General features: G+C 61.5%; 56 protein-coding genes, 1 pseudogene and 1 riboswitch (2 of these 58 cut by a window edge). Of the genes and pseudogenes, 32 read left to right on the top strand and 25 right to left on the bottom strand.

Annotation, left to right across the window (positions count from 1 at the left end):
• The 3 genes from GFM02_RS08935 to GFM02_RS08945 all read left to right on the top strand — a co-directional run.
• A protein-coding gene (locus GFM02_RS08935; protein WP_168321453.1) for a hypothetical protein crosses the window boundary here: on the top strand, nucleotides 1-1109 show its 3' portion. It extends 631 nt beyond the left edge of the window; only the last 1109 of its 1740 coding nucleotides appear in the window; the start codon falls outside the window, past its left edge; the stop codon is at nucleotides 1107-1109.
• 450 nt (nucleotides 1110-1559) lie between these two features.
• A complete protein-coding gene (locus GFM02_RS08940) occupies nucleotides 1560-1856 on the top strand; it encodes a hypothetical protein (protein WP_168321454.1) in 297 nt (98 codons plus the stop codon).
• Between the two features lie 601 nt (nucleotides 1857-2457).
• Nucleotides 2458-2760: a hypothetical protein gene (locus tag GFM02_RS08945; protein ID WP_163876784.1), complete on the top strand. Its 303-nt coding sequence runs from the start codon at nucleotides 2458-2460 to the stop codon at nucleotides 2758-2760.
• A 239-nt stretch (nucleotides 2761-2999) separates the two neighbouring features.
• Here the strand turns inward: GFM02_RS08945 and GFM02_RS08950 are convergent, their stop codons facing one another.
• Nucleotides 3000-3308: a hypothetical protein gene (locus tag GFM02_RS08950; RefSeq protein WP_080764175.1), complete on the bottom strand. Its 309-nt coding sequence runs from the start codon at nucleotides 3306-3308 to the stop codon at nucleotides 3000-3002.
• A 377-nt stretch (nucleotides 3309-3685) separates the two neighbouring features.
• Between GFM02_RS08950 and GFM02_RS08955 the strand changes: the two genes are divergently transcribed.
• Nucleotides 3686-4501 (top strand): chromate resistance protein ChrB domain-containing protein, encoded by an 816-nt coding sequence (locus GFM02_RS08955; RefSeq protein WP_168321455.1) that lies wholly within the window; start codon nucleotides 3686-3688, stop codon nucleotides 4499-4501.
• A 1-nt stretch (nucleotide 4502) separates the two neighbouring features.
• Entirely contained in the window at nucleotides 4503-5924 is a 1422-nt protein-coding gene (gene chrA / locus GFM02_RS08960) for a chromate efflux transporter (RefSeq protein WP_168321456.1), read from the top strand.
• On the opposite strand, the gene GFM02_RS08965 is transcribed toward chrA, so the two are convergent.
• A complete protein-coding gene (locus GFM02_RS08965; protein ID WP_168272615.1) occupies nucleotides 5921-7252 on the bottom strand; it encodes a hemolysin family protein in 1332 nt (443 codons plus the stop codon). The two genes, chrA and GFM02_RS08965, sit on opposite strands and share 4 nt — an antisense overlap.
• Nucleotides 7253-7494: 242 nt before the next feature.
• On the bottom strand, nucleotides 7495-7878 hold the full coding sequence (locus tag GFM02_RS08970; RefSeq protein ID WP_020050706.1) for a VOC family protein: 384 nt from the start codon (nucleotides 7876-7878) through the stop codon (nucleotides 7495-7497).
• Nucleotides 7879-8360: 482 nt separating this feature from the next.
• Here GFM02_RS08970 and GFM02_RS08975 point away from each other — a divergent pair, with 482 nt between their 5' ends.
• Entirely contained in the window at nucleotides 8361-8687 is a 327-nt protein-coding gene (locus GFM02_RS08975) for an RcnB family protein (RefSeq protein WP_168272613.1), read from the top strand.
• A 279-nt stretch (nucleotides 8688-8966) separates the two neighbouring features.
• Here the strand turns inward: GFM02_RS08975 and GFM02_RS35025 are convergent, their stop codons facing one another.
• From GFM02_RS35025 to GFM02_RS08990, 3 genes are all read right to left on the bottom strand, one after another.
• On the bottom strand, nucleotides 8967-9146 hold the full coding sequence (locus tag GFM02_RS35025) for a hypothetical protein (protein WP_168272612.1): 180 nt from the start codon (nucleotides 9144-9146) through the stop codon (nucleotides 8967-8969).
• Nucleotides 9143-10363 (bottom strand): zinc metallochaperone GTPase ZigA, encoded by a 1221-nt coding sequence (gene zigA / locus GFM02_RS08985; RefSeq protein WP_168321457.1) that lies wholly within the window; start codon nucleotides 10361-10363, stop codon nucleotides 9143-9145. Before zigA ends, GFM02_RS35025 begins: the two co-directional genes overlap by 4 nt.
• 179 nt (nucleotides 10364-10542) lie before the next feature.
• A complete protein-coding gene (locus tag GFM02_RS08990) occupies nucleotides 10543-11607 on the bottom strand; it encodes a zinc ABC transporter substrate-binding protein (RefSeq protein WP_168321458.1) in 1065 nt (354 codons plus the stop codon).
• Nucleotides 11608-11708: 101 nt separating this feature from the next.
• Here GFM02_RS08990 and znuC point away from each other — a divergent pair, with 101 nt between their 5' ends.
• From znuC to GFM02_RS09020, 6 genes are all read left to right on the top strand, one after another.
• Nucleotides 11709-12623, top strand: coding sequence for a zinc ABC transporter ATP-binding protein ZnuC (gene znuC / locus GFM02_RS08995; protein ID WP_168321459.1), 915 nt, complete (start codon nucleotides 11709-11711; stop codon nucleotides 12621-12623).
• The gene (gene znuB / locus GFM02_RS09000) at nucleotides 12616-13431 is read left to right on the top strand and encodes a zinc ABC transporter permease subunit ZnuB (RefSeq protein ID WP_168321460.1); all 816 of its coding nucleotides are present in this window, start codon (nucleotides 12616-12618) and stop codon (nucleotides 13429-13431) included. Before znuC ends, znuB begins: the two co-directional genes overlap by 8 nt.
• The gene (locus tag GFM02_RS09005; protein WP_011652680.1) at nucleotides 13428-13826 is read left to right on the top strand and encodes a Fur family transcriptional regulator; all 399 of its coding nucleotides are present in this window, start codon (nucleotides 13428-13430) and stop codon (nucleotides 13824-13826) included. Before znuB ends, GFM02_RS09005 begins: the two co-directional genes overlap by 4 nt.
• Nucleotides 13827-14159: 333 nt before the next feature.
• Nucleotides 14160-15050, top strand: coding sequence for a hypothetical protein (locus GFM02_RS35540; protein WP_168321461.1), 891 nt, complete (start codon nucleotides 14160-14162; stop codon nucleotides 15048-15050).
• 317 nt (nucleotides 15051-15367) lie between these two features.
• Complete coding sequence (locus GFM02_RS09015; protein WP_168271359.1) at nucleotides 15368-15943, top strand: transglutaminase-like cysteine peptidase; 576 nt, start codon at nucleotides 15368-15370, stop codon at nucleotides 15941-15943.
• An 89-nt stretch (nucleotides 15944-16032) separates the two neighbouring features.
• Nucleotides 16033-16431, top strand: coding sequence for an ester cyclase (locus GFM02_RS09020; RefSeq protein WP_168321462.1), 399 nt, complete (start codon nucleotides 16033-16035; stop codon nucleotides 16429-16431).
• A gap of 31 nt (nucleotides 16432-16462) precedes the next feature.
• On the opposite strand, the gene GFM02_RS09025 is transcribed toward GFM02_RS09020, so the two are convergent.
• Nucleotides 16463-16834, bottom strand: a complete 372-nt coding sequence (locus GFM02_RS09025; protein WP_168321463.1) for a hypothetical protein — start codon at nucleotides 16832-16834, stop codon at nucleotides 16463-16465.
• Between the two features lie 442 nt (nucleotides 16835-17276).
• Between GFM02_RS09025 and GFM02_RS09030 the strand changes: the two genes are divergently transcribed.
• The gene (locus GFM02_RS09030) at nucleotides 17277-17678 is read left to right on the top strand and encodes a hypothetical protein (RefSeq protein WP_032992104.1); all 402 of its coding nucleotides are present in this window, start codon (nucleotides 17277-17279) and stop codon (nucleotides 17676-17678) included.
• Nucleotides 17679-17767: 89 nt separating this feature from the next.
• Nucleotides 17768-18475, top strand: coding sequence for a methyltransferase family protein (locus GFM02_RS09035; RefSeq protein ID WP_205930238.1), 708 nt, complete (start codon nucleotides 17768-17770; stop codon nucleotides 18473-18475).
• A 277-nt stretch (nucleotides 18476-18752) separates the two neighbouring features.
• Here the strand turns inward: GFM02_RS09035 and GFM02_RS09040 are convergent, their stop codons facing one another.
• From GFM02_RS09040 to GFM02_RS09050, 3 genes are read right to left on the bottom strand one after another with little or no spacing between them, the layout of a single operon-like run.
• The gene (locus GFM02_RS09040; protein WP_168271355.1) at nucleotides 18753-19283 is read right to left on the bottom strand and encodes a gamma carbonic anhydrase family protein; all 531 of its coding nucleotides are present in this window, start codon (nucleotides 19281-19283) and stop codon (nucleotides 18753-18755) included.
• Between the two features lie 10 nt (nucleotides 19284-19293).
• Nucleotides 19294-19989, bottom strand: coding sequence for a fumarylacetoacetate hydrolase family protein (locus GFM02_RS09045; protein ID WP_072637903.1), 696 nt, complete (start codon nucleotides 19987-19989; stop codon nucleotides 19294-19296).
• 35 nt (nucleotides 19990-20024) lie between these two features.
• A complete protein-coding gene (locus tag GFM02_RS09050) occupies nucleotides 20025-20294 on the bottom strand; it encodes a hypothetical protein (RefSeq protein WP_168271354.1) in 270 nt (89 codons plus the stop codon).
• On the opposite strand from GFM02_RS09050, the gene GFM02_RS09055 reads away from it, so the two are divergent.
• Entirely contained in the window at nucleotides 20274-21041 is a 768-nt protein-coding gene (locus GFM02_RS09055) for a nucleotidyltransferase domain-containing protein (RefSeq protein ID WP_168321465.1), read from the top strand. The genes GFM02_RS09050 and GFM02_RS09055 overlap by 21 nt on opposite strands.
• Nucleotides 21042-21056: 15 nt before the next feature.
• Here the strand turns inward: GFM02_RS09055 and GFM02_RS09060 are convergent, their stop codons facing one another.
• Together GFM02_RS09060 and GFM02_RS09065 are read right to left on the bottom strand one after the other, a co-directional pair.
• Nucleotides 21057-23039 carry an adenylate/guanylate cyclase domain-containing protein gene (locus GFM02_RS09060; protein WP_168271352.1) on the bottom strand — a complete coding sequence of 661 codons (1983 nt, stop codon included), beginning with the start codon at nucleotides 23037-23039 and terminating at the stop codon, nucleotides 21057-21059.
• The gene (locus GFM02_RS09065; protein ID WP_168271351.1) at nucleotides 23039-26797 is read right to left on the bottom strand and encodes a FecR domain-containing protein; all 3759 of its coding nucleotides are present in this window, start codon (nucleotides 26795-26797) and stop codon (nucleotides 23039-23041) included. Before GFM02_RS09065 ends, GFM02_RS09060 begins: the two co-directional genes overlap by 1 nt.
• Before the next feature lie 130 nt (nucleotides 26798-26927).
• Here GFM02_RS09065 and GFM02_RS09070 point away from each other — a divergent pair, with 130 nt between their 5' ends.
• Entirely contained in the window at nucleotides 26928-27467 is a 540-nt protein-coding gene (locus tag GFM02_RS09070; RefSeq protein ID WP_020050689.1) for a Pycsar system effector family protein, read from the top strand.
• A 210-nt stretch (nucleotides 27468-27677) separates the two neighbouring features.
• On the opposite strand, the gene GFM02_RS09075 is transcribed toward GFM02_RS09070, so the two are convergent.
• Nucleotides 27678-28166 (bottom strand): RidA family protein, encoded by a 489-nt coding sequence (locus GFM02_RS09075; protein ID WP_168271350.1) that lies wholly within the window; start codon nucleotides 28164-28166, stop codon nucleotides 27678-27680.
• Nucleotides 28160-28885: an SDR family NAD(P)-dependent oxidoreductase gene (locus GFM02_RS09080; protein ID WP_168271349.1), complete on the bottom strand. Its 726-nt coding sequence runs from the start codon at nucleotides 28883-28885 to the stop codon at nucleotides 28160-28162. The genes GFM02_RS09075 and GFM02_RS09080 overlap by 7 nt, the downstream gene beginning before the upstream one ends.
• A 196-nt stretch (nucleotides 28886-29081) precedes the next feature.
• Between GFM02_RS09080 and GFM02_RS09085 the strand changes: the two genes are divergently transcribed.
• On the top strand, nucleotides 29082-29984 hold the full coding sequence (locus GFM02_RS09085) for a LysR family transcriptional regulator (RefSeq protein WP_168271348.1): 903 nt from the start codon (nucleotides 29082-29084) through the stop codon (nucleotides 29982-29984).
• A 114-nt stretch (nucleotides 29985-30098) separates the two neighbouring features.
• Nucleotides 30099-30875, top strand: coding sequence for a DUF1194 domain-containing protein (locus GFM02_RS09090; protein ID WP_168321466.1), 777 nt, complete (start codon nucleotides 30099-30101; stop codon nucleotides 30873-30875).
• 117 nt (nucleotides 30876-30992) lie between these two features.
• Here the strand turns inward: GFM02_RS09090 and ampC are convergent, their stop codons facing one another.
• Nucleotides 30993-32150 carry a class C beta-lactamase gene (gene ampC / locus GFM02_RS09095; RefSeq protein ID WP_168321467.1) on the bottom strand — a complete coding sequence of 386 codons (1158 nt, stop codon included), beginning with the start codon at nucleotides 32148-32150 and terminating at the stop codon, nucleotides 30993-30995.
• Between the two features lie 123 nt (nucleotides 32151-32273).
• Between ampC and GFM02_RS09100 the strand changes: the two genes are divergently transcribed.
• Complete coding sequence (locus tag GFM02_RS09100) at nucleotides 32274-33158, top strand: LysR family transcriptional regulator (protein WP_168321468.1); 885 nt, start codon at nucleotides 32274-32276, stop codon at nucleotides 33156-33158.
• Nucleotides 33159-33223: 65 nt separating this feature from the next.
• On the opposite strand, the gene GFM02_RS09105 is transcribed toward GFM02_RS09100, so the two are convergent.
• Nucleotides 33224-33592, bottom strand: coding sequence for an antibiotic biosynthesis monooxygenase family protein (locus tag GFM02_RS09105; RefSeq protein ID WP_205930239.1), 369 nt, complete (start codon nucleotides 33590-33592; stop codon nucleotides 33224-33226).
• 98 nt (nucleotides 33593-33690) lie between these two features.
• Between GFM02_RS09105 and GFM02_RS09110 the strand changes: the two genes are divergently transcribed.
• On the top strand, nucleotides 33691-34167 hold the full coding sequence (locus tag GFM02_RS09110; RefSeq protein ID WP_168321470.1) for a MarR family winged helix-turn-helix transcriptional regulator: 477 nt from the start codon (nucleotides 33691-33693) through the stop codon (nucleotides 34165-34167).
• Nucleotides 34168-34518: 351 nt separating this feature from the next.
• On the opposite strand, the gene GFM02_RS09115 is transcribed toward GFM02_RS09110, so the two are convergent.
• The gene (locus tag GFM02_RS09115; RefSeq protein WP_168321471.1) at nucleotides 34519-35208 is read right to left on the bottom strand and encodes a VOC family protein; all 690 of its coding nucleotides are present in this window, start codon (nucleotides 35206-35208) and stop codon (nucleotides 34519-34521) included.
• Between the two features lie 257 nt (nucleotides 35209-35465).
• Entirely contained in the window at nucleotides 35466-35900 is a 435-nt protein-coding gene (locus tag GFM02_RS09120) for a 6,7-dimethyl-8-ribityllumazine synthase (protein ID WP_062943356.1), read from the bottom strand.
• 78 nt (nucleotides 35901-35978) lie between these two features.
• Nucleotides 35979-36121: riboswitch (FMN riboswitch) on the bottom strand.
• A 246-nt stretch (nucleotides 36122-36367) separates the two neighbouring features.
• Here GFM02_RS09120 and GFM02_RS09125 point away from each other — a divergent pair.
• Nucleotides 36368-36814, top strand: coding sequence for an SRPBCC family protein (locus GFM02_RS09125; protein WP_020050677.1), 447 nt, complete (start codon nucleotides 36368-36370; stop codon nucleotides 36812-36814).
• A gap of 174 nt (nucleotides 36815-36988) precedes the next feature.
• Nucleotides 36989-37297 carry a GCG_CRPN prefix-to-repeats domain-containing protein gene (locus GFM02_RS09130; protein ID WP_131643014.1) on the top strand — a complete coding sequence of 103 codons (309 nt, stop codon included), beginning with the start codon at nucleotides 36989-36991 and terminating at the stop codon, nucleotides 37295-37297.
• A gap of 114 nt (nucleotides 37298-37411) precedes the next feature.
• Here the strand turns inward: GFM02_RS09130 and GFM02_RS09135 are convergent, their stop codons facing one another.
• Nucleotides 37412-37636 carry a hypothetical protein gene (locus GFM02_RS09135; RefSeq protein WP_020050675.1) on the bottom strand — a complete coding sequence of 75 codons (225 nt, stop codon included), beginning with the start codon at nucleotides 37634-37636 and terminating at the stop codon, nucleotides 37412-37414.
• Nucleotides 37637-37852: 216 nt separating this feature from the next.
• On the opposite strand from GFM02_RS09135, the gene GFM02_RS09140 reads away from it, so the two are divergent.
• The 3 genes from GFM02_RS09140 (at nucleotide 37853) to GFM02_RS09150 (ending at nucleotide 40911) form a co-directional block, all read left to right on the top strand.
• A complete protein-coding gene (locus GFM02_RS09140; protein ID WP_168321472.1) occupies nucleotides 37853-38959 on the top strand; it encodes an adenylate/guanylate cyclase domain-containing protein in 1107 nt (368 codons plus the stop codon).
• Between the two features lie 84 nt (nucleotides 38960-39043).
• Complete coding sequence (locus tag GFM02_RS09145; protein WP_168271339.1) at nucleotides 39044-39688, top strand: winged helix-turn-helix domain-containing protein; 645 nt, start codon at nucleotides 39044-39046, stop codon at nucleotides 39686-39688.
• Nucleotides 39685-40911, top strand: coding sequence for an MFS transporter (locus GFM02_RS09150; RefSeq protein ID WP_168321473.1), 1227 nt, complete (start codon nucleotides 39685-39687; stop codon nucleotides 40909-40911). Before GFM02_RS09145 ends, GFM02_RS09150 begins: the two co-directional genes overlap by 4 nt.
• A gap of 11 nt (nucleotides 40912-40922) precedes the next feature.
• Here the strand turns inward: GFM02_RS09150 and GFM02_RS09155 are convergent, their stop codons facing one another.
• A complete protein-coding gene (locus GFM02_RS09155) occupies nucleotides 40923-41822 on the bottom strand; it encodes a LysR family transcriptional regulator (protein ID WP_168321474.1) in 900 nt (299 codons plus the stop codon).
• Nucleotides 41823-42098: 276 nt separating this feature from the next.
• Nucleotides 42099-43022, bottom strand: a complete 924-nt coding sequence (locus tag GFM02_RS09160; RefSeq protein WP_168321475.1) for a phytanoyl-CoA dioxygenase family protein — start codon at nucleotides 43020-43022, stop codon at nucleotides 42099-42101.
• Between the two features lie 97 nt (nucleotides 43023-43119).
• On the opposite strand from GFM02_RS09160, the gene GFM02_RS09165 reads away from it, so the two are divergent.
• From GFM02_RS09165 to GFM02_RS09175, 3 genes are all read left to right on the top strand, one after another.
• A complete protein-coding gene (locus GFM02_RS09165; RefSeq protein ID WP_168321476.1) occupies nucleotides 43120-43944 on the top strand; it encodes a helix-turn-helix transcriptional regulator in 825 nt (274 codons plus the stop codon).
• Between the two features lie 199 nt (nucleotides 43945-44143).
• A complete protein-coding gene (locus tag GFM02_RS09170) occupies nucleotides 44144-45250 on the top strand; it encodes an AI-2E family transporter (protein WP_168321675.1) in 1107 nt (368 codons plus the stop codon).
• Nucleotides 45247-45696: an ion channel gene (locus GFM02_RS09175; protein ID WP_168271334.1), complete on the top strand. Its 450-nt coding sequence runs from the start codon at nucleotides 45247-45249 to the stop codon at nucleotides 45694-45696. Before GFM02_RS09170 ends, GFM02_RS09175 begins: the two co-directional genes overlap by 4 nt.
• A gap of 40 nt (nucleotides 45697-45736) precedes the next feature.
• On the opposite strand, the gene GFM02_RS09180 is transcribed toward GFM02_RS09175, so the two are convergent.
• From GFM02_RS09180 to GFM02_RS09195, 4 genes and pseudogenes are all read right to left on the bottom strand, one after another.
• Nucleotides 45737-46759 (bottom strand): LLM class flavin-dependent oxidoreductase, encoded by a 1023-nt coding sequence (locus tag GFM02_RS09180; RefSeq protein ID WP_168321477.1) that lies wholly within the window; start codon nucleotides 46757-46759, stop codon nucleotides 45737-45739.
• A 97-nt stretch (nucleotides 46760-46856) separates the two neighbouring features.
• A pseudogene (locus GFM02_RS09185) lies at nucleotides 46857-47737 on the bottom strand (transglutaminase-like domain-containing protein).
• A gap of 84 nt (nucleotides 47738-47821) precedes the next feature.
• On the bottom strand, nucleotides 47822-48535 hold the full coding sequence (locus GFM02_RS09190) for a DNA helicase (protein ID WP_168321478.1): 714 nt from the start codon (nucleotides 48533-48535) through the stop codon (nucleotides 47822-47824).
• A 286-nt stretch (nucleotides 48536-48821) separates the two neighbouring features.
• On the bottom strand, nucleotides 48822-49973 hold the full coding sequence (locus GFM02_RS09195) for an ROK family transcriptional regulator (RefSeq protein WP_168321479.1): 1152 nt from the start codon (nucleotides 49971-49973) through the stop codon (nucleotides 48822-48824).
• A 207-nt stretch (nucleotides 49974-50180) separates the two neighbouring features.
• On the opposite strand from GFM02_RS09195, the gene GFM02_RS09200 reads away from it, so the two are divergent.
• The 4 genes from GFM02_RS09200 to GFM02_RS09215 form a co-directional block, all read left to right on the top strand.
• Nucleotides 50181-51488, top strand: coding sequence for an extracellular solute-binding protein (locus GFM02_RS09200; RefSeq protein ID WP_168321480.1), 1308 nt, complete (start codon nucleotides 50181-50183; stop codon nucleotides 51486-51488).
• A 133-nt stretch (nucleotides 51489-51621) separates the two neighbouring features.
• Nucleotides 51622-52512, top strand: coding sequence for a carbohydrate ABC transporter permease (locus GFM02_RS09205; RefSeq protein ID WP_168321481.1), 891 nt, complete (start codon nucleotides 51622-51624; stop codon nucleotides 52510-52512).
• A gap of 4 nt (nucleotides 52513-52516) precedes the next feature.
• A complete protein-coding gene (locus GFM02_RS09210; protein WP_168271327.1) occupies nucleotides 52517-53434 on the top strand; it encodes an ABC transporter permease subunit in 918 nt (305 codons plus the stop codon).
• Nucleotides 53435-53436: 2 nt separating this feature from the next.
• On the top strand, nucleotides 53437-54389 hold the 5' portion of the coding sequence (locus GFM02_RS09215; protein WP_168321482.1) for an ABC transporter ATP-binding protein. The gene runs 154 nt beyond the window's last position; only the first 953 of its 1107 coding nucleotides appear in the window; its start codon is at nucleotides 53437-53439; the stop codon falls past the right edge of the window.

Raw genomic sequence — 54389 nt, forward strand, 5'->3', positions numbered from 1 at the left:
CTGAAAGAAAGGAAGCAACTAAGCGTGATATTTTGGATCTGGTGGAAATGCCGGCGCAACTCGAAGGACTCTACAGAGTAGCTTTAATTTCCTTCGTCTTGGCATGTCTCATTATTGCTATACGTATTCTATATATTAGCATCGAACTATCAAGCGAATATGCTCGCCTTTACGACTTTACCCCGGACAGTTGGCCTGGTCGGGCGTTAGCAGTTTTGCTGTTTGGATTTTGCGCATCGTCTCTCATATTGGCTGGTTGGCCACGTGTTGCCATTCAGTGGGATGACTCGATTGACAGTTCGCGGCGCATGGCCTTGCTTTTTGGTGTGTCTGCGCTCCCCGCAATCATCATGAGCTATGGCGGGTCAATTCGTAGACTAAGTTCCGGTTTTGGCGAACCTGAGAGGAAGCCGAGATTCCTGAGTGTGGATAAGAAAGAGGAGCGGCTAGCAAACTATCGAGTGACGGTTACGCTGAATGGGGGAAATAATCGAATGTTCATCAGTAACGGCCCCAAAGGTAATCGTGCGAGTGGAGCGCCGGTACATTTCGCCGATCAAGATGGAAAAGTTCGTCTATTTTCGGCGGCGAATGGGGGATTGCGTCGAGTTGCGCAGTTGAGTGACGACGCACTCATTCAGGGTCTCATCTCAAAACGCATAAGTAGTGTGAGGATTACTCAGGTGGAGGCCGTTGCGTTGGCGAGGATCGAGAAGGGGAACTTCAATGGGGCGTTGCGGTTGCTTGGCGCGTCCGCTCGACGTGTATTGGGCGAGTTCGAAGAGACCCGGTACACCGCGGCTACATTGGATTTCAGAACGCTCGATCTCTATGCAGGGCTGCTGAGGCGCCGCGACAGGCGCGAAGAGTTGTTGGCGCTTGTCGATCAGGTTGAGAAAGTCGTTAACGACGTGTCGTCTTCGCAGGAGGAAAAGTCCAGAACGTTAGCAATGCTTTCCGAGCGTGCCGACAAATGGAAAGACCCTCAATCCGCGTGGCAAAAGCGGTGGTCAAATACAAGCGAGAAAATTGCTTGGCATCATCCTTATAGGTTTGAGTTTGGGGAAGGCAATCCTGTAGCAAATCAAGTTGTTGTTGAAATTTCGTGAACAATGTGTCTTGGTATATTTGATTCTGGTCTTCTAATGTAAGATACCTTCGAGGGGATGCCAGTTCGAATCTTGGCCCAGAGTCACTTCTCGTCGCTCACACCACCTTCTGCTCCTTCGGCGGGACGATCAGCGCGCCCATCCGGCAACGGGCATTGCAGCACCTTTGCTTCCTCACACCTCATCGATGGTTGGTAAGGATCATCGGCATTGCCGCGCTAATCGAGACGTGCACGTGACCCGCTAGCCCTATGACCCCGCCCTGCACTTTGCCCTTTGCGACGGCAACTTGGCCTTCCTTCTCGCCGCCAAACGTGCTTGCAGTGGGAACACCAATCAGGAAAACGGCGACCGCATCTTTCCCCGCGCGACCCATAGCAAAAACGTCGATTGCCTATACCGCAGTGATCCGCGCGCGCTACCTTCCGTCTTACAAATCGGGAGGGGTCCATGAGAACCGTCATTTTCGCCGCCGCCTTGTCTCTGCCGTTGCCGACCTTTGCCGCCGGGGCGATAAACGTCAAAGCAAGCGAGCATAGCTGCAGCGAACTTACGCAGATCATCCGCCAGAACAAAAAGGTCTTTGTCCGGGTCGGTTTCGGCGGTCGCAGTTTCCGCTATCCGCCCGCCCAATGCAGCATGGGCGATAAGCGCACCACGACCAGTTTGCGCGATGCAGGGGGAAAGCAATGCGTCCTTGATTATTCCTGCGTCTTCGACCCCGCATCGCCCTATAACTTTCCCTAGCGCATCGCGCTTTCCGAAAATCGTTCTTTGTGTGTCCCTCAATCGCCGCCGCTCAGTTTCATGCCTGCGAGCCAGAGGCCTGCGACGATGAAAGACGACAGTGTCGCCATCATTGCTATCGGCGGTGCGTGTTCCTGGAAGGAATGCGAGGCGCTGAGTCTGAGGGCGTAAATAATCGCAACCGCGAGTTTTGTGGCGATCAAGAGGGCCAGGGTCGCATTTTTGGCGTAACGCCTGGTTTTCGGCCAATCGACGCATCCGGCGGAGGACGCATCGACCTTCTGTGCTGGAATGGTCCTTGTCCGCTCCGGCTCTGGCAATGCAAGGTGTCTGCGCCCAAACATCGGTTTCATGGCCGGCAGCGTAGACCAAACATCTTAGTGGATCGGGATGTAGCGATGTCCCCGCAGGAGCAGTAGCGAAGGAGTGCCCGTTCACCTGGGCCTTTTTTGCCTTCAAAGAGCCGGTGCGAAGCTGATTTCTAAAGCGTGGCGGGAGGTAAAAAGGCAGAGCTGTGCTCAGTGTATAATTGCGGCGGTTCCCGCACTGGCGGCACGCGGTGCGATGCCCTACCTTCGCTCTCTCACATTCAGGAGTTTCCATGAAAAGCGTTGTTCTGGCCGTCGCACTGTTGTTTCCGTCCGTAGCCCTCGCCGTCGAGGCGGTGGAGGTCAATGCCAGGGATCACAATTGCGAAGAGCTTGCGCAGATCATCCGCAAGGACAAGGCTGTTTTTGTGCGCATGGGCTTTGGCGGCCGCAGCTTCCGTTATCCGCCGGCCAGGTGCAATCTCGGCGACAAGTACGACACCGCAAGGGTGAGGGATGCCAATGGCAAGCTTTGCCTCCTCGACTACGAGTGCGTGTACGATCCGCAGTCCTTCTATAACAGGATTCCCAAATAATACCCGATCCAGGCGTTGCCAGTAGCCTGTCGCCATGGATGACGAGGTCAAGAAAAAAGGCCGGGCGAAACTCGCACCGACCTTCCTCGATCAGTCTCGATAACGGCTGCCAGTACCTCCGTGGTCAGCCGTCAGAGACAGATTTAGTATCCCTTAAATAGGGGTTGCTTAAAAATCTTCAAGAGCTCGCAGCCGAGAGGAAGCCGGCACTGGGCCGGCTTCTTCTGACCGGGCAGCGATTACTGCTGTGCAGGGGCAGCCGGCGGAGTGGCCGGTGCTGGTGCCGGTGCAGGCGTTGCGCTGTTGTCGGTCGGAGCGATCGGCTTGGCCGGCGCCGGCTCTGATTGGGTCGTGGAGGCTGTCGTGTCCGGGGATGTGCCGGGGGTGCTCCACTGCGAATAGGCGAATGCAGCGACAGCGATCACGGCCAATGCAGCGACCCAGACAACCCAGGTATTAGTGCTGCGCGCGCTCGGCGTGGTGCGCAGATCCAGATTTGGGTTCAGCGGGCGGTTCGGGTCGTTGGCATTATTGGGGTCGTACGTCATGGTACTTTCTCCTCTTTCGGTGACAGAAGAATGCCGAAGTGGGCATTTTGTTCCGTTCTGGGCCGAAGCGCTTGTGCTGATTGGTTTTCGTACTCACTTTTCTTGCTTTACTGGCGCTCCGTGCATTCGCGGGCTTTGCCGCTCACACCCCTCATCTGCTTGGGGCGACCAGCAGGGACCCGGCGGTAGAGCTGCCGGCTGATCGGGTGCGTTGGTGGATGGCGGCCCGCCGGTGCGGACGGCAGCCGCCTGGGCGCAATGCGCTTGACACCACGGGGTCTGTTTGCGAATGATTTCTGCATGGGGTCGCGATCACCCCACGAGGCGTCATGCTGAAGAATCGCGTCCAGTAAAACCGATCAACGGAGGGACGCGTCATGCCGTCATTTCTCGAAATTTCTCCCGACAAGCTCAACCGCCTCATTGGAACCCCCGGTGCGCCTTGCATTATCGACGTGCGCACGGAGGAGGACTTCGCGCTCGATCCACGCCTGGTGCCGGGCTCGATCCGGCGCGCCCATGCCGGCGTCGCGTCTTGGGTTGGCAGTGTCGATGCCGAAGCCGTGGTCGTGGTATGCCAGAGAGGCGGCAAGCTCAGTCATGGTGTTGCCGCCTATCTCCGCCATGCCGGGATCGACGCGGAAAGCCTCGAAGGTGGCTTCGAGGCGTGGATCGCGGGCGGACCGGCCGTGCCCGATGCAAAGCTGCCGCAACGCGACGCTGAAGAGCGCACCGTCTGGGTGACGCGCGCGCGGCCGAAGATCGATCGTATCGCTTGTCCTTGGTTGATCCGGCGCTTCGTCGATCCGAACGCCGTGTTCCTGTTCGTGCCGGCGCCTGACGTTTTAGCCGTCAGCGAGCGCTTCGCGGCGACGCCCTTCGATATCGAAGACGTGTTCTGGAGCCATCGCGGCGAATTATGCACTTTCGACGTCATGATCGAAGAGCTCGGGCTAGCGTCGGAACCGCTTCTGCGCCTGGCGCGGATCGTCAGGGCGGCGGATACCGCAAGGCTCGATCTTGCCCCCGAGGCAGCGGGCCTGCTTGCGGCGTCGCTCGGCCTCTCCAGAATGTATTCCGACGATCTGGAGCAACTCGAGGCGGGGATGCTTCTCTACGACGCTTTCTTCCGCTGGTGCCGCGACGCAACCGAGGAAACCCACAACTGGCCCGCTCCAAAGAAGAGGGCATGAGATGGTCGAGATGACAGGAAATGCGTCCGCCGGCGAGATGGTGGAAAAAGACACAGGCAAGGAACATAATCACGGCGTCTCATTTGGCGAGGCTTTCCGGGTCTGGCTGCGGATCGCTGCCTTGAGCTTCGGCGGCCCGGCCGGCCAGATTGCCGTCATGCACCGCATCATCGTCGACGAGAAGCGATGGATCGGTGAGCATCGTTTCCTGCACGCGCTGAACTATTGCATGCTGCTTCCCGGCCCCGAGGCGCAGCAGCTCGCCATCTATATCGGCTGGTTGATGCACCGGACTGTGGGTGGTCTCGTTGCCGGCATTCTGTTCGTGCTGCCGGGATTTCTGTCGATTCTCGGTCTCAGCTACATCTATGCCGCCTTTGGCAACGTCGCCATCGTCGCCGGCCTATTCTTCGGGCTGAAGGCCGCGGTGCTTGCCGTCGTCGTGCAGGCCGTCATTCGCATCGGCAGCCGCGCGCTCAAGAATCGCGTCATGGTCGGTATCGCGGCCGCGGCCTTCATCGCCATCTTCTTTCTCCATGTCCCGTTCCCGCTGATCGTGCTTGCCGCCGGCATTATCGGTTTTTTCGGCGGCCGGGCCGGGATCGCCGCCTTCAGGACTGGTGGCGGACACAAGACGGGCAGCGGGGCGGTGTTGTCGGATGCCGATTCAGCGCTGGGCGAGGACATACCGGCGCATGCTCGTCCAAACCTCGCTTGGTCGTTGCGCATGTCGAGCGTGTTGCTTGCCCTCTGGCTCGTCCCGGTCGCCGGGCTCTATGCATTCGTCGGGCCGGACAGCGTCTTTGCCGAAATCGGTCTGTTCTTCAGCAAGATGGCCGTCGTCACCTTCGGCGGGGCCTATGCCGTGCTTGCCTATGTCGCACAGGAGGCCGTGCAGCATTTCGGCTGGCTGAAACCCGGCGAGATGCTCGATGGTCTCGGCATGGCCGAGACGACGCCGGGGCCGCTGATCATGGTCGTCCAATTCGTCGGCTTCATGGGCGCCTACCGCGATCCCGGATCGCTGGATCCCATGCTAGCCGCCACGCTGGCGGCGATGCTGACGACGTGGGTCACCTTCGTGCCCTGTTTTCTCTGGATCTTCCTCGGTGCGCCGTTCATCGAAAAACTGCGCGGCAACATCGCACTCGCCGGCGCGATGTCGGCCATAACAGCGGCGGTGGTCGGGGTTATCCTCAACCTCGCTATCTGGTTTGCCCTGCACACTCTGTTTGCCGAGGTTGCGACCGTCCAGCTTGGCGGCTTGCGGCTCGATATTCCCGTGCTGCAATCGGCCGTGCCGGCGGCAATGGCGCTGTCTGCCGCCGCGGCGATAGCGATCTTCCGCTTCAAGGCTTCCGTCATCGCGACGCTGCTAGCCTGCGCAGCCGCGGGAATGCTCTGGACGCTGGCGGTGAATTAGGCCTCCGCCCCATCCGCGGGGATGCGCGTCGCGAGCATCTTGTCGATACGCATGCCGTCCATGTCGAGCACTTCGAAGCGCCAGTTGTCGAAGACGAAGGTTTCGCCGGCTTCGGGGATGTGCTGGAGCTGATGCAGCGCGAAGCCCGCCAGCGTATGGAAATCGGCATCCGGACGATCGCGCAGGCCGAGCCGTTCGAAGGCGTCGAAGGCCGGCATCATCGCATCGATCAAGAGCGACCCGTCTTCCCGGACGACGATGTCGGGCTCTTCGTTCGATCCCGGCAGGTCGCCGGCGATGGCTTCGAGCAGGTCGGTCTGGGTGACGATGCCTTCGAGGCTGCCATATTCGTCGATGACGATGGCGAGGCGAACGGGTGAGGCCTTGAAGCTGTCGAGCACGCGGACGACCGAGGTGCCCTCATGCAGCACCAGCGGCTGTTTGATCACCTCCATCGGCCGGACCTTGCCGCCGTCGAGAACCTGATCGAGAAGGTCCTTCTTCAACACCATGCCGATCGGCTCGTCGATCGAGCCGCGGGCGACCAGCAATTGCTCGTGGCTGCATTCGCGGATGGTCTTCAGGATTTCGGCCTCGCTGTCGTCGGCGTCGAACCATTCGATGTCGAGACGCGGCGTCATGATGTCGGAAATCGGCCTGTCGCCGATGTTGAAAACCCGCTCGACGAGCTGCTGCTGCACGTGGTTGAGAAGGCCGGCCTCCTGGCTCTCGGCAACCAGCAGCTTGAGCTCCTGCGGCGAATGGAACGACGATTCCCCGGTTCCGGCGCGAAGACCGACGCCCCGCAGCACCATGTTGCCCATGCCGTTCAGGACAAAGATCGCCGGCTTGAACAGCACCAGGAACAGACCGAGCGGGCGCACCACGGCAAGCGAAGTGGCCTCGCTGCGCTGAAGCGCCAGGCTCTTCGGCGCGAGCTCGCCGAGCACGATATGAAGTGCTGTGATAATGACGAAGGCGATGACGACGGCAACAGTATGCGCGCCCGCCGTCGCCCATTGCCCAGGCAGCCATGATAACAGCGGCTCGATCAGGTGGGCAAGCGCCGGTTCTCCAACCCAGCCGAGGGCGAGCGACGAGATGGTGATGCCGAGCTGGGTGGCTGCAAGGTTGGAGTCGAGATTGTCGACGGCGCGCTGAAGTGCCGATGCGTTCATGCGGCCTGCCGCAGCGAGTTCGGCGACGCGGCTACGCCTGACCGACACCAGGGCGAATTCGGCGGCAACGAAGAAGCCATTGGCGGCGACAAGAAGAAACACGGCTAGTATCCCGATATAGTCGGAGAGCCCGCCGGCGGAATCGGACATGTTTTCCCTGCCTTCGAATTGATGGGAATCCGAAACTACACGCTCGCACACCGGTGGCAAGGCGTTCCGGCTAGTCCTGGGGCCAGAGATGCCGAAGCCGGGCTGCCGTAATCGAAATACTGCGTCGGTTTGCGATGCTGGCCGCAAAATGCGTGGCAAACCGCATGACCGGGATCATGCGTGCGGTTCACCGATACGAAGCGTAAAACGCGTGGTGAACCGCATGACCGACGTCGCCCCATTCACCTCTTGGGCGCTTCGAAGAGTTCGATAGGGTTTCCGGCCGGATCATCGAGCAGGATCTGCTTGCCGCCGATGCCCTGCACGATCTCGTTGCGGAAGCGCGCACCGGCTTGGCGCAGTGCGGTGACTTTCGCCTCCAGATCTCCGACCTCGATCTGGATGCGATTCCATCCGCCGGGCTCCGGCTTTCGTCCGTCGGGCATTGCTTGAGATGCTCCGCCCGGTCCCGTCATGCCGCTGACGAACAGACGAAAACCGTCCTTTGTCAGGATTGCGAAACTCGGCGCGGGGCGAAGCGCAACCGAGAAGCCGAGATGTCTCGTGTAGAATTCCACCGCGGCGTCGACGTCGTCGACGATATAGCGCATGCTGATACCGGGCATGTTCTCCTCCATTGTGGTCTTCGTTGTCTTGATCTGATCGTCCCCTCACCGGATATGCAGAATTCTGCTGTGCCCAAAATACGTCGCTTCGAAACTCGATTATGCGCCCGTTTCAAGTTTTTTTGCATCTCGTTATGCCAAATCGCTGAGCACCTGCCGCCGCCAGCAGCAGGACATCCCTCCACGGCGGCGCCTTCCAGGCGATGAGCACCGGGGGCGTCGCCCAGCCTCATCTTCAGATGCTCCGCAAATATCTTTTCTTCGGTCATGCCTTGAGGTGCTGCCAAAGGATGAAACTGGCCGGCGGCACCGATGCCTCGTCTATGGCGACAGAATATTCGTCACAGCGTATTAGTTTAATCTAAAATATAAGCTTTTGTCCCTAGCTATTGGATTTCATTACAGAAGTTTAATTTTTATTTCAGTTTCGGTTCATCTTTTCGACCCTAGTTTGGTCACGTGCCCAACATGAGGAACTCCACATGAAAAAGATTTTTGCAGCTCTTCTTTCCGCTTCCTTCCTTCTTGCCCCGATGGTTGTTTCCCAGGCCAGCGCCGACGATCATCGCCGTCCGCCTGTCGTCGTGCAGAAGAAGGTGGTCGTCAAGAAGACGGTCGTCCGGTCGCATTGGAAGAGGGGATACCGCGTCAATGCCAGCGAGCGTCGCCGGTTCTCCGATGTCAACGACTACCGCCGCTATCGGCTGGCGCCTCCGCCCCGCGGTTATCGCTGGGTGCGGGCCGATAATGATTACCTGCTGATCGGCGTCACGAGCGGCATCATCTCCAGCATTATTGCCGGTCGCTGATCGGTCGATAAGTCAAGAAGGGGCGGCTTCGGCCGCCTTTTTGACTCTGGGGCGGCAAGCTCCTCCGTCTCGGATAAGATCGTCGCTCTCTGTCCTCCCTCATTCCTGTGCTCGTCACAGGAATCCAGCCACGGCGCGTCTGCGCCGTGAATGTTTCCTCTGAACGAAGTGGTCTCCCGCGCCCAAGGACTTGGGCGCACTGGATTCCTGTGACGAGCACAGGAATGAGGGAGGGTGAGGGGACGTTCACGCCAGACTCGCGGTGTCGGTTATGATCACTTAGTCCTGCCGACGCAAAGCTATCACCCGTTCAGCAATGAAACCGAGAAAACCTCTTGGTCTTCCGACTTCAGCGTCGGTATCCTCCTCATGCGCAAGCGGATGAAGCCCTTCAATCGGCGGCAGCGGTTCGCATTCGGTACAGACGCAGAGAGTGCGTTTGATTGCCTTCGCCGTCATGCCGCCTGCCTGTTCCAGCTGGCGAAGGGGTCGGGCAGGTTGCGCCAGCGCTCCGGCGCAAACACCGTGCTGTCGACCAGACAGGCGTCGAGTTCCTTCCTGATCCAGGCTTCGTCCATCGGATCTGCGCCGATGAAGACGATTTCCTGGCGCCGGTCGCCCCAGACGGGGTCGAGATAGGGGCCGATGGCGCGCATGAAGGCCGGTTCCTCAGGCCATTGTTCGCGGGGTACGGCCGCCCACCAGAGACCCATCTTGCCGGTGCGCACGATCGAGCCCGCCTGGCTGATCTCGCCGACATGGTGCGGGCGCGTCGCCAGCCAGAAGAAGCCCTTGGCGCGCACCACGCCTGGCCATGTCCGATCGAGGAAGGCCTGCAGCTTTGCCGGATGGAAGGGCCGCTTCTCGCGATAGACGAAGGAGCGAATGCCATATTCCTCGGTCTCCGGCACGTGATCGCGGAAACCGTGCAGTTCCTTGTACCAGAGCGGATGGGTCTCGGCCTTGTCGATATCGAAGCGGCCAGTGCCGAGCACGTCTTTCAGGACGATCTTGCCGAAATCCACCTCGATCAGCTTCGCATCCGGGTTGAGACCGGTGACGATCTTGCGCGCGGCGTCGCGCTCTTCCTTGGTTGCCGTGCCGATCTTGTTCAGCACCACGACGTCGGCGAACTCGATCTGCTCGACCAGCAGGTCGACGATGGTTCTGTTGTCGCCGTCGCCGGCCGTTTCTCCGCGGTCGGCGAGGAAATCGGCCGAGGCATAATCGGCAAGCAGATTGGCGGCGTCGACGACGGTCACCATGGTGTCGAGCCTTGCGACGTCGGAAAGGCTTTGGCCATTCTCGTCGCGAAATTCGAAGGTGGTGGCGACGGGCAGGGGCTCGGCGATGCCGGTCGATTCGATCAGGAGGTAATCGAAGCGGCCCTGGTCGGCGAGCTGGCGCACCTCCTTCAGCAGATCGTCGCGCAGCGTGCAGCAGATGCAGCCATTGGTCATCTCGACAAGCTGTTCCTCGGTGCGCGAGAGATTGGCGCCGCCGTCGCGCACCAGCGCGGCGTCGATATTCACCTCGCTCATGTCGTTGACGATGACGGCGACGCGTAAGCCTTCGCGATTGGTCAGCACATGGTTGAGCAGCGTCGTCTTGCCGGCGCCGAGGAAGCCGGACAGCACCGTGACCGGGAGCCTATTGTCTTTCTGCCTGATATTCATCGCGTCACCTCATTAATGTTATATCATTACATACGATTGGCCGAAAAAAGGCGGAACGGGGTCATCCGCCTGTTTCCGCCTCAGCTCTCCGAGGAGCGCCGCGCGTCCGAGGACGCGTTAAGGACGCTCCATCAGTGGCGCATAATCCTTTTCCGAAAATCGATTTCGATTTTTCGGGGTCATGCGCCGGAGAGGCAATCCCTCATGCTGCGGGCGATGCCGCGCATGAGGGTGAAGTAGAGATCGGGGCCGGCCTTCAGCGTGGCGGCCTCCGGATCGAGCACGCCTGACTTGGCGCGCGTGCCTTCTATGACGACATCGATGAGGCGCGGCTCGAATTGCGGTTCGGCAAAGACGCAGGTGGCGCCGAGTTCGCCGACCTTGCGGTGGATTTCCGAGACGCGCTCGGCGCCGGGAATGGTTTCCGGACTGACGGTGATCGAGCCGGCGACCCGGATGCCGTAGCGGTGCTCGAAATACTGGTAGGCGTCGTGGAAAACGATGAAGGGCTTGTCCCTGACGGGGGCAACGGTGGCGGCGATCTCCTTGTCGAGCGCCGTCAGCCTATCGTCCAGCGCCTTGGCGTTCGCCTGATAGGTCAGCGCATTGGCGGGATCGGCGGCGACCAGCGTCGTGGTGATCTCGCTCGCCATGGCTTTGGCATTCACAGGGTCGAGCCAGAGATGGGTGTCGAATGCGCCGTGGTCGTGATCGTCGTGCCCATGGTCATGATCAGCTTCGGCATGCGCGGCTTCGGCCTCATGATGAGCGGAAGCACTATTGTGCTCCGGGGAAGCACTATCGTGCTCCGGGGCATCATCATCATGCGCTTCGAAGGCGCCGCCTTCTCGGAAGGGCAGCTTGACCAGGCCGGGGGCGTCGTCGAGGGCGGCGATGCTGGCATCCGAACCCAACGCCTGCAGCGGCTTTTCGAGAAAAGCCTCGAGGCCAGGGCCGACCCAGAAGATCACCTTGGCATCCTGTAGCGCGCGGGCATTGGAGGGCTTCAGACTATAGGTATGCGGGGAGGCGGAGCCGTCGACGATCAGCTCCGGTTCGCCCACACCCTGCATGATCGCCGCGACCAGCGAATGGATCGGCTTGATCGAGGTGACGACGACAGGCGCATCGGCCGCCCGCATGGTTCCGGCAAAGAGCAGGGCCGGGATTGCCAGCGCCGGGATCGCCGCCATCGGGATTACGGAGGCCGGCATTTTAAGGACAAGCCCCTTCGCACGTTTCATCATATGCTCCGCTTGAATTGCGATTGTTATGTTATTACATCAATTGCGTTATGCTATAACGTGTGCAATAGCAGGACGCAACAGCACTTTCGGAAAATTTGATGCTCTCTCCCGCAAAGACCCCCGCCGGTATCAGGGCCGAACCGCTGGTTTCGCTTGAAGATGTCGGCATTCTGCGCAACGGCCGCTGGCTGGTGCGCGGTGTCGATTTTTCCGTCTCGCGCGGCGAGATCGTCACGCTGATTGGGCCGAACGGCTCGGGCAAGTCGACCAGCGCCAAGGCGGCGATCGGTGTGTTAAAGCCTGATGAGGGCAGGGTGGAGCGCAAAGCCGGCCTCAAGGTCGGCTATGTCCCGCAGAAGCTTTCGATCGACTGGACACTGCCGCTTTCGGTGCGCCGGCTGATGACGCTGACAGGACCGCTGCCGGAGCGCGATATGCTCTCGGCGCTCGAATCCGCCGGCATCGCCCATATGCTCGAAGCCGAGGTCCAGCACCTCTCCGGCGGCGAATTCCAGCGGGCGCTGATGGCCCGGGCGATCGCCCGCAAGCCCGATCTGCTGGTCCTCGACGAGCCGGTGCAGGGGGTCGATTTTTCCGGCGAGATCGCCCTCTACGACCTCATCAAGTCGATCCGCAATGCGACGGGCTGCGGCATCCTGCTGATCTCGCACGACCTGCATGTCGTCATGGCCGAAACCGACACGGTCATCTGCCTCAACGGTCATGTCTGCTGCCGCGGCACGCCAGAGTCGGTCAGTCGCAGCCCGGAATATGTGCAGCTGTTCGGCAGCCGGGCGGCGCAGACGCTCGCCGTCTATAGCCATCACCACGATCATACGCATCTGCCGGACGGCCGCGTGCAACATGCCGACGGCACGGTGACCGACCATTGCCATCCCGATGACGGCCATCACGCGCATGACCACAGTCATGAGCACGACCATGGTCATGATGGGCACCACCACGAACATGACCATCCGCATTCCCATGCCACGGAGGACCGCCATGCTTGACGACTTCTTCGTGCGCGCCATTCTTGCCGGCGTTGGTCTGGCGCTGACGACAGGGCCGCTCGGCTGCTTCATCATCTGGCGGCGCATGGCTTATTTCGGCGATACGATTGCCCATTCAGCGCTGCTCGGCGTCGCACTGTCACTGCTTTTCGAACTCAACTTGACGCTGGCTGTCTTTGCCGTCGCCGCCCTCGTGTCGGTGCTGCTGCTCTTCCTGCAGAAGCGCCAGGCGCTGTCGGCCGATGCGCTGCTCGGCATCCTCTCGCATGCGACCCTTGCGATCGGCCTCGTCATGGTCGCCTTCATGAGCTGGGTGCGGATCGATCTCATCGCCTTCCTGTTCGGCGATATCCTTGCCGTTTCCACCACCGACATCGCGCTGATCTGGGGCGGCGGGCTGTTCGTGCTCGTGGCAATGGCCTGGCTCTGGCGACCGCTCTTGGCTGCGACCGTCAATGCCGAGCTTGCCGAGGCCGAGGGGCTGAAGCCGGAGCGGGCGCGGCTGTTCTTCATGCTGCTGATGGCCGTCGTCATCGCCATCGCCATGAAGATCGTCGGCATCATGCTGATCACCTCGCTGCTGATCATTCCGGCGGCTGCGGCGCGGCGCTTCTCGCCGACGCCGGAGATCATGGCAGTGCTCGCCTCGCTGATCGGGGCGGCGGCCGTCGTTGGCGGTCTGTTCGGCTCGCTCACCTACGATACGCCCTCCGGCCCCTCGATCGTGGTCGCGGCGCTGATCCTCTTCATGCTCAGCCTGCTTCCCGTCAGGCGACACCGCGAGGTCATGCAAGGACAAGGCTCATGACGACACCGCAATTGACCAAGAACCAGTCGCTGGTCTTCGACGTGCTCGAAAAGGCCGAAGGGCCGCTCAGCGCCTACACCATCCTCGACAAGCTGCGCGACCACGGTTTTCGCGCGCCGCTGCAGGTCTACCGGGCGCTGGAGAAGCTGCTCGAATATGGCGTGGTGCACCGGCTCGAAAGCATCAACTCTTTCGTCGCCTGCGCCCATCCGGGCGACGACTGCCACAGCCACGGCATCGTCGCCTTCGCCATTTGCGAAAGCTGCGGCCAGGTGACGGAGTTCCACGACCACGAGGTCGACCACCGACTGATGGAATGGGTGCGCGGGCAGAAGTTCAAGCCTGAAAAGACGACGATCGAGATCCGCGGATTGTGCGAGGCCTGCGCGGCGTAAGCTTCTTCGCATTCGCTAGACGATCGCCTCGCGCTCACTAAAGGGGTCGTCGTCATCAAAGTCGCGGGCGCGGATTTGGTCGTTCCCCCTTTCGCCGGCTTCTTTGCATTCTTACGGTATCGCATTCCGTTTTCACGGATGCCGCTCGGCGTCGACGGCCATATCTGTTGGGACATGAGCTGCCAAGGTGCTCGCTGGAAGCGATGCTATAGCCCACATGGGCGACCGCGATGGCTGAGCCCGCAGGGATCCCGGACCGTATTAGACGCCCATTGATACACAAAGCGGCGATCAAAAAGGTGAGGCCGGTTACCCGGCCTCACGTCCATTTTCATGTCGCCGATCAAGTTAGTTCGGTTTAGATTTAGACCCGCCCTTGCCCGAACCGTTATTGCCACCATTGCCGCCGCCGTTGTCGCCACCATCGCCGCCGCCATCGCCGCCGCCATTGTCGCCGCCGTTGCCGCCGCCATTGCCGCCACCATTGCCGCCACCGTTGCCGCCACCATTGCCGCCGCCGTTGCCGCCGCCATTGCCGCCACCATTGCCGCCGCCATTGCCGCCACCATTGCCGCCGCCATTGCCGCCACCATTGCCGCCACCATGGCCGCCACCATTGCCGCCGCCATTGCCGCCACCATGGCCGCCGCCATTGCCGCCGCCATTGCCGCCACCGTTGCCGCCACCATGGCCGCCGCCGTTGCCGCCACCATTGCCGCCACCGTTGCCGCCACCGTTGCCGCCGCCATTGCCGCCGCCGTTGCCGCCGCCGTTGCCGCCACCATTGCCGCCACCATTGCCGCCGCCGTTGCCGCCGCCATTGCCGCCGCCGTTGCCGCCGCCGTTGCCGCCGCCGTTGCCGCCGCCATTGCCGCCACCATTGCCGCCGCCGTTGCCGCCGCCATTGCCGCCGCCGTTGCCGCCGCCATTGCCGCCACCATTGCCGCCGCCGTTGCCGCCACCATTGCCGCCGCCGTTGTCGCCGCCATTGCCGCCGCCGTGCCGCCCCTTGCCGCCGCCATGGTCGCCACCATTGCCGCCACCATTGCCGCCACCATTGCCGCCGCCGCTATTCCCGTTGCCATTACCGTCATTCCCATTGCTGGCGACGGAGCCGGTGCTGCTGGACGTCTTCTGGCCGCCGCCAATGCCTCGGCCGCCGCGATCCTTATCGTTCGGACTAAACTTGTTATCGGCACGAATTGCTTTGGTCGGCATGCATAGTCTGTATTCGAGTGTGCCGCGAACTGCGGCCTTGCAATTAACGACTGCCGGGGCTGCCGTTGCCAAGCTGCTGCTTGCCAGAAGGGAAGCAACGGCGATGCTGAATTTCGCGGCTCTGCTGATCATTTCAATCGTCTCCCAAGGTTAACTAAATGTTAACTGGGAGAACTATTACACTAACGATTAATTAACATGAAGAATAGATAATGGTTAATCTGTCCAATTCGTTTAATACGGTTAAATTCCAAAGTATAAAATTTTACTAAATTTTTATCCTGCCTGTGTTATCGTCTCTCAATAAGGAAAAGGAATCGGCTATGAAGCGTCTCTTTTCGCTCGCTGCCTTTTTATTCATTCTTCTGCATTTTCAAGCTGTTGCGGGATCATCACTTCCTGTGACGCGAAGCATCGGCGCACCCGTGGGATTCGCCGCAGCCTGCGCCAAGTACAAGTGGCTGTGCGGCAGGATGGCGGCGCAACAGCTGAACGATCAGGCAGGAATAGCGCTTCTTCAAAAGGTCAATCGTGCCGTAAATGGACGTATCATTCCCGCGGAAGATCGCCCGTCTTCCCGAAATAAGGATGTTTGGTCTCTGCCGGTTGCAGGCCGGGGCGACTGTGAGGACTACGCTCTCCAGAAAATGAAGGACCTGATCGACGCTGGCTTTCCATCGAACAGGTTGGCGCTTTCCGTGGTGATTGGACCGCAGGATCAAAACCATGTCGTTCTCATTGCCCGGACGGACAGCGGCGATTATGTGCTTGACAATTTGACCAGCGCCGTGAGGCTCTGGCGCACGACAGGCTATACGTTTCTGGCCACCCAGGATTTCCAATCGCGAACGGGCTGGCGCGTGACGCTTGCTGGTCCCCGTGCAGGCGAGTTCTCTTGAAGTGAAACTCTCGAGGCGGCGCGTTCGCCGCTGGCAAGTGCTGATCCCGGGGCCATCTTTGCCTGAGAAACCAAGCCAGGGGCGATCGCGTGACGAAAACCGAACTCGCGGAGATATACAGCGGCTACATCGCTTGCCTGAACAGGCAGGACTGGCCCAATCTCGGGCAGTTTGTCGGGGACGATGCGGTTCATAACGGCCGGCGGCTCGGGCTCCCGGGTTACGTCGCCATGCTCGAGCGGGACTTCGATGAGATTCCCGATCTTTATTTCACGGTGCTGATGCTGCTTTGCGATCCGCCATATATCGCCTGCAGGCTCAGCTTCGATTGCAGGCCGAAGGCAAAATTCCTCGGCCTCGATGTGAACGGCAGACGCCTTTCCTTCACCGAGAACGTCATCTACGAATTTCGCGGCGGCAAGATCACTGAGGTCTGGTCGGTCATCGATAAGGCGGCGATCGAAGCCCAGCTTGCAGGCTCGAATTGACCGCGCGGACGGTTTCCTGTCTGCGTTTCGATCATATGATGACGACGCGCTCGCCGAAGGGTGTGTCGTCGTCGAAATTGCGGGTGCCGATCCGATCGCTTTCGCCTGACAAGGCCGGCTGTTCCGCCTGTTCACCGGCCTCTTCCCCGTCGTCCGATGCCGCATGCCCGTGCCGCTTTTGCGGATGCTCCTCGTTTTCGACGATCAGATCCGCGTGCGGGATGAGACCACTTGCGGCTTCTTTCTCCACGGCCTTCTTCGCTGCCAGTTGATCGGCGGTGATCTGCGACTGGCGGGCGGCGACCCAGGCATTGTCGGGTTCTGAGCCGATCGAGGTGCTGGTGCCGACCTTGGTGGGTTCGGACGGGGCGGTGGCGGAGATGGGGTTGATCGCGTCGACCATGATGCTCTCCTGCTGGAACAGGATCATTTTAGGTCCGGTCGGCCTAAAACCTGAATCCTGTTCTAAATTAAAGAGTTAGATCGTGATGTCATCCGAAAACCGCTTACACTTTTCGGCATCATGCTCATGGCGAACCGGCGAACCAGCCGCCCGCTTCCCGGGATGAAAACGGCGCGGTCTTCGGGCCAATCAGGCAGACATATCGAGCCCGCGCCGAAAAACACAAGGGGACATTGACGTGACTGCCACCTCGGACAATGACGAAATCGGTAGCAGGTTGCGGGAAATTCGACGAAGAATTGTGTGCACAAGGGGGTGCTCGGCGCGTGGTTAATGTAAGAATCGGAAACACTTTGTGACTAAGTGTCTCCAAAAGCTGCGTTTTTTGACTTGCTGCGCGCGAAGACATGACGGATATTGTTTAAACGTTGAGGAAGCCGTCATGATTAGAATGATTGAAAACCCTGCCGAACTGGCTGGCGAAGATATCACCGGCAAATATATTCTCCGGAGGCTGAACTATCACTGGTTCGCCTACGGCAAGGCGGCTATCGTGACCGCCTGCAAGGGAACGATCCTGCAGCTTGAGCGGGAAGAGACGGTCTATTCCGAGCGTTGGGGACGTCGCGCCTATACGGGCGCCGGCAGGCGTTATCCCGGCGGCATCTGTCCGATTTCTGCGGTCGCCTGCGTTTGCGATACGCCTGATGACGTCAATGCCGTCATTCAGCTGGATGTCGAAGCGCAGGACGAATTCTATCAGCTGATCGCCAAGGCCGAAGCCAGGGTTCAGGCTCTTGCCTCATCCTCACGAAACAGCCAGTTTCTCGAAGCCGCCGAGTAAGGCGATTTTTTCAATGAAATCCGCCATGCGCAGCGTCCTTCTGCGCGTCTAAAAGGACGCTCGGCGCTGTAATGGAACGGAGAGCGATCATGACGCAGCGGGACACTCGGCCCGGTCAATCATTCGCCGCGGCGCCATCGCTCGGATCGCTCGCCATCACCATTGCCGTGATGTTTGTAGCACTGTTCTGGCCGGCCGGCACGCTCGACTGGCCGCGCGGCTGGATTTTTCTCGGCCTGTTCCTTGTGCTGACTGCTGTCGCAATCATCTGGATCTGGCGGACGAATCCGGAGCTGTTTGCGGCGCGCAGCCGATACCAGAAGGGTACCAAATCCTGGGACGCCGTGGTGGCGACGCTGACGATCATTCTCTTTGCTGCCATTCTTCCGGTCGGCGCATTCGATGACGGACGTTTCCACTGGGCGCCGCAGCCCGATTGGGTCGTCTTTATCGGCTATCTCCTGATGACATCAGGTTATCTCGGCCTGACCTGGGCGCAATCGGTCAACCGGCATTTCGAGCCAACGGTGCGCATTCAGACCAACCGCGACCACAAGGTGATCGACACCGGACCCTACGCCGTAATCCGCCATCCCGGATACGCAACCGCCATCGTGCTCAGCGCCGGCATGGCGCTGTCGCTTGGATCGCTCTACGCGCTGATCCCCGCCGGCCTGCTCGTCGTCGTCCTCTTCGGCCGCACGCTCGGCGAGGAAGCCGAACTGCGCAAGGGCCTCGAGGGTTATGCGGACTATATGGCGCGTGTGCGCTGGCGGTGGATTCCGGGCGTGTGGTGAGCGGCTCGGCGGGTCTGCCCTTCGCTTGCGCTTAGTGCATTCGCGGCTTTGCCGCTCACCCCCTCATCTGCCTGCCGGCATCTTCTCCCCGCTGGGGAGAAGCGGAATCGTGGCGGCGTCTGGCCCCTCCTGAAAGCGCCGTTTGTGGAAACGAGCGAAGGCAACTTGCTCCCTCTTCTCCCCAGCGGGGAGAAGGTGGCCCGAAGGGTCGGATGAGGGGGATGAGCGGCAAAATCGCAAATGCAGTAAGCGCAAGCGAGGCGTCCACGTTGCCCAATCACCCGATCTGTTTGAGATCGCGGGCGAAGCGTTGCCAGTTGGCGACGTAGTTTTCTGCCGAGCGACGGATGGCTTCGATTGCCGCCTCGTCGAGCACGCGCACTGCGCGGGCGGGTGCTCCGACGATCAGGGAGTTGTCGGGGAATTCCTTGCCTTCGGTCACCAGCGCATTGGCGCCAACGAGGCAGTTGTTGCCGATCTTCGCACCATTCAGGATGGTGGCGCCCATGCCGATCAGCGTGTTGTTGCCGATGGTGCAGCCGTGGAGGATGGCGTGGTGGCCGATGGTGCAGTCTTTACCTGTTGTCAGCGGGAAGCCGATGTCCGTATGCGCCATCACGCCTTCCTGGATATTGGTGCCTTCGCCGACGGTGATCGGCTCGTTATCGCCACGCAGCACGGCGCCGAACCAGATGCCGACATTCTCGCCGAGTTCGATCTGGCCGATGATGTTGGCATCCGGTGCGATCCAATAGAGGCCGGCGGCGGGCAGTTTCGGCGTCGATCCGCCAAGTGCGTAGACGGGCATGGCTCTCTCCTCAGACGACCTCGACCGATAGCGTGGCGACGCCGTCGATGCCGCAATTGATGCGATCGCCCTTGGCCACCGCGCCGACGCCGGCGGGCGTGCCGGTCATGATGATATCGCCGGCTGCGAGAGTGAAGAGCTTCGACAGTTCGGCGATGATCTCCGGCACCTTCCAGATCATCTGGTTGAGATCGCCGTCCTGCACGCGCTTGCCGTTCTGTTCCAGCCAGATCCTGCCTTCTGCGGGGTGGCCGAGGCGGCTGGCCGGAACGATTGGGGAGATAGGGGCGGAATGTTCGAAGGCCTTGCCGACCTCCCAGGGACGACCAAGCTTTTTTGCCTCGCCCTGGAGGTCGCGGCGGGTGAAATCGATGCCGACGGCATAGCCGTAGACGCAGTCGAGCGCGTCCGCGGCCTCGATGTTTGCGCCGCCTGATTTCAGCGCCAGCACGCATTCCACCTCGTAATGCACGTCGTTCGACAGCGAGGGATAAGGAAAGGCATTGCCCGCCGGCAGCAGGTTGTCGGCATTCTTCTGGAAGAAGAAGGGCGGCTCACGGCTGGGATCATGGCCCATCTCGATCGCATGGTCGGCATAGTTGCGGCCGACGCAATAGACGCGGCGCACCGGAAAACGTTCGGCGCTGCTTTCGACCGGCAACAACACCGGTTGCGGAAGCGGGATGACGGTGGCGGGATCGGACATTGGCGGGCTCTTCCTGTTTCGAGTCTTGATGCATCTTAGACGCAAAACATCGCGCCGGGAAAGCCGTCCTCGGCCTCCGGCTTCGGCGCATTGACGCTGTCGCGGCCGCGGGTTAACCTTAGCCATGAGCAGGATATTTGCAGTTTCGATGACGTCCACGACCACCGCGCCGCGGTGGGTGGTAGACGCGTGAACTGAATTCCGTTCATTGCTGCTGAAACCAACCCGCCGGAAACGAGCGGGTTTTTTGTTCCCGCCTGTGCCCCGTATTCGAGGACGAGATCGTGGACGATATCCAGAAACATGTTCTTGCGGAGCGGGCGCTGGCCGTCGCCCGCCACTGCATCGCCAGCCGCTATGCCGGGGCCGCATTCGCCTATGTCGCCGGCTCCATCATGCGCGGCGAAGGCACCACCTTTTCGGATATCGATTTGGTCGTGGTGTTCCCGTCGCTCCAAAGAGCCTGGCGGGAGTCGTTCAGCGCGGATGGGTTTCCGATGGAAGCCTTTGTCCACGATCCGCAGACGCTGGCGCATTACCTCCATCAGGATGTAGACAGCGGCTATTCCATCATGGCCAACATGGTCGCGACGGGCTGTATAGTGGGATCGGATATCGACAGCGCGCACGTCATCCAGGCAAAGGCGGAAAGTATGCTGGCGGCAGGACCGAAACTTCTTGCCGGGGCAGACTACGACATGCTGCGCTATCAGGTCAGCGATTTGGTCGACGATCTGCGCGGAACGCGCCCGTCCGAAGAGATCGCCGCCATCGCCGCACTCCTCTACCAGAAGCTGGCCGACCTGATTCTGCTCGGACGTGGCGCATGGAGTGGTCGCGGCAAGTGGGCGCCGCGCCTCATGAAGAAGCTCGATATGCAATTGGCAGCCGAATTCGACGCGGCGTTCAGACTGGCGGCAGCAGGCGACGGCGCGCGATTCCTGGCTTTGGCCGACCGGGAGCTTGCCTTGCATGGCGGCCGTTATTTCGAGGGGTTCAGGCGGGATGCGCCGCTGGAAGCGCGCCGCCTGGGAAGTATCGATTTGCGTTGACTGCGTTCTGCTCGGTTATTCCTCGCCGGACTCGACCAGCGCCTCGCGAACGATCACGTAATAGCCGGCGAGCTCGGGGATATCGGCGGCCAGCCTGTCGAAGGCCGGGTCGGATGGCGCAAAGGTGCCTGCGTATTTCGCCGCGATGAAGGCCTGGTGGGCGGCAAGGGCTTCGGCTTCGGCCTTGTGCACGACGGTATAGACCGGCGAAGGCACGGTGCGACCTTTGACGATGATGCGATCGAGCTCGACGACCGTGTAGGTGCCGGCGACCAGCCTTGCGGTCTCCTCGCCGAGCAGCAGGGCCACGCCATAATTCTTCGAGGCGCCTTCGAGGCGGGAGGCGAGGTTGACGCTGTCGCCGAGGCAGGAATAGTCGAAGCGGCGGGTCGAGCCCATATTGCCGACGATGCATTCGCCGGTGTTGATGCCGACGCCCATCTTCAAGACGTGGGGCCTGCCGCCGCGCATCGCCGCCTCCCGCTCCAGCTCACGGTTCAGGCTCGATATCGCCGCCTGCATGGCGAGCGAGGCTTTGACGGCGTGCAGGGCATGATCGGGATCGTCGAGCGGCGCGTTCCAGAAGGCCATGATGCAATCGCCCATATATTTGTCGATCGTCCCGCCATGATCCATCACCACGTCGGAAAGCGGCGTCAGCAGCCGGTTGATCAGGCCGGTCAGCTGCTCCGGATCATCCTTCAAGGTCTCGGCGATGGTGGTGAACCCACGCACATCGGAAAACAACACTGACAGCGTGCGCCGCTCGCCGCCGAGCTTCAGCTGCGAGGGATCCTGCGACAGGCGCCGGACGAGATCGGGCGAGATATATTGTGCGAAGGCGCGGATGATCTGGCGCTTGTTGCGGCGCTCTTCGGCGTAGTCGAAGGCGGCTTGGCCGAAGACGACCGAGATATAGGCGACCGTCGGCCCGAGCGGCGCGACGAAGATATGGGCAAGCCGGATACCGGCAAAGCTGAGGGCCGCGAAGGCGAGAAGGGCCGCTGCGCTGGTCACGATCGTCAGCCATCCCGTCGAGCGCCAGACGGTGGCGGCGGCAAGCAGGACCGATATGAGGATACAGGCGGCCACCACCGGGAGGCGGGCTTCTTCGATCGACAGGCCACGGCGGATATTGTCGTAGATCGTCGCTTGGATTTCGACGCCCGAGGTCAACGTGCCGGTGTGGACGGTATAGGGCGTGGCAAAGGCATCGACGCCGCCCTTATCGATCACCGGCGCATTCTGCAGGCTGAGGCCAACGAGCACGACGCGACCCTTGAAATAATCCGGCGGCAGAAGATGTGCGGGATCGAGCGCCTGGTAATAGGAGACCGTGGGATAGGAGCGGGCCGGGCCGAATGATTGGATAAGCTGGCCCGCCGGCAGGGTTGCCGAAATCGTTCCAGACGCTTTCGCCAGCGTTGCGGCAAACCCGTCCTCATAGGCCGGAATCCGCCGGAAAGTGCCATCGCCGCCAAGATCGACGGAGGCAATGCCGGTCTTCGCTCCCGCTTCGGTCAGTTGCTGCAGCGGGGTGACGCGGATGAGTTGCGTGGCTTGCGGCGTCTCGATCAACGTCTCGTCGCCGGCAAGGACGACATCCGGGCCGACGGCGCCAGTAATCGCGTTGTCGTTCTCTTGGGTCGAGGGTTCGGCCAGGATGATGTCGAGGCCGATGACGCGGGCGCCGGCGGCGCGCAGCTGGGTGATAAGCTGGGCATGAAGGCTGCGCGGCCAGGGCCATTGCGCGTTGATATCGGCAAGCGAGGGTTCGTCGATCGCGACGATGACGGGTCCGCCGGGTGGCGGGCGGGGATCGTCGACGGTCGAGAGATAGTCGAAGCTTCTGAGCTCCAGCAGCGACCAGGCGGGCAGGCGCGACAGAAACGAGATGGCGATCAGGACGGTAAGCGAGAGCACCAGCAGACGGAGGCGGCGGCTTTCGGCCTGCCCGCCGGCCGGTCTGACCTGCCGAGGCTTTTTCGGCGCCCGCATCAGAAGCGGACTTTGAGCGTGCCCTTGAAGGCGCGGCCCCAGCCGGGCACGCCGGGGGTGATCTCGAACTCCTCGTCGAGCAGGTTATAGGCGGCTGCCTCCAGCTCGATGCGCTTGTCGAACGGTTCCCAGACCAGGTGGGCGTCGAGGCTCCAGTAGTCGTCGAGCTTGGTGCCGAGATCGTCGCCGTCGCGCTCGCCGATATAATTGGCCGCCACCGTCGCCTTGACCTTGGCCTCGTTGACCCAGGTCAGTGCGATCTGGCCGGAATTCTTCGGGATGAACGGCAGGGAACCGCCGTAATTCGGTTCCAGCGGGTCCTTGTTCTCCGATTCCATGTAGGCGTAGGTGGCGGAGAGGCCGAAACCGTAGCCGAGCGCGACGTTGGCAGTCACGGCGGCGCGGTCGATACTGCCGCGCGACAGCGGCAGGCTGTCGGCCGCCGGAAGCGAGATCAGCGGAAAGTCAATCGAGAAATCATGCAGTTCCTGGTGCTGGTATTCGACCGAGGTGAAGAAACGGTCGGTCCACTCGGCGTCCCATTGCAGCGCCGCCGTGTCGGTATAGCCATCGACGCCCACCAAATACTGGTTGGCCTGCAAGCCGAGGATGCCAATCGGGGCAAGAGTGGGTACGCCGGTGTCGAGGCTCTGGCGCATGAAGGCGGCGCGCAGCCAATGGTTCTGGACGGGTGACCAGGCAAGGCCGAAGCGCGGCTCGAACCGGCTGACATCGACGCCATCGCCTTCCATACGCGTGCCGAAGAGAGCATATTCGCCCTTGAGATTGGGCGTGATCTCGTGCAGCACGTCTATATAGGCGCGGCCGATATTGACGCGGTTGCTGAATGTGTCCGGGCCGCTAGTGGTCTCAGGGAGAACCGGGAAGCGCGGAAAGAGTTCATGAAGGCGAGAGAAAGTGGTCGTGCTGGCATCGATCCAGCCGCCTTCGATGCCGTACCGCCAGGTGAGTGGTCCGCTGCCGATGGAATGGCTGAGAGCGCCGATATAGGTTTTCGAGGATAGCTCCTCGGTCCCGTCCAAGAACGGAATAATGTCGGGGTCACGCAGGCCAAGAACCGGCGCATCGTCGACCTGAAGGGAGGTGGAAGTCCGCGACTTGCTTTCCGAATAGAGGAAGGCGCCGTTCAATATATTTTCGTAGCTGAAAGTATGGCTCCAGCCGAGGCCGGCATTGGTCGTCTCGCTGACATTGCGCCTATAACTGTATTGCGAAGAGATTTCAGTCGGTACCCCAGCGCCGAGCAGGTTGAGGAAGTCCGTCAGTGCTGAGCCGGCCGACAGCGCGTTCAGCGTGCCATCGTTCTTGGCATGGTTGACATAGGCCACTACGCGATCGTCCGGCGTTACCGTCGCCGTCAGGTAGCCATTGCCGCCGACGATCTTGTTTTCGGTCTCGAAACCGCCAAAGTCGCGATAATCCCCGTCGAGGGCCAGTTCTTCCCATGTCAGGTTGCCGTAGAAGCTGAGAGGGATCGTCTCGTTGGAGAAGCCCTGGATCTCAGCCTCGCCGATACGCCTGGTATGGCCGTCGACGCTGTTGATGCCGCCGCCGAGCGAGCCTTCGATGAAGGGTGTGCGCAGCAGCGTTGCCGAGCGCGAGCGACCGGAAAGCATGTGCGGATCAAGCAGCAAGCCCTGGATAAAGGATGAGTAGCTCGATGCGTTGTTGCGATACTGGATGACATTGTCATCGCTGAAGCTCGTCGCATTGACGAAGGGGAAGATGCTACCTTTGATCGACTGATCGATATAGCCGCTGCCTTCGAAGGGGCTGAAGACCGCATCGCCGTAATAGCGGCCCCAGGCATCCAGGCCCTGAAGGCGGAAAGCGTTGTTCAGCGTCGAGCCGGCATCCTGGTTGGCGCCGAGCGCGCTGTAGTCGCCGCCGCGCGCCCTGGAGCGGCGGAGAAACTCCTGGGCGTTGCGGATCGCGCCGTCGGCGTCGTAGTCATCGATGTCGACAGCGGTTCGGAAGGAGGAGATGACGGGATCGTTCTTGTCGAGCCTGTCGGCATTGTCGACCGCCTGCGCGGAGGGGATGCGGTCACCCTTTTCGTAATGGGCGGCGGCGAGCATCAGCTGCGACTGCGAATGCGCCGGATTAGCGGCGCTGGCCGCCAGCAGGTCCGCCAGCGCCTTGTCGCGTTCGCCAGTCTGCAGATAGTAGCGGCCGCGGGCGAGAAGTGCGATGTCGAAGGACGGATCGACGGCAAGCGCCGTATCGATTTCGCGCTTGGCTTCCTTCATGCGCGATTGATCGAGATAGAAGATGGCGAGATTGGCGTGCGGCACGGGATCCTGCGGGTCGAGCGCGATCGCTTTCAGGAACGCCGCCTCGGCCTCGCCATTGGCGTCGCGGGCGCTCTGCAGCAGGCCCATCGAGTTCAACGATCCAGACGCACCCGGCGCAAGCTCGATGGCGCGGTTCAGATCGGCAAGCGCACCGTCGATATCGCTTTCGTAGCTCGCCTTGTAGGCCGCGCGCGCGGCAAGTGCGATCGGATGGTTGGGATCGAGCGAGAGGGCGCGGCTCACAGCCTCCTGCATCTGGGCGCGGTCATCGATCAGCTGCGCGAGCTGGGCGCGGATCGCGGGCAGAGTGGGATCGTCGAGAAAACGCTTCTCGGCTTGGCTGATCACATCGATGGCGGCTCGCGGATTTTGCAGAAAGCCGGCGGTGTAGGCCTGCATGATCGCGCCATAGGGGCCGACAGCTGATGACGGCGGGTTTTCGACATGGGCGGGATCGGCAAGCGAACGGGCGAAATAGCCGCCATACTGCGCCATGTTCCGGCGGCTGGCGTCGAGATGTGGCAGTGCCGCCGCAAACAGCCTTGCGGCTTCGTCGTAGCGTTTTTCGGAGCCGGCGATCGTGGCATCGATCAGATCGACGCGTGCCTTCTGGCCGGTCGTCAGCTTGCGGCCCCGAATCTCCCGAAGTGTGGCGGCTGCAACCTGCCGGCCATCGAAAGCACTCTGCACTTCGGCAAGCTCCAGCCAGTCCTCGGTGGTGCGACGCTCCGGCGGCAAAGCCAGCAGCCGGCGGCGCTTATCGGCCATGCGGCCTGCCGGCAGCGGCGAGGTCGGCATCAGGCCGAAGCCGTCGCGCAGATTCAGGTAGAACAGCATCTGTTCGCGGTCATCGGGATTGACGCTGATGATCTTGGTCGGCGCCTGGCCGATTGTCGCGACCGCCCCTTCACCCTCGTTCACCTCGACGCTGCCCTGCGGGTTGCTGAGCGCCACGCGGCCTTCGAGCACGATCATCGAGGTCTTGGCGCCCTCGACGGTCATCGTCCAGTCCGTGCCGCGGATAGCGGCGGCGGCCGCCGGCGTTTCCACCGTCAGGCCCTGGCCACCGCGCTCGGCGCGTGCCCAGATGGTGCCGGATTGGAGATTGAGCACCGTATCGCCGCCGGCAGCCATCTTCTTGACCTGCAGCGAGGAATTGCGGCCGAGGCGGACCTGAGTGTGGTCGGAAAAGACGATGGCGAGCTGGCCGTTGGCATTGGTGCGCAGCACGTCGCCGGTCAGGAGATCCTGATTGATGTCGACGACACGCCAGTTCGACACGTCGATGAAGCGGACTTCCTCGCCGATCTTGCGGGCGATGACGGAGCCGGCGACCGGCGTAGCGCGCGGCACGGGATCGGCCATTGCCGGCAGCCCAAAACCGGGCACGGCAAACGCCATCGCCATCCCGACGCGACAGATGTTACTGGAATAACCCCGCATGTCCTCGACCCCATACCCCGCTTCCCCTTTGTCCGTGTAGAGTGGAAAAGTCAAGCATGTTGCACACGTGTTCTTGCTTTCGTCGCGAAGTGTAATATCAGGGAAACACTTTAGGGTATGGAGTATTCAGGTGAGCGAATTCGAAAATGCCACTGAGGTTATGCTGAGCAAGCCCTCGAGCGGGGACGTCAGCACCGAGTATTTCGATCATATCAAGAAAATCAATGACATATTTTATGATCAGATCAAGATATCCGACCAAAAGGCTGCTTATATCTTTACTTTCATGCTCGCCTTTCTGGTGAGTTCCAGCGAGGTTAGGGCCGTGTTCAGCCTGACGCGTTACACCGGCGGCACGCCCAGCAGCATGCTCTTTTCCGGCCTACTTGCGGCAGCCTCGGTCTTCTCGATCCTGTCGGCGATTCTTGTCGTGCTGCCGCGGCGTCTCGGCACCTCCACCTCGCTATTCTGGGGCGCCTGGCCTGATCATCGCGATATGTTCTTCGAGGCCGCGCTACGCCGTGACGAGCGCTACCTCTTCGACCAGTATCTCGAAAACGCCAACATTCTATCGGCCATCGCCCGCAACAAATACCGCTGCGTCACCTTCGCGTTTCGTGGGCTGATGGTAAGCGTGATCGCCTATGTGCTGCTGTTGGTGGCGGTATAACGGGGGTGATGCCTTGCTTATCAGCCGGCCGACGCCGGCGCCTACGGGAGCCTCATCCTGAGGCGCCCCTCAGGATGAGGCTCCCGTAGGCGCCGGCGGTCGGTAGATGCAAGGAGCAGTGCCGGAGCGTGTCCTTCGAGGCTTCGCCCTGCGGGCTACGCGCCTCAGGATGAGGGACCTCGGACGATGCCGCGCCGGTACCGCCCCCATTCACTCCTCGACCTCAAGAACAAGTTCAAGTTCGATCGGCACACCTAAGGGCAGGCTAGCGACGCCGAGCACGACGCGGCCAGAAAGCTTTTGCTCGCCGAAGACTGCAAGCAGCATTTCGGATGCTCCGTCCGCAACCTTCGGATGGTCGCGGAAATCGCCTTCGGTCGCGATGTAGACGCCAAGCTTGACGACCCTGACGACCCTGTCCAGCGAGCCGAGATAGTCCCTCGCGGCTGCGAGCGCGCTCAGCGTTGCGGTTTCGGCGGCCTTTCTGCCGTCTTCTGCCGTCAGCGCGCCACCGACGCGGCCGATATAGCGGGGCTTGCGGTCGACGACCGGCAGCATGCCGCTGAAGAAGACCAGCTTGCCGGTTCTGACCGCCTCGACATAGGCGCCCAAGGGCGTCGGCGGTGGGGGAAGGGCGATGCCGAGATCCTGCAGCCGCCGTTCCGCGCCGGCTGCCTCAGCTTTAGCATGGTCTACCATTTGCCCAGATGTGCGCCGCCGTCGACGTGCAGCACCTCCCCGGTGACGCGCGGAGCTTCGGTGAGGAAGACGACCGCATCGGCGATCTCCTCGACATTGGAAATGCCTGCCATCGGCGACAGAGTGCTCAGGAAGTCCTTCGGGTTGTCTTTGTGCAACGGCGTGTCCACCACGCCGGGAGCGACGATATTGAAGCGAATTCGCTCGTTCGCATATTCCATCGCCAGGTTCTTGGAGATGGCGTTGATGCCGCCCTTTGTCATCATCGAGACTGAGGCGGAGAAGCCGGCGATCGGATGATCGGTCAATGGGGTGGTGATGCTGACGACGCTGCCGCCGGTTTTCTGCGCGAGCATCTGCCTGACGACCTGTTGGGTCAGGTGGATGAAGCCTTCGAGATTGGTCGAGGACAATTTCTCGAAGTCGGCCATCGTGAACTCAACGAATGGCTTGGCTAGAAAAATGCCGGCATTGTTGACGAGTGCGTCGATCGAGCCGAAGCGATCGATCGCAGTCCTTGCCACCAGCGCTGCGGTTTCGGCATCGCCGATGTCGCCATCGACGAGCGCCAGCCTGTCCGAGGCTTGGAAAGCCTCCGAAGCACTGACCTGGCGCGAGGTAGCGACGACATTGTAGTCGCGCTGGATGAAGGCGTTGACGAGGCCGGCTCCGATACCCTGGGAGGCGCCCGTGATGATGACTGTTTTTCTCGTAGTCATGCTGATCTCCATAATCTGGTTCGGGCAACGCGGGCCTTGCGGTTGCAAAGGCGGGGGGTCGCTCGAGATGGGGCTGCTGCGAATGCGCCTCCATCGGGTTGTGGTTGTTTTCGCAAGGTGAATATGGCGAAAACTCCATTACTCGATTAGATGGAAATATATGGATTCTCTCTTGCATCCATGCAAAAATCAGCGCATGGCCGATCTGAACGACATCGCCGTTTTCGTGAAGGTCGCACAATACGGCAGCTTCAGCCGTGCTGCCCATTCCCTCGGCATGCCGGTATCGACTGTCAGCCGGAAGGTGACGTCGCTGGAGGAGCAGCTCGGCGTGACGCTCATCCAGCGGACGACCCGCAAATTGAGCCTGACTGCGCAGGGCCGGGCCTATTACGACAGGTGCAGCGAACCGCTCGCCCATCTCGTCGACGCCGAGCAGGCGCTCACCGAAACACAGAGAAAACCGGAAGGTCTGCTGAAGATCTCCGTGCCCGTCATCTTCGGGCAGGAGGTCTTCTACGAATTCATCTCAGCCTTCCTGAAGACCTATCCCAATATCCAGATCGATCTCTTCGTCACCAACCTGTTTCTCGATCTGGTCGCCGAGAATGTCGATCTCGGCATCCGCTTCGGCGAACTTAAGGATTCTTCCATCGTGGCGCAGCGGCTCGGCAAGAGCGTGCGCTATCTGGTCGCCGCACCGGATTATCTGAAGGACAGGGTGCTTCCCTTGAAGCCCGAAGACCTGAAGGACCATCAATGCGTGCTCTTGAATGGCCGCAACGGCGAGGCGGAATGGCATCTCGTGAGCGGTCGCAAATCGGTTCGCCTGCATGTGTCGGGGCTGGTATCGAGCCGGGATTTCGATGCGGTGAGCGCCTTCACCTATCGCGGACACGGCATCGGCCTGCTGCCTTCGACTTATTGCGACGAACAGATCAGAAGAGGCGAACTTGTCCGCCTGCTGCCGGACTGGTCGTCCGAGAAAATTTTCGTGCACGCCGTCTATCCCACGCGCCGCTTCCTGCCCTCCCGATTGCAGGTCTTTCTCGAGGCGCTGAAAGCATGGAAGACCCCCTTGTGGCTTCCCTTGCATTGAAGGCTTCCGATCCCATCACCGAAAATTGAAGCCGTGTGCGTGGGCGAGCGTCCTCCCTCGGCCAAGCTGTGTTAGAGTTCGCCGGCTTGCATGGCGCAGGGGATTGGATTGCCAATGCTGACGACACTTGCGGTGCTTATGGGTCTTTCCGGCATCGTCCCCATCGCGCAAGCGGGGGGGAGCGAGGTCGATGTGACCCTCGTACTTGCCGTCGACACCTCGCGGTCGATGGATTTCGAGGAGATCGGCATCCAGCGCGAGGGTTATGTCGAAGCGCTCAAGCACAAGGAATTCATCGACGCGGTCAAGGGTGGGCTGACCGGCCGAATCGCCATCAGCTATTTCGAATGGGCTGGCTATGTCGTCCAGGATTCCGTCATCGACTGGCAGGTGATCGAGACGGAAGAGGATGCGATCGCTTTTGCCGACAAGCTCGAAGCCCGGCCGATTGCCACGCAGCGGCGCACATCGATCTCCACCGCGATCGTCCAGGGCGCCAGCATGATCGTTTCCAGTCCCTTTCAGTCCAGGCGGCAGGTGATCGATGTCTCCGGCGATGGGCCGAACAATTCCGGCGATCCCGTCACCCCCGCCCGCGACAAGGCGGTGGAAGCCGGCATGATCATCAACGGCCTCGCCATCATGCTGCGGCCCTCCGATGCGCCCAACGGGCTCGACAAATATTATGCGGATTGCGTGATCGGCGGTCCCGGCGCCTTCGTGCTGCCGGTCCGCAAGATCGAGGATTTCGCCGTTGCCGTGCGCCGCAAGCTGGTACTGGAGATCAGCGGCCTTTCCCCGCCGGCGACGGTGCAGAAAGCAGCCAGCGCCGAGACGGGTACCGACTGCCTGATTGGTGAGAAGCAGTGGCGTGATATTTTCGACCGTTGATGCCAGAACAGGATGATTTTAGGCCGGATCGGCCTAAAATCATCCTGTTCTGAATTACATAGCTAGAGCATGATGTCGTCCGAAAACCGCGCGCACTTTTCGGCATCATGCTCTGGATCACCGCGCCGAAGTTATATCGGTCAGTATTTGGTAAGCGGCAGAGACACGGTCCTCGTTGGGATAGTTTTTGTTGGCCAGAATGACGATGCCGAGCCGCTCTTTCGGGACGAACGCGACATATGCGGCGAAACCATTCGTTGAGCCGGTTTTATTGATCCACACATCGTCGCGCGGTTTCATTGCGGGCATCAGTTGCTTGACGGGAATGGTCTTGAGCATCGCGCTGGAATTGTTGTCCATCAACGTCGTCAATGTCGCGGGATAGGAATACTGTTCCCAAATAAGGTCCTGGGTCATCGCGCCGACATCGAAGTATCCCCTGTGCGTATTCGTGATCGCCTGCCGGAGCTTATCGTCCAATTCGACCAGTCCCATGTTCGCTTCGATGAATCGAATCATATCGCCTGCTGTGGATTTTACTCCATAGGCCTCGGACGAAAGAGTGGCGGGTGTCATCCGAGCCGGCTCGCCGCTTCGCTTGTAGCCTTGGGCATAGTCGGCCATTTTCGATTTCGGCACATTGATATACGTGCTCGTCAACCCGAGAGAAGCAAACAATTGGTCTTCTATAAGAGCTGCGAAGTCTTTGCCCATGCTTTTTGCCGTTATATATCCGAGCGCGCCGATGCTTGGATTGGCGTATGTTCGGTGCGTTCCGCCGGCATGTGATGGTTTCCAGCCTGCGAAATACTCCATCAGCTGTTTTTCGGTTTTGACTTCATCGGGAACTTGCAGCGGAAATCCGCCAGCCGTGTGCGTGCCCAAATTCATCAGCGCGACATCGCCGAAGGGTCTTCCTTTCATAGCCGGAAGATATTTGCTTGCCTTGTCCGACAGCGAAAGCCGGCCGGTCACGTCCGCGTAAGAGGTGAGGGTGACTGTAAACGTTTTGCTGATCGATCCCAGTTCGAACATGGTCGCCGAGGTGACGGGCCTGCCTGTGCCCTTCGACTCGACACCGTAGTTGAAGATGTGGTCCTTTCCGTCAACGGCGATGGCAACGGCCAAGCCCGGAATGCCGTATTTATCCATGATCGGCTTTACCGCTGCGTCCGAGATGGCTTTCAGTTTCATCTCGTCGGCCGCAAAGCCGCTTGTGGAAATGCATGTCGAGACCAAGGCGGCCGATAGAGTTTTTATCCAGTTCCGATTCATTTTCATCCTCCGCACGCAGCTTTTCATCAGCGCAAAAGCGCATGAGGACGGCATTTAACGGCACTGTTTTGTGGCGGCAAACGATGATATCTCGGAGGAGATCCAAGAAAATCTAGGGCTAAGATGGTTCGGCAATTCCTCCCTTTAAATGGCCTGAGGGCTTTCGAAGCATCGGCAAGACATCTCAGCTTCACCCGGGCCGCCATCGAGCTTTGCGTTACCCAGGCGGCTGTAAGCCAGCAGGTCAAAAGCCTGGAGAAGCGATTGGGGGCTGCGCTTTTTCAGCGCCTCCCAAGAGGCTTGAAAATCACCGCAGAAGGCGAAGCTCTTTTGCCGACCCTGACCAATTCCTTCGATCAGATGGCGATCACGCTGGACCGGATTGAAGCCGGGCAGGTTCGGGAATTGCTGTTCCTGGGCGTGGTCGGGACGTTCGCCGTCGGCTGGTTGTTGCCAAGGCTTTCGGATTTTCAACGGCAGCACCCGTTCATCGATGTGCGCATTTCGACAAACAATAATCGCGTCGATATGGCGGCCGAGGGGCTGGACTTTGCCATTCGCTTCGGAAGCGGTTCCTGGCATGGCACAGAGGCACTGCGTCTGTTCGACGCTTCGCTCTCGCCTCTGTGCACGCCCAAATTGGCCGAGCGTTTAAGGTCGCCTGCAGACCTGGTCGAGGCGACGCTTTTGCGGAGCTATAGGGCGGACGAATGGAGCACCTGGTTCGCGGCAGCGAACGTTCCGCCGGCGGCGCAGATAAACGCAGGTATCGTCTTCGACTCTTCGCTTGCCATGATGGAGGCGGCCCTGCAAGGACTGGGGATCGCTCTGGCGCCGCCGTCGATGTTTTCCAGACACCTATCCTCGGGGGCTATCAGACAACCTTTTCCCACGACCATATCGTTGGGAAGCTATTGGCTGACCCGACTTCAATCAAGGCCGCCAACAGCGGCCATGCTCGCATTTTCCGATTGGATGACGTCGCAGATGTCTCCCGCATCGCAATGACGCCTCCGGCGAGCCGGAGGCCGAGATCATCCCGACGCTCAAGGACATGGCGCCGGTCGCTTTGCTTACGCCACACAGATGCCCGGCACGGCAACCTTCTGGAAGAGATGCGGGGAGGCGACCGCCGAGGACGGATAGGCCGAGAGCTTCGCCCGAAACTCCGGATGCGAGAACGCCGCCCGGAAGTCGGCGGTCGATTCCCAGACGGCATAATTGAGATAAGCAGGACTTTCGCCGACAGCGCGATGCATCTGGGTCGAGATGAAGCCCGGCTGCCGTTTCATGAAGGCCGCATCGGCCTGCCAGGTATCAAGGAAGGCCTGCTCATCCGCCTTGTCGAGCGTGAAGAGGTTGATGAGGATGATCGCGGAGGCATCGATCCCGATTTGGCGATCGATTGGGAAGGCAGGGTCCATCGGGCGCATGAGCGACATGGTCGACTCCATCTGATTTGGTTACATGATGTCAATCTGGTGATACGGATACATATTCATTTTGACACTATGATGTCAATATAGCTATATGGTGACAAATGGATAAACTTCAACGGACCCCGGCCGGAACAGCTTTGACTGACCTCATTCTGGATCTCTTCCGGCTCAACAACCGGATGATCAACGCGGGCGACAAGCTTGTCGACGGGCTCGGCCTGACCAGCGCCCGCTGGCAAGTTCTCGGCACCGTGGTCACAGCAGGCCGGCCACAGCCGGTCGCTTGGCTGGCGCGCGACATGGGGGCCAATCGCCAGAACGTCCAGCGCATCGTCAACGATTTGGAGAAGGAAGGACTTCTGACGTTCCAGCCCAACCCGCACCACCGAAGGGCACAGCTCGTCGTGCTGACGGTCAAGGGGGAACAGGCATACGAAACAGCCATGCGTCTGCAGGCCCCCTGGGTCGACCTGCTCGCGGAAGGGTTTCAGGTCGAGGATCTCAAAACCACGCATACCGTCATGAAGGTGCTGCGCAGCAAACTGGAAGGACATGGAGATGTTGAAGAGCAGGCCTGACCGCTATGGCGAAATAGCGGTCTCGATCCACTGGTTGAGTGCGGTCCTGATCCTGGCGATGCTCGGCTCCGGCTTCCAGGCCCCAACGCCATGGATGCCGCGACGAAGGCAGGGCTCCTGCGCTTCCACATCCCGGCATAATTCCTTAACAGTAGACGCGGATCGGCGAGCCGGCAAAGGAGCTGGCTACTGCCAATTCCAATCCGATGATCAATGCTCACCAGGACGGGCTCGATGGTATGGTGGCCGTTGCACGCGGAAAAGATACACGATGAAATCCCGGCGCGGTACGTGCGGTACCCGCCGGGATGTTTTTCTCGAATGATGTCGCCGTCTGGTCGCCGCCCTTGCCTATAAGGGCAGCTGCTTGCCGGCCTGTTCGCTGACCATGTATTCGGCGTACCAGTCCGGCCAGTTCTCGTCGTGTTTGCCGCCGTTCCGTTTCTCGTGTTCGCCGTGCGCGGTCGCCGCACGGCGCATGGCTGACGCGAGATCGGTTGAGTTGGTGAATGTCGTGCCGTCGGCGTCGATGCGTCCTGGCAGGCGCGTGGTGACTTCCTGGAACAGCCAGCCGTTGCCATCGGGATCCTTGAAGGAGGCAAAGGAGCGGTAGCTGCGGTGATCGGGATCGCGGCCGGCAATGCGGAGCCGCCCGAACAGATAGGGTTCGTCCTTGCCGGCATAGATGCCGGCCGCGTCATGAAACACTTCGCTGACCTCGACGCCGCGGGCGATGAGATCGCGGCGGGCGGCCTCGATGTCGGAGACGATAAGATAGAGCCCCTGGGCTGAGCCGGGGGCTGCGGCGGTGACGTTCTTGCCGAAGATGATCGCGCAGCCGGAGCCGGGCGGGGTAAACTGGATCACCCGGAAATCGGCATCATTGGCAAAGTCGGCGTCAAGCCGCCAGCCCAGGCCGTCGTAAAAACGTTTGGCGCGGTCGACGTCGGAAACGGGGATGACGACCACCTCGAGCTTGGTGTCGACGGGCTTTGTTCTCGGGGTTTCAATGGGGGTTTCGCTGCGCAGTGCATTGCTCATCTTAAGCTCCTTGGGTTCTGGATGTCTTGAGAATTGCGGACACGTGACGGCCAAGTTGACCACGGCGCGGTGGGGTCGTCGAATCAATTATTCTGTCTGATTTGGCCGGTATTGGCGGATTCCACTACGATACACGGCGCGTCGCTCTCGATTCGTGCGGTTGGTGAGGTCATGTCGATCCGATGAGGCGGGGGGTCGGTTCCCCGCCACTTTCGTCTGTCGTCCTGCGGCTCGTCGAGCCGGCGTGCAGGAAGTTCCTACGCAGCGAGAGCGGCGCGGGTTTTGCCGATCGTCAGAGCCGCCTTTGCTGCCTCGCGCCCTTTCTCGACGAAATGGGCGCGGTAGATCTGTTTGTGGTGCTCGGTTTCCTGATACTGATGCGGCGTCAGCGAAACCGACAGCACCGGCACACCGGTATCCATGCCGGCGCGCATCAGCCCATCGACGACGGCCTGGGCGACGAATTCGTGGCGGTAGATTCCCCCGTCGACGACGAAGGCGGCGGCAACGACAGCGGCATAGCGTCCGGTTGCCGCAAGATCGCGCGACAGCAACGGCATCTCGAATGCGCCGGGAACATCGAACACATCGACCTGCTCGGGCGGAATAAGCTGATGGAAGCCATCAAGGGCGCGGTCGACGATGTCGGCGTGCCAGCTGGCTTTGACGAAGGCATAGCGGGTGGGTGTCATGGTAATCTCCTTTGGCGAACAGACACATCACCCAAGGCGATCACGAACATTCCCGACAGCCGCAAGGGCGGCAGGAACGCACGTTCTCTTTCATCCGGACTATGACCGTCGGCTCAGGCATCTCACCTGATCTGCTGACCCTTCCTGAGAAGGCGCTCGCGGGCTCGCAATCTAAATTGCATACCGCCGGTAGGGACTTGCACCCCGCCCTGAGAACGGCGCGAACAATAGGGGGAAGGTAACGGGCTGGCAATAGGCCGAAATGCTTCGCGACTAATGCTGGATCAGCGCTCCCGACGCGGCGATTTCGCTTGTTGGTCGATCGCAACGGGCAGTCCCTCTTGCGGAGGATGGGCTTGCGCCTACATGCTGTGCGTGAGGACATTCACGTCAGAATAACACGGCAAGACAGGCTGCGCCGTCTCCACCGGAGACGGGCAGGGCCGTGGAAACCATGGGAGAGAGAGATGCAAGACCCCTTCGTCGTCCACCGCGAGGCGCATATCGCGGCGCCGCCGGCCGCGGTGTTCGCGTTGATGACCGACCCGGAAAAGATCCTGCGCTGGATGGGAACGGAGGCGCAGGTCGAGCCGCAGCCCGGCGGGCTCTATCTCGTCAACGTCACCGGCGCCCGCTTTGCGCGCGGCTCGTTTCGAGAGGTGGTGCCGGTTCATCGCCTTGCCTACAGCTTCGGCTGGGACGGCAGCGAGGTGGTGCCGCCGGGGTCGAGCCTGGTCGAGATCGATCTGATCGAACAGGGAGGCGGAACGCTGCTGCGACTCACCCATAGCGGCCTGCCGAGCGCCGAGCAATGCGCCGGCCATGCGGAAGGCTGGGCGCATTACCTCGGACGGCTGACCGAGGTCGCCGCCGGGGGCGATCCAGGGCCCGATCCTTTTTACGGCAGGACATGAACAATTTTTGCGGGCGGCGGGGCGGTTCTGTAGCGCTTGCCGTTGCGACAACAGCGCTCGGACCGGCCGTGCGGAAGCGCTTCTTTTTCTCCCGCAAACATGAACGCGCAATTCATCTCCAGTTCAATTCGGCGGTCATAAGGTGTGGACGGCTGGTTTGAAATGGAGTTCTCGATGAAGGCACTTTCTATCGCGGCTGCCTTGCTCGCTGGCAGCCTCTCGTTCGGCACAGCGCAGGCGATGCCGATTGGGACAATCAATGTCCAGAGCAATATCACAAAGGTCGACTACGCCTGCGGTCGCGGCTGGCATCTGACGCGCTGGGGCGAATGCCGACGAAACTGGAGACGCCCGCCGCCGGTAGCTTTTTACGGTGGCCCGCCCCGCTGGGGCTGGGAGCGGCGTCACCGGGATTGGGATGGCCCGCGCTGGCGCCATGAGAGGCGCTGGGATCGCGACCGCCGTTGGCGGGATTATGACTAAGGGTCTCGCCTAGTTGTAGATGGACGAAGGCCGGAGCGATTTTCGCCCGGCCTTTTCTGATGAGACAGCTTCGCGACGCTGACCGGCAGCGTCCTCCCGATTTGTCCGGTACGGTCAGATCCTGCTGACGAGCCAGTACTTGTCGTCGATCAGTTCTTCGAGCTCGACCGGGTCCTTGACGCCGAATTCGAACCATTCGACGAGTTCCTTCGCCTTGCGGCTGCTCTCCTCCGCCGTCAGCTCGACCTGATATCTTTCGCACCATCGCCGAAGGATCGACGTCAGCAGCGTCATGTCATTCCCATCCAACGGATCTTTCGGCCAGCATATCGTGCCCATCGTACCCCTCAATCACACGATGACGAATGACCCTACAATGGAACCAAAATCACGCAAGTTTAAAGTGTTTATTTTTTTATTTTCCACCGCGCCGAATGGTTTTCGACAGTCGATTCGGATGGCCTTTGCGGGCGACAGGCCGAGTCGCTGGAAGTGTCGCCACGATCACCCAGGGATGTCCTTGCGGACGTCCACGTGGGCGTGCGATGTTAAGCGATGGATCTGCCGTCTCCCCTTGCCTGGCTGGTTGATGAGGCCGGAGCCTCGCCTGGTCCCGAACGGTTTCTGGCCGAGCTCAGGCGCCGGCTGCTGGCCGACGGACTGCCGCTTTCCGGCGGCACGCTGACGCTTTCGGTGCCGCATCCGATCATTGCGCGGCGCACCTGGCTATGGCGGGCCGAGACCGGTGCTGTCATCGAGGCGCTGGCCTTTGCCGCGGCTCCGCAGAGCGAGGCCGGGCGCGACTGGCTAGCCGGGCTCGGGCCGGTATGGGAGGAGCGAATAGGGCCTTCGCAGGATAGTCCCATGCTCGGCTGGGCGGGTATCAACAACCGGGCACGGGCGGGCGCATTCGCTCCGGCTGAAGCCGACCGGCTGCGCGAGGTCGCGCGATTTGCCGCCGCGCCGCTCGCAGCACTCGCGGCGCGAGAGGCGCGGGCAGCGCTGCTTGAAGCCTATCTCGGCCGGCGCAGTGCCGCCCGGGTACAGGCCGGCGCGCTTGCTCGCGGCACCGGCGAGACCATACGTGCCGCTCTTCTCTGCGCCGATCTGCGCGATTTCACCGCGCTTTCGGAGGTGACCGAGCCGCACGCAATGATCGCGACGCTCGACGCCTGGTTCGACCGCGTCGCAGGCGCCGTGCATGCTTTCGGGGGCGAGGTGCTGAAATTCATGGGCGACGGTGTGCTGGCGATCTTTCCGGTCACGGGCGCTTCCGACGACGCGGAAAGGGTGAGCCACGGAGACCGGGAAGCCTGCGAGGCAGCCCTCAGGGCGGTTGCTGCCAGCCGTGCCGGCATGGTCCATCTCGACCAGGTACGTCAGGCGCAGGGGCTGGCGCCGCTGCCCTTCGGCGCGGCGCTGCATTTCGGCGAGATCCTGTGGGGCAATATCGGCGCAGCCGACCGGCTGGACTTTACCGCCATCGGTCCCGCCGTCAATCTCGTCAGTCGGCTGGAAGGGCTCTGCAAGCCGCTCGGCCGAAGCGTGCTGATCTCGGGCGCGGTTGCGGCGAATACGGCGACGGCTCTGATGCCGCTCGGAGAGCACAGCTTGCGCGGCATTGCCCAGCCTTGCGCGGTCTTCACTCTGCTGGAGGATTGAGCCGCAAGGCAGGGTGCTGTGCGCGGCCTTCGTTTATGCAAAGAAAGCTTTGCAAAGATATCTTTGCAATAGTAGGCTTCTGGCATGAAAAATCCGCGCCCGCAGCCTGCTCACTCAGTCACCGCACCCCGCACCCTCAGCCGCGTCGTGCCCGATCCGACCGCGCTGAAGGCGCTGACGCATCCTGTCCGGCTGCGCATGCTTGGCATGCTCAGGCTCGATGGGCCAGCCACGGCGACGCAGTTGGCAGTGCGGTTGGGCTTAAACAGCGGCGCGACCAGCTATCACCTGCGCCAGCTTGCCCAGTACGGCTTCATCGAGGAAGCGCCGCATGCTTCGCGGCGCGACCGCTGGTGGCGCGCCAGCCACGAGCTCACCTCGGTGCCGGCAAGCGATGCCGAGGGTGAAGCGCTTGATCTCGACCTCGCCTTCAACCAGGCGATACTCTCCCTGCAGGTCGGCCAGATGCAGCAGGCGCTGGAGGAATATGCAGAGCTGCCGGCGGAATGGCGCAAGGCGAGTACGGCCAGCGACATCATCATCCCGATGACGGCGGAACAGGCGGAAGCCCTGACCAGGCGGCTGACCGATGTCATTCTCGAAGCGATGCGGGTGGCTCCGCCTTTGGGCGAGCTGGCGCCCCCGGATATGGTTCCTTTCTCGATCATGCTGCACGCCTTTCCCTATCCGGGCCGGCTCCCGCATCGCGAGGGGGATGATGGGTCATGAGGAAGGGTGGGCCATTCTTGGCGCTTGCCGCGGCCGAGACGCTCTCGCTCTCCGGCACGCGGCTTTCGACCATCGCAATTCCCTGGCTGGTGCTGAGCACGACAGGCAGCCCGGTGCTGACAGGCCTGACTGCAATGATGGAGATGCTGCCCTATGTCATCGCCAAGGCGCTCGGCGGCCCACTGATCGACCGCGCCGGCGCCAAGAGCATCGCCATCATCTGCGACACCGCTTCGGTGCTCGTGGTCGCTCTGGTGCCACTTCTCGATCTCTTCGGCATGCTTGGCATGCCGGTGCTGCTGCCGCTCGTCTTTGCCATGGGCGTGCTGCGCGGCCCCTCCGATGCGGCCAAGCAGGCGATGGTTCCCGATATCGCCACACTCGCCAATGTACCGCTCGAACGAGTGACCGGCGTTGCGAGCGCCATCGAGCGGCTGGCCTCGACGGCGGGCGCGGCCGGCGCCGGCGCTTTGATCGGGCTGATCGGCCCCGGCCAGGCGCTGCTCGTCAATGCCGCCACCTTCGCCGCCGCCGCGCTGATCGTTGCCGCGGGCATACCCGGGACGCGACGCACGCCTGCGCCCGAAACTCGACCGGTCGAACGGGCTTCCTATATCGAGGATCTGCGCGAAGGCTGGCGCTTTCTGCGCGGCGATGCCGTGCTCGTCAGTATCGTCGCCATGGTGGCGGTTACCAATCTCTTCGACCAAGCCTATCATGCCGTGCTGCTGCCGGTCTGGACACGGGATGCCGGCCATGGCCCGGAGCTGCTCGGTGCGATGTTCGCCGCCTTCGCCGGCGCCTCGATCGCAGGCGCGGCGATTGCCGCGGCGATCGGCGAGCGCATGCCACGATTGATGGTCTATACGGTGGCCTTCCTCCTGACCGGTTTTCCGCGATTTCTCGTTCCGGCGCTGGACGCGCCCATCGGCCTCGTCTTTGCGACGCTCGCCATCGCAGGATTCGGGTCGGGCTTCCTCAATCCGATCCTGTCGGCGGTCATCTTCGAGCGCATCCCCAAGCCGCTGACTGGTCGCGTCACCGCATTGAACACCGCCCTCTGCTTCGCCCTCATCCCTTTCGGCGGCCTCGCCGGCGGCGCGCTGATCAGCACGCTCGGCCTTGCCGCGGCGCTGTTCCTGATGGGGATTGCCTATCTCGCGGCAACGCTTGCGCCGCTGGCGCTGAAGAGCTTTCGCGGGTTTGACGGGGGCCTCGCCTGAAGCGTCTAGCTCTAGCCGCGCCCAAGCTCCTCGACGATCAGATCGATGAAGCGGCGGACACGCGGTTCCAGCAGGCGCTTGTCGGGATAGAGCGTAACGATCTTTGCGTCGTCGGTTTCGAAGTCGGCCAGGATTTGCCGGAGGCGGCCGGCGGCGAGATCGTCGGCCACGAGAAAATCGGGAAGCAGGGCGATGCCCAGCCCCGCCAGGGCAGCGTCGCGGATTGCCTCTCCGCTGTCGAGCCTCAGGCGGCTGCGGCCCTGCGCCTTGATCCAGGAACCGCCTTGCCCGCGAAAGCGCCAGCCCTGCCTTTGATTGCGGCCGGCGAAGATCAGGCAGTCATGGACCGCGAGATCATCGATATCGCGTGGCTCGCCGCGCCAGGCAAGGTAGGACGGCGAAGCGCAGAGCCGCGCCTTATAGGTGGCGATCACGCGTGAGACCAGGCGGGTGTCCGTCGCCGTCGCGCCCACTCGGATCGCCAGATCGAAGCCTTCCTCGACAATGTCGGCCAGGCGATCGGTGAAGTTCACTTCGACCTGGATATCGGGCCAGGCCCGAAGATATTTTTCAAGCAGAGGCAGCATGACGAGCCGCCCGAAAGCATCGGGAACGGTAAGCCGGAGAACGCCTCGCGGCGTGCTGTTCTGCCCCGCCACGCTCGCTTCCGCCTCGTCGACCGATACAAGGATCTGCAGCCCGCGCTCGTAAAACATCCGGCCTTCGTCGGTCAGGCTCAACGTCCTCGTCGTGCGGTTGAGCAGGCGCGCGCCGAGCCGGTCTTCCAGACGGATGACAGCCTTGCCTGCCGCCGAACGGGACAGGCCCATGGCCTGGCCGCCGGCGATAAAGCTTCCGGCATCGACGACGGCCATGAAGATCAGAATATCGTTCAGGTTCGTACGCGGCATCAGGCAACTCGGGCGGTTCGGCTAAAGCCATAAGTCGGTCAGTCATGGGATCGATTCAAGGTTCCGACCATCAACGCCTAACGCGGTAGTAAGGTCCGACCGCTTCGCTTCTGTGTCGACATCCCTTCGTCAGCCATCGGACCGGCCGCCGGTCAATAAAGGTGGCCGGGCACGACAAAAAGGAAGGAAACGAACATGGCCGCGAATCTCGGCTAACGCGCGGCCGGCATCGACGTCAGACGATCGGGCTCTGCCGAACGGGCCCTGGAAGCCGGACTACAGCATATCGCCGAGACTCCAATGGTTGTTCCATCGGACGTCGATCTCGTCGTCGACATTCTGATATCTTATGTCGGTGGAGAGGCGCAGCCGCCGGCTGCGGTCCTGGTTGGTGGTCGAGGCGTGGATCATGTAGGGCGAGTGGAGCACCACGTCGCCGGCCTCATAATCGGCGGCGAGCCAACGGGTGTCGAAGCGCTCCGCCATATCGGGCAGATCCTTCGAGATCCAGCCGCCTTCCGCCATGTGGCGGTTATAGGCACTGACCCGCTCTTCCGCAGAAAGATCGCCGCTTGCAGCCTGGAACTCGGCCTCCATCCTGACGCCCAGCGCGTGCGAGCCTTCGAGATAGACCAGGCCGCCCATCTCGGTCGGAATGTCGCCGATCGGAATCCAGGCCGTCACCAGGCGGCGGGTGCCGCCGCGGAGATAGACGAGATCGTAGTGGGCGGGTGTGGCCGTCGGCGTGTCCGGCTGGACGAAACGCATGATCTTGCGCTTGTGGAGATAGGAGATGCCCTGCAGCAAATCGTCCATGAATCGGGCGAGTGGCGGTTGCGCGCAGAAGCCTTCATAGGCGGCGGAGCGGACGAGCGACATCAGGCGCCTGTCCGCCAGGCTCCTGTCGAAGCCACCGGCAGACGCCAAACCCAGCGAAAAATCGCTTCCGGGCTCGACCAGCCCGGTTTCGGCGAGGCGTTCGAAAACCCAGCGGCGAAAATTGATCACATCGGCCCGCGGCAGAAGGCCTTTCAGCCAGACATAACCATCGTCCTGATAGCGGCGGCGGATGGCCTCGATGCCGATGCCGGGATCGGTCGGCGCGAGCCAACCGACTCGCTCAACGGGCAAGGTTCTGCCATTTGCGGCAAGAGGAAATTCCATCTTGCGAGCTTGTATGACCTCTGCAGCAATTGACATTTCACTCCTCCGTCGCTTGAGTTGGCTTGTCATCAATTACCTGATCCGGCATACCAACCGACATAGAGGAAATTCATAGCTGGACTTTTCGCTCACCATGAGAGACGCCGAGGCCATCTATAGAACACCGCTCGGCGCGGCCGGCGGACTGGCAGTCACCGGCAGCGGCAGGCAGCATGCCCGCCGCGCGGTGACGGACCGGAAACTACCGAGTTTCGCCGTCGTGCTGGTGGAGCGGGGGCAGGGCTGGCTGGAAACCGCCGCCACCGGCCGCATGAGCCTGACCGGACCGGCTCTCTTCTGGCTGTTTCCCAACCGCGTGCATTCCTATGCCCCCGACGAAGACGGCTGGGACGAGCGCTGGGCGCTTTTCGAAGGGTCGTTCACGCGGGACTTCGTGAGGCTGGGGATCATCGCGGAGCGACATCCCGTCGTGGCCCTGCATCATCTCGACGAGGTGGTGCGGCTCTTCGACAAGCTTCATGCCGATCTGCTTGACGACACCAACCTCGGGCAGGCGTCGGCGGCATTGATGCTGCATCGCATCGTCATATCAGCCGCCAGGCAGGCAAGCGGCGCGGCCGATCGACGCCAGGAGAGGCGGGATATAGCCGACATCGTGGAAACGCTACGGCGGCAGGCGATGCAGCCGTTGGACCTTGCAGCCTTTGCCGCCGAGCACGGCATGTCTCCCGCCACGCTGCGCAGGCGGTTCACGCTCGAAACCGGACTGCCTCCCAAGGCATTTCAGCTTCGGGCGCGCATGGACCATGCCAAACAACTATTGGCAACCACCGACGAAAAGATCGAAACGATAGCCGCCATGATCGGCCTGGACGACCCGTTTTATTTTTCGCGGGTCTTTCACGAACGCGAGGGCTGCAGCCCTCGCGAATTCCGTGCGAGATATCCGCGGGTTTGAGAGCCCGGCAGCGGCGGCCGTATCTCGTTTTCACGAAGTCGTGTATGATGACGGGGCGTTGGAGACGACCTTTCATGGCGTTGGCAAAATTTTCGCCGAACCACCAATTACGGCGTGTTACCGGCTGGAAGGTTTTGTTGTCCGATTGGGGAACGTCCGGCTTCGCTCGTTCGCGAACGTTCCGGATCGGGAGGGGAAAATGACGTCCAGCGCATTGAACGCCGACCTTGCGTCGTCGAGACCATCCATCATCCATGCGGCGGTTCAATTGGGCCTCGTCGCGCTTCTGGTCTATGTTTGCGCCAGGATCATATTGCCGTTCATGGGCATTCTGCTTTGGTCGGTGATCCTGGCGGTCATGCTTTATCCCTTGCATCTGCGCCTGTCCGGTCGGATCGGCAATCGGTGGTCGGCATTTCTCATCGGGATGGTCGGCGTTGCCGTGGTGCTGGTGCCCATGCTCGTCGTGGTCACATCGCTTGGGTCTTCCATTTACTGGCTTGTTTCCGGCTTGCAGAACCACAGCCTGACGATCCCGCCGCCGCCAACGTGGCTTGCCGACCTGCCGGTGATCGGAGCGAAGCTCTCGGAGGGCTGGTCGCTCACTGTCGCCAATCTGCCGTTGGCGCTCAGTCAATACGGCCAGATGCTGAGCAAGCCTGCTGCGTGGCTCGCATCTTTCGCCGGCGGCCTGGCCACTGGTGGCTTGTCCTTCGTTCTTTCCATCGCGATCGCCGCGGTGCTTGTCGCTTATGCCAAGGGTGCTGCGGCATTTGCCCTCCGTCTGCTGGAGCTCATCACCAACAGCAAGGCGCGGGGTGCCCGGCTCGTCCATCTGACCGCCGCTACCATCCGGGGCGTGGCGGTCGGCGTGGTCGGCGTCGCGGTGATCCAGTCGATGCTCGTCGGCATTGGCTTCTTCGCTATCGGCCTTCCGGCTGCCGGTGCTCTGACGCTCGTCACGTTTCTCTTGGCGGTCGTGCAGATACCGCCGCTGCTGTTGACGCTGCCCGTCATGGCCTATGTCTTTGCCACGGAAACGACAACACCGGCAATCATCTTCGCCATATGGTCTTTGGTCGCCGGGCTGAGCGACAATTTGCTCAAACCCTTGATGCTCGGCCGTGGATCGGAGGTGCCAATGCCGGTCATCTTGGTGGGTGTCATCGGAGGGATGATAGCCGACGGCCTTCTCGGCATATTTGTCGGTCCCGTGTTGCTGGCTGTTGGCTTCGTGTTGCTAATGGAATGGTTGCATCAGCGCCCGATCGAGGACGGACCCCAGATCGAAGGTCCGGCCCCATGATTACAGTCATTGGTCTCGGCCTGCTTGCGATGTCGATGTGCCTCGCGCTGCAGGCACTGGCTTCAGTGCTGGCCGCGCGTTATTTTGCTCACGCGCGCACGCAACCCGTGGGCCGAAAGCCTCGGCGGAGGATCTTCTTGCAATTCGCGGTGCTGATGATCGTCCTCATGCTGGGCAATATCTTGCAAGTCGCTTTCTGGGCGCTGTTATATCGTGCGCTCGGCGCCTTCGAGGATTTCGAAACGGCCATGTATTTTTCGGGCGTCACTTTCACGTCGCTTGGTTATGGCGACGTGGTGCTTGACGGTCGTATCCGGCTGCTTGGGCCGCTGCAGGCAGCCAACGGGCTGATGATGTTCGGGATCACGACGGCGCTCTTCTTCTCGGCCATCCAGCAGGCCATGGGGAAATTGGCTGCGGCAAATCAAACCGCGCATGAGCCGTAGTGTGCTGGAGCCAGCAAAGACAGCTCGCCGGGAACGAACATCAGCGCCAACCCATCGCCGGCGCGACATGGGTGAGGATCGCTTCAATGACATGGGCGTTGTAATCGACGCCAAGCTGGTTGGGGACGGTGAGCAGCAGCGTGTCCGCTTCGGCAATCGCCTCGTCGTCGGCGAGTTGCTTGATCAGGGCGACGGGCTCGGCGGCATAGCTGCGACCGAAGATTGCGCGGGTCTTCTCGTCGATGAAACCGATCTTGTCCTCACCGTCGTTGCCGTAACCGAAATAGGCGCGGTCGCGATCATCGACTAGCGCGAAGATGCTGCGGCTGACCGAGATGCGTGGCTGGCGCGTGTGGCCGGCTTCTTTCCACGCCTCGCGGTACGCCCGGATCTGGTCGGCCTGCTGGACATGAAAGGGCTCGCCCGTCTCGTCGTCCTTCAGCGTCGAACTCTGCAGGTTCATGCCGAGCTTGGCCGCCCAGACGGCGGTGGCGTTGGAACTTGCGCCCCACCAGATCCGCTCGCGTAGGCCCTCGGAATGCGGCTCGAGGCGCAAGAGGCCGGGCGGATTGGGAAACATCGGCCGCGGGTTCGGCTTGGCAAACCCTTCGCCGCGCAGCACTTCGAGGAAGACTTCGGCATGGTGGCGAGCCATGTCGGCCTCACTCTGGCCTTCGGGCGGGGCATAGCCGAAATGGCGCCAGCCATCGATCACCTGTTCAGGCGAACCGCGGCTGATGCCGAGCTGCAGTCGGCCGCCGGCGATGAGGTCGGCCGCACCGGCATCCTCGGCCATATAAAGCGGGTTTTCGTAGCGCATGTCGATGACGGCGGTGCCGATCTCAATCCGGTTGGTTCTAGCACCGACGGCTGATAGCAGCGGGAAGGGTGCGGCCAGCTGTCGGGCGAAATGATGCACGCGAAAATACGCTCCGTCAGCCCCGAGTTCCTCGGCTGCCACCGCAAGCTCGATCGACTGCAGCAGCGCATCGCCGGCGGAGCGCGTCTGCGATTGGGGTGAGGGCGTCCAGTGCCCGAACGAGAGGAAACCGATCTTCTTCATGCCGATGCCGCACCTTGATCTGTTGTATCTGGGGTCGACCGGTCATCGCACAGTTTCGGCCCGGAAGACAATCGGGACCGGAAGTCCCATCTCAAGATCACGCGCCGCCAACATTCTCCATCTGCTGCCGCACGCCGTTGAAGACCTGCGCCGGCACGCGCAGCCCGGCATCGTCCTGGTAGAGGGCCTGCAGCTCGCCGAAGCGTTGGTCTACGTCGACCGTCAGCGCAGCGAGACGATCGAAGCGCGCCAAGCCATCCGGAGATATTTCTTCCTCGGGCTGCGGCATCGCTCCCCAATCGTCCCAGGGAAGCATCTCCATGTTGTTGAGGGCGGCGAAGTCGCGCACGAGGTTCATGGCGATGAACCAGAAACCGAACTCGTCGAAGATGCCGAATTTGCCGGGGTCGGCGGCGCCGGCGCGGCAGCGCTGCCAGGTTTCGCCGGCGCTGAGGAATTTGCCCGGCGGCTGGTCGAGGGGATCGAAATCGAGTTTCAAGGCGGCGCGCTGGAGATCGTCGATCTGGAAATCCGCAGAGACCCAGCGCTCTCCGTCCCAATATTCGGCGATCCAGTGATCGATGCCCTTACCGGCCTCGAAATACATGCCGAAGCCGCAGCGGGCGCGTGCCGGGACGCCCTGGGCCTTGAGTGCCGCGCAGGCGAGCACGGTGAAATGGCGGCACACGCCGATACTCCGCTTCTCCGGTGGACGCGGCATGTCGAGCGGGGCGGGATCGATCGCCATGATCGTATCGAGTATCTCTCGCGCCGGCCGCGTGTGTGACTGCGCCCTTCGCTCCGGGGTCAGCACCTGATCGTAGTGTTGCGCCCAGGCATCATGCAGCAGCGTGCCGTGCACGGCCGCAGCAACGGTTTCGACGCCCTTGAGCGCTGCAAGGGCAAGGGCATGCGGCCCGGCCGATGTCATCTGGCCGGGCGCGTGTAGAAATCGACAGGGCTCTCATATCCGCTCATGCCGGGCATTATGATAAAACCGGCGTGGCAGGGCAAGGTCCCGCGGGCCATGCGTGAGGCCCGCGAGCGGATCACGGCAGGTCCTTATCGCGCAGCCTGAAACGCTACCTGGCCGTTGTTCAGGAAGCACGTCTTATCGAACAGTTTCAAGTCGAGCGGGTTCGGTAGCCTGATATCGGCGATATCAGGCAGGGGCTTTTGCGATCGCTCGTAGGATCGGTCGATCTGGGAGATGAAGACCACGATCAGGCCGCGCTCGCGGGCGAAAGCCTTCAGAGTGCGGACCTGGACAGAGAGCTCGGGGTTCTCCCGCTTCTGATCGAGCAGCTGAAGATAGTCGATGACGACGAGCGTGCCGCGCGGTGCGGACGCCAGTCTCTCGGCGATGTAGGTGGAGCTGATAGCGTCGGAGCCGTCGAATTCGAACAGGCGCTCGAATTGCGCCCGGTCGACGCCGATGGCGCGGAAGCGATCGGCAATATCCTCTTCCGTATATTCCAGCGAGAAGAATACACCGGGACGGCCTGATTTCATCGCCTCGACGGCAAGTTCGAGGCCCATCAGGGTCTTGCCGTGGCCGGGCCGGGCGCCGACGAGCAGGAGGTCGCCGGGCAGCAATTGCTGAAACAGCTTGCCGGCAGGTGCTTCCGCCGCTGCTTTTGCCGCAAGCAGGCTCCAGCCGCCGTAGCCTTCTTCCAGGGCTATGCGGTCGAGCGCCTGATGCAAGGGTATGTCCTCGGCTCGGGAGAGCTTTCTGGCTTTACGCTTCAGGTGATAGATAGGCGCAGACATCTTCATTCATAAACCTCCTATTGCGAGCGGTTTTCGCAATCCCTCCTTATGCAAGATGCTCGAACAGTCGGTTCGGTTCAGGTGGCCCCGCATGAAGTCTGCTTTCCCGATGGAGGGGGGAGGCGTGGGCTGCGCCAGAATCAGATCATAGCGCAGGAACGGCCGGCCGAAAATCGCCTGCGTTGCCTCCCGGCAAAAAATGCCAGATCTCCTCAAGCGGAAGTAGAGGGAATTGCCGTAAACGGCTGAGAGGGAGCCGATTTTTGCCCGACGGGCCGCGGAGCCGCTCGGATCAATAATAGGCCGATTTGAACGGGGCGATGGCGGCTCCCATGGCCGATGCGTCGCTTGCTATCTCGGAGATGATCAGCTTCGGCCGGGGGCGTGGCACGCCGTAGCGGGGGCGGTCGAAGATCTCGGTGCGGTCGATCAAAAGCTGTGCCAGGGCGGAGGGAATTTGGCCGCCGAAGACGATCCCCTGCGGATCGAAGATCGCCCAGATCGCGTTGATGAGGCGGCTATAGGCGGGTGTCACTTCGTCCACCCATTCCACGACGCCCGGCCATTTGGCATCGAAATGCTTGCGCATGTAACTGATCGAGGGAACGTCGACGCCATTGCGGTTGAGGTTTTCGATCAGATATTGCAAAGCCGGCCGGCGCTTATTCTCCTCGGCGTCATACATGCCCGAGAATTCGCCGGCATTGCCGATGCCGTTATGCAGCAGCTCGCCGTTGCTGACCAGGCCACCGCCGAAGCCGTAGTTGAAGCTCAGATAGGCGAAGTGCTTGATGTAGCGGCCGGCACCGAACATGGATTCGGCGACCGTTCCCGCCTTGCCGCCATTGTGCACCCAGACCGGCTTGCCGAAAAATTCCGTCAAGAGTGGCCCGAGTTCGATGAGCGACCACTCGTGCAGCGGCAGCGGGGCATTGTAGCGGGTGCCGCTGACGTGGAAGCCAGCGATGGCAAAGCCTATCCCGAAGAAAGTCTCCTCGGAGAGGTCGTTTTCCCTCTGATGTTCGACCAGTTGCTCCAGGACGAGATCGAGCGATTGGGCCATCGAACGTTCCCGCAAGGTGATGCTGCTTTCGGTGAGCACCTTGCCTGATATATCCATCAGGCAGATGCCGATCACGTCGGTATTGACCGAGATGCCGCAGGAATAGGCGTAGCTGCCATTCAGCCGGAGAGTCGGGCTCGGCTGGCCGCGACCGGCGCCGGGCTTCGGCGACCCGAAGGAAATAATGCCGCGTTCCTCCAACTGGTCGATGATCCGGTAGACGGATTGCTGAGTGAGGTCGGTGTGGCTGGTGACTTCGGAGCGCGAGAGGCCGGGATGACGCCAGATTAGCCTCAGCAGATCGCGTTCGTTCGACGAGACGACGCCGCCGCCTTCGCGAAGGAAGTGCCGGGCGATCAGCGGCTCCGGGAAATAGGTCATATCAACACTTCCTTCGTCAGTAATTACCTTAGGCGTGTAGTAATTAATGCTGTTGTCTCCGATACTTGCGTCCGTGCGCTATAGCAGCAGCCCTGCTTTGCGACAAGCGGCTTACGCCCGTCACTAAGTTGTTACACGTTATGTGTAGTAAGTTGCCGTCACGGCGTCGGCGCTTGAAGCCGGCCGATCAAATCAGGCGAGGGCAAAATGAAGATTTCCATTCTGGCGGCTGCGGCCGCGCTGATGGCGGGCGCGTGTTCGGCGCAGGCCGCCAATATCGAATTCTGGTACGGCAATACGGGCGTCGTCGAAAGGGCGATCCAGGACCAGTGCAGCGCTTTCAATGCCGCGCAATCGGAGCATCACATCACCTGCGTCGGCCAAGGCAGCTACGAAGTGTCGATGCAGAAGGCGATTGCCGCCTTCCGTGCCAAAAAACATCCAGTTCTCATCCAGTTCTTCGACGCCGGCACGCTCGACCTGATGCTGTCTGATGCCGTCGTGCCGGTCCAGGAGGCGCTGCCCGAGGTCAAGTGGGACAATTATATCGCCGGCGCGCGGGCCTATTACGAAACCTCCGGCGGCGCGCTTTTCGCGCAGCCCTACAATGCCTCGACGTTGCTGTTCTACACCAACAAGACCGAGCTCGAGAAAGCCGGCATCACCAAGACGCCTGAGACTTGGGAAGAGATCATCGAGACCGCCCGCAAGCTGAAGGCTTCGGGTCATGCCTGCCCCTTCACCACTGATGGCGACACCTGGCGCGTGCTCGAACAGTTTTCCGCCCGCCACGGCCTGCCGATCGCCTCAAAGCATAACGGCTATGACGGTCTCGACGCCGAATATGTGTTCAACACCACCTTCGCCGCCAAGCATCTCCAGAACCTGGTCGACTGGCGCAAGGAGGGCCTCGTCAAGCTCAATGCCGATACCAAGGCCGGCAACTTCACCGCCGCCTTCAACACCGGCGAATGCGCGATGATGGAGAATTCCTCGGGTTCTTACAGCGCCTCGGCCAAGGCGTTCGAAGGCAAATACGAACTGTCAGTCGGCATGGCGCCGATGTATGAGGGTTATGAGCGCCACAACACGCTCGTCGGCGGCGCATCGATCTACATCATGAAGGGCCACGACAAGGCCGAGGTCGAAGGCGCCAAGGCCTTCCTCGACTTCCTACGCCGTCCCGAACAGCAGATGTTCCTGACCGCCGCCACCGGCTACGTGCCCGTCACCAACGACGTGATGGATGCGATCGCGAAAAGCGGCGAGGCGAACGCGCCAAAATATGCGACGGCCGCCATCGGCATCGAGTCGATGAACCAGCCGCGCACCCCGGATACCCGCGGCATCCGTCTGGGCTTCTATGTGCAGTTCCGTCAAGTCTTCGTGGAAGAGACGCAGAAGGCCTTTGCAGGCCAGGAGACCATGCAGGTGGCGCTCGACAATGCCAAGAGGCGTGGGGACGAGCTGCTGCGCCGCTTCGAGCAGACCTACAAGGGCGTGAGGATGCAGTGATCCCGACATCTCGCGCGCGGGACGTTTGAACGTCCCGCGCGTCCCACGCACGGGGGGCGCGTCCTAAGCGCTCCCGTGCGTCAGGCATGGGACCCATACGCCCGTGCCGGTCTTCCCAATGCAGGGCTTCTCCATGACGTCGGAATCTTCTCTCTTCAGCCACCGCTGGCTGCCGCTTCTGCTGGTAGCGCCGCTTATGCTGCTGATCGCACTCTTCTTCTACGTGCCTGTTTTTCAGGCCTTCTACTGGTCATTCTTCCTCGAACGCCCCTTCGGCGGCGGTTCGATGTTCGTCGGCTGGGATAACTTTGCCCGCGTGTTCTCCGATCCGGAGTTCTGGAAGGGCTGTTGGCGCACCATCGTCTTCATGGTCACCGCCTCCTCACTCGCGGTGGCGGTCCCGCTGATCCTTGCGGTCGCGGCCGACCGGAAGATCCTGATGTCGCTGCCGGCGCGTAATGTGCTCGTTTGGCCGAAGGGGGTTGCCGGCGCCTCGATCGGCGTCGTCTTCGCCTTCATCTTCAATCCCTTCGTCGGCGTGCTCGCGCCACTCAACTCAGCCTTTCCCGGCATCTGGGCGCCCGGCATCGACGGTACAGACGCCTTCCTCACGCTGATCGCAGCGCATGTCTGGGGCGGCATCCCGTTCAATTTCGTCATTTTGCTCGCCGGCCTGCAGTCGATCCCGAAGACCATGCACCAGGCAGCCGCAATGGATGGGGCAGGGCCATGGCGTCGTATCTTCGACGTGCAGCTGCCGCTGATTGCGCCGCAGCTCTTCCTGACGCTGGTGCTGGAGTTCACCGAAAGCATCACCTCGGCCTTCGCGCTGATCGATACGATCACCCATGGCGGCCCCGGCGGCGCCACCACGCTGCTGGTCTACAAGATCTACACGGACGGCTTCAGTGGCTATGACCTTTCCGGCGCCTCGACCCAGACGGCGATCCTGATGGTCTTCGTCGCCCTCCTCACCGCCGCCCAGTTCCTCTTCCTCGGCCGACGCATCAACTACGAGCGGTGACCCCATGATCGAAAACGCACGCTCCCTCAACATCGCAGCCGGCCTCGTCCTCATCGTCGGCATCGTCTATATCCTCGGGCCGCTCTATTTGACGCTTGCCACAGCCTCGCAATCCTACGAGTTCATGCTGCGCAACGGGCTCGCCTGGTATCCCGGCGACCAGTTTTTCACCAATGCGGCACACATCTTTACCGAGACACACATCCCGATCCAGATGCTCAACAGTCTGGCGGTCGCCTTTGGCGATGCATTCGCGACCTGTGTGCTGTCGCTTCTGTCGGCCTATGCCATCGTCTATTTTCGTGTTCGCTGGGCGGGCGCGGCTTTTGCACTGATCCTGGCGACCATCATGCTGCCGATCGAGATCCGCGTCATCACCACCTACCAGGTGGCGTCGAACGTGTTTTCGCCGGTCAATGCGCTGCTCGATGTCACCGGTCTGAACGATCTGATCGCCCAGTACTTCGGCGCGCCGGTCAAGCTCGAATGGAGCGTGCTGAACACGCATTTCGGCCTGATCGCGCCGCTTGTCGCGCATGGCACCGGCACCTTTCTGTTCCGCCAGTTCTTCCTCACCTTGCCGAAGGATCTCTTCAAGGCGGCGCGCATGGATGGGGCAGGGCCGATCCGTTTCCTGTTCGACATCCTGCTGCCGCTGTCGCGCACCAGCTTCGCCGCGCTGTTCGTGCTGACCTTCCTCAGTGGCTGGACGCAATATCTCTGGCCGCTGGTCGCCGCCTCGACGTCAGACATGCAGACCGCCGTCGTCGGGCTGGCGCGGCTCGTGCCTGACGCGGAGGGAGAGATCCCCGACTTCCCGATGATCATGGCCGGCGCCATCATTGTATCCATCATTCCGCTCGCGATGATTGCGCTGCTGCAGCGCTATCTCGTCCAGGGCCTCGCTCTCACGGAGAAATAGCCATGAACGCCATCGACATGGCCATCCGCGCCGCTGCTGCCGACATCACGCTATCAGGCGTCACCAAGGCCTATGACGCCGAGACCGTCGTCATTCCGCCGATGGATGTCGAGCTCAGAGCTGGCGAATTCACCGTCGTGCTCGGCCCGTCGGGCTGCGGCAAGTCCACGCTTTTGCAGATGATCGCCGGGCTGGAGCGGGTGAGTGGCGGCACGATCGTCATCGGCGGCCGGCAGGTGCAGGATCTGGAGCCGAAACATCGCGGCTGCGCCATGGTGTTCCAGAACTATGCGCTCTACCCGCATATGAGCGTCTTCGACAACATTGCCTACAGCCTCAAAGTATCAGGCATGGCGAAGGCCGAGCGCATCGAGCGGGTCGATGCGGTGGCGAAGATGCTCGGGCTGTCGAACTTCCTCGGCCGCAAGCCGGGGCAGCTTTCCGGCGGCCAGCGCCAGCGCGTGGCGATCGGCCGGGCCATCGTGCGCGAGCCCGGTGTGCTCTTATTCGACGAGCCGCTGTCCAACCTCGATGCTCAGCTCCGCCACGACATGCGCGTCGAACTGGCCGACCTGCACCGGCGCATCGGCGCCACCACCGTCTTCGTCACCCATGACCAGGTGGAGGCGATGACGCTTGCCGACCGCATCCTCATCCTCAACAAGGGGCGGATCGAACAATTCGATACGCCGAAGGCGATCTATCACCATCCGGCCTCGATCTTCGTCGCCAGATTCATCGGCGCACCGCCGATGAACATCCTGCCGGTCACCGGCGACGGCTCGGTGCTCCGGCTCGCCGACGGGCAGGTGGTGGCGCAAGCGCGGCTCACCGGCACCTATCAGCTTGGTATCCGGCCGGAGGATATCTTCATCTGTGGCCAGGCAGGGGAGCATCAAGTCACATCAGCTCTGCGTTTTCGCGAGGACCTCGGCTCACATTCGATCCTGGCGGC

This window comes from Rhizobium leguminosarum bv. viciae, from assembly GCF_012276115.1.
In the GTDB taxonomy this organism is placed as follows: Bacteria; Pseudomonadota; Alphaproteobacteria; order Rhizobiales; family Rhizobiaceae; genus Rhizobium; species Rhizobium leguminosarum_T.

Excerpts from the sequence above, each read along its gene's own strand:
- GFM02_RS08940 (WP_168321454.1), top strand. The coding sequence starts at position 1,560 with ATGAGAACCGTCATTTTCGCCGCCGCCTTGTCTCTGCCGTTGCCGACC.
- GFM02_RS08945 (WP_163876784.1), top strand. The coding sequence starts at position 2,458 with ATGAAAAGCGTTGTTCTGGCCGTCGCACTGTTGTTTCCGTCCGTAGCC.
- GFM02_RS08950 (WP_080764175.1), bottom strand. The coding sequence starts at position 3,308 with ATGACGTACGACCCCAATAATGCCAACGACCCGAACCGCCCGCTGAAC.
- GFM02_RS08955 (WP_168321455.1), top strand. The coding sequence starts at position 3,686 with ATGCCGTCATTTCTCGAAATTTCTCCCGACAAGCTCAACCGCCTCATT.
- chrA (WP_168321456.1), top strand. The coding sequence starts at position 4,503 with ATGGTCGAGATGACAGGAAATGCGTCCGCCGGCGAGATGGTGGAAAAA.
- GFM02_RS08965 (WP_168272615.1), bottom strand. The coding sequence starts at position 7,252 with ATGTCCGATTCCGCCGGCGGGCTCTCCGACTATATCGGGATACTAGCC.
- GFM02_RS08970 (WP_020050706.1), bottom strand. The coding sequence starts at position 7,878 with ATGCCCGGTATCAGCATGCGCTATATCGTCGACGACGTCGACGCCGCG.
- GFM02_RS08975 (WP_168272613.1), top strand. The coding sequence starts at position 8,361 with ATGAAAAAGATTTTTGCAGCTCTTCTTTCCGCTTCCTTCCTTCTTGCC.
- GFM02_RS35025 (WP_168272612.1), bottom strand. The coding sequence starts at position 9,146 with ATGACGGCGAAGGCAATCAAACGCACTCTCTGCGTCTGTACCGAATGC.
- zigA (WP_168321457.1), bottom strand. The coding sequence starts at position 10,363 with ATGAATATCAGGCAGAAAGACAATAGGCTCCCGGTCACGGTGCTGTCC.
- GFM02_RS08990 (WP_168321458.1), bottom strand. The coding sequence starts at position 11,607 with ATGAAACGTGCGAAGGGGCTTGTCCTTAAAATGCCGGCCTCCGTAATC.
- znuC (WP_168321459.1), top strand. The coding sequence starts at position 11,709 with ATGCTCTCTCCCGCAAAGACCCCCGCCGGTATCAGGGCCGAACCGCTG.
- znuB (WP_168321460.1), top strand. The coding sequence starts at position 12,616 with ATGCTTGACGACTTCTTCGTGCGCGCCATTCTTGCCGGCGTTGGTCTG.
- GFM02_RS09005 (WP_011652680.1), top strand. The coding sequence starts at position 13,428 with ATGACGACACCGCAATTGACCAAGAACCAGTCGCTGGTCTTCGACGTG.
- GFM02_RS35540 (WP_168321461.1), top strand. The coding sequence starts at position 14,160 with ATGTCGCCGATCAAGTTAGTTCGGTTTAGATTTAGACCCGCCCTTGCC.
- GFM02_RS09015 (WP_168271359.1), top strand. The coding sequence starts at position 15,368 with ATGAAGCGTCTCTTTTCGCTCGCTGCCTTTTTATTCATTCTTCTGCAT.
- GFM02_RS09025 (WP_168321463.1), bottom strand. The coding sequence starts at position 16,834 with ATGGTCGACGCGATCAACCCCATCTCCGCCACCGCCCCGTCCGAACCC.
- GFM02_RS09030 (WP_032992104.1), top strand. The coding sequence starts at position 17,277 with ATGATTAGAATGATTGAAAACCCTGCCGAACTGGCTGGCGAAGATATC.
- GFM02_RS09035 (WP_205930238.1), top strand. The coding sequence starts at position 17,768 with ATGACGCAGCGGGACACTCGGCCCGGTCAATCATTCGCCGCGGCGCCA.
- GFM02_RS09040 (WP_168271355.1), bottom strand. The coding sequence starts at position 19,283 with ATGCCCGTCTACGCACTTGGCGGATCGACGCCGAAACTGCCCGCCGCC.
- GFM02_RS09045 (WP_072637903.1), bottom strand. The coding sequence starts at position 19,989 with ATGTCCGATCCCGCCACCGTCATCCCGCTTCCGCAACCGGTGTTGTTG.
- GFM02_RS09050 (WP_168271354.1), bottom strand. The coding sequence starts at position 20,294 with ATGTTTCTGGATATCGTCCACGATCTCGTCCTCGAATACGGGGCACAG.
- GFM02_RS09060 (WP_168271352.1), bottom strand. The coding sequence starts at position 23,039 with ATGCGGGCGCCGAAAAAGCCTCGGCAGGTCAGACCGGCCGGCGGGCAG.
- GFM02_RS09065 (WP_168271351.1), bottom strand. The coding sequence starts at position 26,797 with ATGCGGGGTTATTCCAGTAACATCTGTCGCGTCGGGATGGCGATGGCG.
- GFM02_RS09075 (WP_168271350.1), bottom strand. The coding sequence starts at position 28,166 with ATGGTAGACCATGCTAAAGCTGAGGCAGCCGGCGCGGAACGGCGGCTG.
- GFM02_RS09080 (WP_168271349.1), bottom strand. The coding sequence starts at position 28,885 with ATGACTACGAGAAAAACAGTCATCATCACGGGCGCCTCCCAGGGTATC.
- GFM02_RS09085 (WP_168271348.1), top strand. The coding sequence starts at position 29,082 with ATGGCCGATCTGAACGACATCGCCGTTTTCGTGAAGGTCGCACAATAC.
- GFM02_RS09090 (WP_168321466.1), top strand. The coding sequence starts at position 30,099 with ATGCTGACGACACTTGCGGTGCTTATGGGTCTTTCCGGCATCGTCCCC.
- ampC (WP_168321467.1), bottom strand. The coding sequence starts at position 32,150 with ATGAATCGGAACTGGATAAAAACTCTATCGGCCGCCTTGGTCTCGACA.
- GFM02_RS09100 (WP_168321468.1), top strand. The coding sequence starts at position 32,274 with ATGGTTCGGCAATTCCTCCCTTTAAATGGCCTGAGGGCTTTCGAAGCA.
- GFM02_RS09105 (WP_205930239.1), bottom strand. The coding sequence starts at position 33,592 with ATGTCGCTCATGCGCCCGATGGACCCTGCCTTCCCAATCGATCGCCAA.
- GFM02_RS09110 (WP_168321470.1), top strand. The coding sequence starts at position 33,691 with ATGGATAAACTTCAACGGACCCCGGCCGGAACAGCTTTGACTGACCTC.
- GFM02_RS09115 (WP_168321471.1), bottom strand. The coding sequence starts at position 35,208 with ATGAGCAATGCACTGCGCAGCGAAACCCCCATTGAAACCCCGAGAACA.
- GFM02_RS09120 (WP_062943356.1), bottom strand. The coding sequence starts at position 35,900 with ATGACACCCACCCGCTATGCCTTCGTCAAAGCCAGCTGGCACGCCGAC.
- GFM02_RS09125 (WP_020050677.1), top strand. The coding sequence starts at position 36,368 with ATGCAAGACCCCTTCGTCGTCCACCGCGAGGCGCATATCGCGGCGCCG.
- GFM02_RS09130 (WP_131643014.1), top strand. The coding sequence starts at position 36,989 with ATGAAGGCACTTTCTATCGCGGCTGCCTTGCTCGCTGGCAGCCTCTCG.
- GFM02_RS09135 (WP_020050675.1), bottom strand. The coding sequence starts at position 37,636 with ATGGGCACGATATGCTGGCCGAAAGATCCGTTGGATGGGAATGACATG.
- GFM02_RS09140 (WP_168321472.1), top strand. The coding sequence starts at position 37,853 with ATGGATCTGCCGTCTCCCCTTGCCTGGCTGGTTGATGAGGCCGGAGCC.
- GFM02_RS09145 (WP_168271339.1), top strand. The coding sequence starts at position 39,044 with ATGAAAAATCCGCGCCCGCAGCCTGCTCACTCAGTCACCGCACCCCGC.
- GFM02_RS09150 (WP_168321473.1), top strand. The coding sequence starts at position 39,685 with ATGAGGAAGGGTGGGCCATTCTTGGCGCTTGCCGCGGCCGAGACGCTC.
- GFM02_RS09155 (WP_168321474.1), bottom strand. The coding sequence starts at position 41,822 with ATGCCGCGTACGAACCTGAACGATATTCTGATCTTCATGGCCGTCGTC.
- GFM02_RS09160 (WP_168321475.1), bottom strand. The coding sequence starts at position 43,022 with ATGTCAATTGCTGCAGAGGTCATACAAGCTCGCAAGATGGAATTTCCT.
- GFM02_RS09165 (WP_168321476.1), top strand. The coding sequence starts at position 43,120 with ATGAGAGACGCCGAGGCCATCTATAGAACACCGCTCGGCGCGGCCGGC.
- GFM02_RS09170 (WP_168321675.1), top strand. The coding sequence starts at position 44,144 with ATGACGTCCAGCGCATTGAACGCCGACCTTGCGTCGTCGAGACCATCC.
- GFM02_RS09175 (WP_168271334.1), top strand. The coding sequence starts at position 45,247 with ATGATTACAGTCATTGGTCTCGGCCTGCTTGCGATGTCGATGTGCCTC.
- GFM02_RS09180 (WP_168321477.1), bottom strand. The coding sequence starts at position 46,759 with ATGAAGAAGATCGGTTTCCTCTCGTTCGGGCACTGGACGCCCTCACCC.
- GFM02_RS09190 (WP_168321478.1), bottom strand. The coding sequence starts at position 48,535 with ATGAAGATGTCTGCGCCTATCTATCACCTGAAGCGTAAAGCCAGAAAG.
- GFM02_RS09195 (WP_168321479.1), bottom strand. The coding sequence starts at position 49,973 with ATGACCTATTTCCCGGAGCCGCTGATCGCCCGGCACTTCCTTCGCGAA.
- GFM02_RS09200 (WP_168321480.1), top strand. The coding sequence starts at position 50,181 with ATGAAGATTTCCATTCTGGCGGCTGCGGCCGCGCTGATGGCGGGCGCG.
- GFM02_RS09205 (WP_168321481.1), top strand. The coding sequence starts at position 51,622 with ATGACGTCGGAATCTTCTCTCTTCAGCCACCGCTGGCTGCCGCTTCTG.
- GFM02_RS09210 (WP_168271327.1), top strand. The coding sequence starts at position 52,517 with ATGATCGAAAACGCACGCTCCCTCAACATCGCAGCCGGCCTCGTCCTC.